Below are 57,671 nucleotides of genomic sequence, written 5' to 3'. Positions count from 1 at the left end.
AGTGATGGTTGGCAGTGGCATAAAACTCGTTTACGAGAACCAAATAGAGCCGAAAGGGTATGGTTAGCTATGGCTGTAGCTACCCTTTGGACTATAACAATTGGCACTGATATAGAGCCACATTACCTAAATAATTTATCGAAAGAACTTTCTCCAAATCATCTGGACAAAAAACAAGATATTCCCAAAAAAACTGTTTGTAAGATTTCTTGTTTTCTTCAAGGTTTAATTCATATTCTTGCTGACTTACTTAACGGCAAGGCTATTTCTTTAACTGGTTTGTTTCCACAACCCTACCACAGTACATCTGCTGCTGCTGCCAATACTTCCTAATCTCAATGAATGGTTCTGGCGTAAAAAAGCTTCCTTGTCTACTTTCCCCCCAAGTCTTCCAAGTCTTACCTCATTCTAGATCTGATTGTAAAAAACCTACACTTGTGAGAGGGGAAGCAGGGGAGGCAGGGGAGGCAAAAACTCAACGCCAGCCTCCATTTCTCCCCCTGCTCCCCCTGCTTGCCTCAACCAAGAAATTCCTTAACCGAGCAGTATTGGGCGTACACTTAGCTGTACGCCCCCACTACGTCTTCAGACTGAAAATTGTCCAGCAACTAAGTAGCACAGGGTTTTAGTGAATAAGCTGATGCACCTCTACGCTAATCTAGAGGCTATATCTCAAAAAAGGCTTATGACACCTGAAGAAATTGCGGGTACGTTAACAGAAATATTTGGCACATCGGCTGTTGGTGCGATCGCTCCTGGATCTTGGCAAGTAGACACTTCAGCTTTCCGGCTGTTGGTGCTGCTTTCTGAAGATAATACTTGGTTGCGAGTTTTACTACCTATTGTGCCTATCCAAGAAGCCCAACCATTTTTAGAACAGTTCCTAGAAGCCAACTTTGATGACACTCAAGAAGTACGTTACGCTTTGTATGAAGGGGTGATTTGGGGAGTATTTCAACATAACAGTGGCACTTTAGTAAGTACAGATTTGTCTAATGCAATTAATCGACTTGTATCTCTCCATCAAGCTAGATTAGATAATGTCTTTAATCGACTAATTGAAAGCCGTATCCGGCAAATTATTCAGGCAGCAAAACAGCAAGGACAATCTCTACAAGCTACTATGCAAAGCTTGGAACGCTTTTATGCAGAAGGATTGATGGGTGAAATCAATCAAACCTCAGAGGCGCGAGAAGAAGTTTTAGCTGCTTGGCGGCGTCAGTTAGAACGTTTATGGAATGAGAGTTGATTTCAATTTTTAATCAGGATTTATATCCGCACCACGTTTTCATATAACCAATTTACAGATATATATATTTATCATGGATATCATTGAAATCCTCAAAGAAGACTATCAAAGATTCCCAGCAAATCAAACTTACAGCATTTACGCTCCAGACGTTTATTTTCAAGATCCACTAAATAAATTTCGTGGCGTTAAACGTTACAAACAGATGATTAATTTTATCGAGACTGTGTTTTTAAATACCAAAATGGACTTACATAACATTCAACGTTTAGGAGACACAATAAAAACAGAGTGGACACTCAGTTGGAATACTCCTCTCCCCTGGAAGCCACGAATTTCTATTCCTGGTTGGAGTGAATTAAGTCTCAACTCTGATGGTTTGATTGTCTCCCATGTCGATTATTGGAATTGTTCACGCTTAGATGTAGTAAAGCAGCATTTATTTGCTGCAAAAATGTAAACAATTAAAGCTTGCTCTAATTCTCTCTTTACCTCATATAGGAATCATATTTGATTTTTGAACAAAATTAGGTATTGTAGGGTGTGTTAGAACGCAGTTCGTAACGCACCAAACCCTTGATGATGGTGCGTTACGCTGTCGCTAACACACCCTACGTATCTTTTCATAAATCAAATACTAGTCCTATATCTTGCACTGGAAATTTGAATGTCAATTCCTTAACTAAGTGCTAAGTTTCTCAGGCGTTCAATGTGTTGTAAAAGAAGTAACAGCACTAATTATGGAAATATAGCGTGGAATGCAATTTCTGCTACTTGTCCTCAATGCGGTAAATTTGTAGATGCCATCGCACAGGATAAATAAGCCCAATAGGTTAAAACATAAGAAATAAAGGACAGCAAGAAGAATCCCAACATAGCTTCAAGATTTTCTTGTTGGTAGACAGCTATGCTTTAGCGATAGTAAGCTGTAATATCGTGTCCGGCTAAAGACTTATTATTAAGACTGCAAAGGGACAGAGAGCAGGGGGAAAGAGGCTTTTCTGATTTTTGCACAAATGGGGTAATCATAAGTGATTAACCGGACTTGATATAAACTAAATTTTGGGCGTGGGCAAGAATTGAAACCATTTTTCTTGCTTTTCTATATGCGAGTCACGCCCATTTTTCTCATATTTCTGCTCATGAGTGCAAATCTAAGCACTCTGCTAAGTTGGCGATGAATATCGCAACATTCATCATCAACATCGTGATATTTATCATCAACATCACGATATTTATTATCAACATCACGATATTTATCATCAACATCACGATATTTATTATCGGGAAAGGCAGAGGGCAGGAGGCAGAAGGCAGAAGGGAATTCTGACTCGTGTCCTCTGCTCGTGACCGAAGGGAACAAGGGTTTAAGACCCCCACCAAATTTTCAATTTGGTGGCCTCAATTTAGGAGGGGTTTGAATCCCCTTCTAAATTGAACCTTCTGCCCTCTGCCCTCTGCCTTCTGCCTTCTTCAACAACATCACGATATTCATCACTAACATTAAAGCAATCTTACAAAAAACCAGGTGCAATATCGCAATTAAAAGAAATTACTTATACTTAAGTAGTATTTTTATAAAAAATAAAATTATTCACGAATTTTACTGAACCAGAAAACAGCTTTACTAAGTCAAACTAGCTCTAGAAACCTCTCTAATGAATTAGATTTATGTCCCGTCCAAAACGTACATCCCGTATTTTATAAAAAGCTAAATTGAGATTCGCTGGACTCAAAGCAATAGATTCAAACATGGATTTTGGCGCTAATTGCGATTTGCAAAATCTGACTAAATCAATTGAGCAGTTACGCACTATGCTTGATGCTTATAACATCGCTCTAGCTATAATTGACTCTTCCAAAACTAAAATTGATGAGATGAAAATGTTCAAACCGCCTAGTACCCCCAGGCGCAAGGCAGAAAACAGAGGCGAGGTAAGCTTATAGTAGGGAATATGGAGGATGAGCAAACACTAATTGTTCATTAAAAGCATTTGTTGTTAACTACTGCGCTCGTAATTTATTCTATTCGCTGATACTCTTTAATAAGTAAGGTTTGTATACAGTTAATATCATGCAATACCATGCATATTATCTTATGATTTTTGTAGTATAGCCTCAGATTTGGTAATTTTTAAAATGTTGCAATCTGCAATGTTCAATAACTTTGCTTGTCTAATTTCTAATTAGACCTTATAGTAATACGGTGTTTTTCCTTACAATTTCTCGGCAGAATTTTCCCATGATTTATTCTCAAAAATTGCAGAAGCATTTGGCAGTTTTCTCTTTATCTGTAGTATTAGTAGCTGATTTAGCAATCACACAAAAAACTCCTCCAGCTTTTGCCCAGATGGTAAATTCATCTATCGGTAATGGTGTAACATTCAGTTGCAATGATAGTGAAGCGACAATCAAAGCTAAAAATGGCCCCAGAGTAATTAAAGGAAATACGACCTTTTATATTGGTTATCAGCAGGTCTCATCTAATAACAAAAATCCTATAACTATCCGTTTTAATAGTGGTATTAAAACATGGTGTAGAACTGACTACGAAACAACGAATGACGATGGTACAGGTTATGGATTGTATTGGGATGGAGCGAATGTTTTATATGGTGTTTACTCCTCCACTGGTAGTCAGACTGGTAGTGATTTTCGCCGCTTTGCAACTGGGCGTTGGTTGTCTAGCTATGGTAGCGGAGGCGGGCCAAAAGCTGCGGTTATAGCCCGAATTAATCCAGCCAATGGTCAGGTTAACTATGCTACATTTTTATCTGCCAAAAGGGCGGATAATGGAAATACTAACTCTTTTGTTGTGCAAAATCTATCATGGAATGGCACAAATTTGACTGTGCAGGCAAAGTCATGGTGGACTCCTCGTGGCGCTAATACAAATTCCATGACTTGCACTGGTTCATCACCTTATCAATACACAGCAGTATTCACTGGCGATTTAACAAAGGTGAACTCGGCTTCAGCTCCTACGTGTAAGTAAAGGCTGCAATCATGCGTGCTGTTTGGCGCAAAGATAGTGGGTAGTTTACATCCTTTTCTCTGCGTACCTCTGCGCCCCTCTGCGTTTAAATTTCAACTCTCAATTCGCCACGATTTTAGGCAAAGCAGTGGAATTGTCGCTTAATAACGCCTAAAGTGGCTCAAACCCTTATACTGTCAACGTTTTAACCATTTCAAAATATTCGGTTTAAATGGTTGCTATGACTCAATACGGTTCGGTTAAGGCAAGAGACGCGATAAATCGCCGTCTCTACAAAGGACTGATTATTGTAAAGACGGCGATTTATCGCGTCTTTGGGATCTAGGGCGTGTCATTAAAAAACCTTATCTGAACCGTATTGTGCTATGACTGGGTTTCATGGGTTATTTAGCTTATTTCGCAACAACTCTAGTACTAAGCAAACTTTTCTTTAATGATTTGACTTTAGCGCAAACCTCTGGAAGTGACCGATCTTTGCAAATTAGCTAGAGCGCGATTGTAATCCAAAATAGCTGCGACTCGATTACCTTCTGCTCTTGTCAGGTCATTTTCAGCAGAAATCACTTCTGTTTGAGTACCTACACCAGCTTGAAACCTCAGCCTTGCTAAATTTAGAGCTTCTCTAGCTTGATTTAAAGCCACACTAGAAGTCTGCACATTATTTAAATTGGATTGCAATTGAGAATAGTACTGTTCTACATCGAAGCGAATTAGGTCGCGCTGGCTACCAAATTGAGTCTCTGCAAGAGCAATATCAGCTCTCGACTGAGCCGCCCTTGCTCTTGCAGCTCCAGCATCAAATAAAGTGAGATTTCCGTTAAGTCCCAATGAATAGCCATCACTAATGCTGACGCCATCATTAAACCGATCTGACAGGTTGTAGTTACCTACCAAACTAATTTGCGGCCCTAGCTGTGAAAGTGCCTGTCGTCGCTGTTGCTCGGAAAGATTACGTTGTGCTAATTGCTGTTGCAATTCTGGGCGATTTTGAAACGCTTGGACAATACTTTGTTCTACCGTCTGGGGCCAAAGACCGGCTATTTGTACAGGATCTGCGGCACTAATATCAGCTGACTCTGACAAACTTAACAACGTGGCAAGCCGACGACGGGCAATTTGCTGCTGCGAGATAGCATTAGTCAGTTCTTGTTGAGAGTTTGCTAAATTTACCTGAGCTTGCAACACATCAAACCGCGTACCCACTCCAGCCTGTTCTCTGGCTAGAGTATCCCGCAAACTAGCTTGGGCATTTTCCACAGCAGCTCGATTAATTCTTACTTGTTCATCTGCTTGTTGCAAATTGTAGTATTGAGTTGTGGTATTCAAACTAATTGTCAAAGACTGATTTTCGACATTCAATTGATCCGCACGTAGTTGTTCTTCGGCAGCTTGGATTGTCGCTTGTCGATTACCGGAGGTATAAACGTCATAATTCAGTTGGGCTGAACCACTAAAAGAGGTGCTGCTTTGAGATGAATTATTACTAAAACCATTACCCCTATTAGTTACACTACTGTTAATTCCCAGAGTAGGAAACAAAGCAGCTTGAGACTCGCGTAGTGCCGAGCGGCTGCGTTCTAGCTGTAATAGGGCTACCTGTAAATCTCGATTGTTGCGTCGTGCTAGTTCCAAAGCTTGTGCCAAACTGATTGGTACAATTCCCCGAATCCTTACTTCCTGCGGTTTGGTAGGAAATTGTAAAGGATTGGGACTGGGGTTGAGGTAATTAGGAACCTTTACAGGGCTTGAGGTATTCTGGGGTTTTGGGGGAGTTGCTGCACTTGCTGCATTTGGAAAAAGAATAGCTATGGCTACGGTAAGCCAGGTAAAATGCACGAAGAATAAACTGAAATTCATAAATAGATGGTAGTTATTAATTAGTTTTTGAGGATATAATCACAACTTTTCATCTTAATTGATCTACGGGAATTTTAAATTCCCCCTCAAAAAACTGATATTAATAAATTAGCCTACAATCAAGCCATCCTGAACTCGAATAATTCTTTTAGTTTGAGCAGCGATATCTGGTTCATGAGTGACAATCACAATCGTGATGCCTTGGTCATTAAGTTCAGTCAGCAAACTCATTACCTCATGAGAAGTTTCAGTATCTAAAGCTCCTGTTGGCTCATCTGCCAAAACTAATGCAGGTCGGTTGACCAAAGCACGAGCGATCGCTACTCGTTGTTGTTGTCCCCCAGATAGTTGACTTGGACGGTTAGATATGCGTCCCCCTAGTCCTACCTTTTCTAAGGCATCTAATGCCCTTTGACGGCGTTTTGGCTTAGGCAAGTTAGCGTAAACCATTGGTAACATAACATTTTCTAGCGCTGTTGCCCGCGCCAATAAATTAAATTGTTGGAAAACAAAACCAATCCTTTGGTTACGAATATAGGCTAATTCATCATCATCAAAAGTCGTCAGGTTTCTGCCTTCAAAAATATAGTCTCCAGTTGTCGGACGATCCAAACATCCCAAAATATTCATGAGTGTGGATTTCCCTGAACCTGACGCACCCATAATTGAGACGTATTCACCTTCTTCAATAGAGAGTTCAATTCCCTTAAGTATTGGAACACTAACTTCTCCCAAGTGGTAAGTTTTAGTAATAGATTCCATCCAGATCATTGTTGGCATAAGTGAGTGCTGAGTAGTGAGTGCTAAGTAGTGAGTAGTAAAAGTTTATTTAGTAGTGGAGGCTGAGTTTGTTTGATGTTTTTGTTTACTAACTGAGATGCGAAGACCACCAATAATTTTGCCTACTTATTCTGCTTGATTTAAAAGTTGGTTGAATTTGACTTTATCGAGGTAACCAACATCCAAGGCTATATAAAGTTGAGAACGCAGTTCTGCACAAGATGACTTGGCTATGGAAAGAAACTGATGAAATTCTCCTAAATAACTTCTTTCAAAACCCTCAGCAATGTTAGACATGATAGACACTGCTGCCCTTTGTATTTGTCCCGATAATCCAAAATCTCTAGCAAAGGCGCCCTGCTGAGTAACCTGATAAATATCTTTAGTTAGAATTCTTGCTTTTTGCCAAGCAATCAAATCTTCAAAACGCTCAACTTTACTCATTCTACTGACCACTCAAATTGAAAATTAACAACTAAATAACTTATAACTAGGCACTCAGCACTCAGCACTCTTAAACTTAGTCGCTTCTTAAAGCAGTAATTGGATCTAATTTAGATGCATTCCGGGCTGGAATTACGCCAGCCACTAAGCCAACGCTCAATGAGAGTCCAAAGCCAGCAATAATCGACAATAAAGAAATTACAAAGGGAAATTTAAAAGTGTTTGCAGCTATAAAGGCTAATAAAATACCAGTTACCATGCCAATACATCCACCAACAATGGAAATCACGATCGCTTCGGTTAAAAATTGATTAAGTATTGCAGAATTGGTGGCTCCTACGGCTTTGCGAATCCCGATTTCCCGCGTCCGCTCAACCACGGAAACCAGCATAATGTTGGCAATACCGATTCCACCAACCACTAACGAAATTCCAGCGATCGCTACTACCATTACTGTAAATAAACCCACAATACTAGTGAAGGTACTAACAATATCAGCTTGATTGGTCAGTCGAAAATCATCAGCTTGCGGCGGATAGATGTTGTGACGCAGCCGTAAAAGATTGGTGACTTGAAACTGAGCGGCTTCTAACTGTTCCTGATTAGCGCCTTTAACTAAAATTCCATTTACAGAAACGCCTACAAGGGCATTGTTTCCAACCAGTCTCTTCGACATAGTAGTTAGAGGAATGAAAACCTGGTCATCTCGATCCATCGGCCCCTGAGAACCTTTAGGTTCCATTACCCCAATTACTTCATAAGCCTCTCCCTGAATGCGAATTCTCTCGCCGATAGGATTTACACCCTGTGCAAACAGTGTTTTTTGAACTGTAGGGCCAAGAATAGCTACCTGTGCCGCAGTATCTAATTCTTCTTGAGTAAAATATCTTCCTTGCTGGGGGTGAGTATTTCTAATTTCTGGGTAGTTCAAATCTGTGCCATAAATGGTTGTTGAGGTGTTCTGTCCTGCATATACAACTTGAGCGCTGCGTTGGAGATAGGCAGAAACCATCTGTGCTGATGGTGCTTGTGTAGCGATCGCTTTTGCATCTTCCCAAGTCAACGTGCTGCTAGAACCTACTCCTTGTCGGACATTCCCACTTCTTGCTGCACCCGCCAAAATTTGGATGACATCTGTACCCAATGCTTGTATCTGTTGCTCAACACCCTTTTGCACTCCCTGACCGACAGAAGTAATGGCAATGACTGAAGAAATCCCAATAATTACGCCCAACATAGTTAGACCTGTGCGTAATTTGTTACTCCACAGAGTCTCTGCCGCCATTGTCAAGATTTCCAGCAACGGTACTGTGCGAGTATTCTTAGTTTTGTAAAAGCCCTTAAATATCTTAAACATAATGTTTTATTTAAAACTCAATATAATTCAGTTCAGCATTTCTTTCTTCTCTTCTTTTGCGTCCTTGGCGGTAGCCTGCGGCAAGCCGCTTCGCGTCTACGTTAAAAAAGTTGAGCCTTTTTACCTTTTTACTTGGCAGTTGAGCCTTTTTACTCGACAGTTGAACCTTTTTACTCGGCAGTTGAGCCTTTTTACTCGACAGTTGAGCCTTTTTACTCGACAGTTGAGCCTTTTTACTCGACAGTTGAGCCTTTTTGCTCGGCAGTTGAGCCTTTTTACTCGACAGTTGAGCCTTTTTACTCGACAGTTGAGCCTTTTTACTCGACAGTTGAGCCTTTTTACTCGACAGTTGAGCCTTTTTACTCGACAGTTGAGCCTTTTTACTCCCCTTTCAGTTCCATTCCCCCTGCTCCCTTGCCTCTTTTTAACTAAACCGTATTGATTTAAAACTTACTTTAAGGGGAACCACCGCCTGAACGACCTCCGCCGCCACTGGCTCCTCTTCCTCCGCCTCCACCACCACCTAGACCAGGGAAAACTCCTCCTCTTGGTGTTGATTGCGGACGCGCTCCTGGTGGGAAACTGAGCAATACCCTTTCATCTCCTGTCAATCCAGACTTAACTTCAGTAAAGTTATTCGCGCTGACACCAGTTTCAATAGGAGTAAACACAGGTCTGTTATTCTTTCCTGCCACAAACACACCTGTGGCATTTTCTTGTCGCACCACCGAGGCCGTTGGCACTACTAGAACATTTTCAACTTGACCGACTTGAAAATCTACTTCCGCATTCATCCCAGATCGCAATAGCCTTTGAGGGTCTGAAAGTGATACCCTCACTTCAAAACTGGTGACGTTTTGCTCTACTATTGCTTGGGCAGCAATTTGGCTGACTTTACCCTCAAAGGTTTTTCCTGGGTAGGCATCTGCTTTAATCGAGACTTTTTGACCAAGGCGGATTTTGGAAATATTTGTTTCCGCTAAATTTGCAACAACTTCATTTGTTGAAGCTAAAGACAAGATTGAAGAAGAAGAAGAAGAAGCGACTTCACTACTGGCAGTTGTAGGTGTCACGAAAGCGCCGGGATCAGCAAACTTCTTTGTCACCACACCATTAAAAGGTGCGCGAATAATTGTGTCATTAATTTCGGCTTGGATGTTTTGCAACGAACCGCGAGCAGATGTTACCTGGGCGCGAGCTGCGTCAATATCTTCTTGGCGGGTTCCGGCTTTTAGAAGTGCCAAAGCTTGCTGTCTTTGCTTCACCACAGCTTGGGCTTGCTCAATATCTTCTGGACGTGACCCAGCTTTTTGCAGAGCCAGTGCTTGTTGTGCTGCATTTACAGTAGCTTGGGCGCTGTCGCGATCGGCACGGCTTTGGTTGAGAGTCTGAAGGGAAATACCGCCTGCATTGTAAAGTTGTTGATTGCGGACAAGATTATCTTCTGCTTTTCTTAGAGCCGCTTGAGTGTTTTGTAACTGTGCTTGTGAAGCAGCAATATCTTGAGAGCGATTACCTGCTTGTACTTTTTGTAGATTCGCTTCGGCTTCGTCTAATGCTCCCTGTGCTTGACCAATATCTTGAGGGCGATTACCTGCGATCGCCTTTTGCAGATTCGCCTCGGCTTGGGCCAGTTGTCCTTGAGCAGAGGTGAGTTGCCCCCGCAAGTTGGAATCATCCATGTAAGCAACAATCTGTCCCTGTTTGACGATATCCCCTTCCTTCACCAGCAGGCTTTTCAGGATACCGGAATTTTTTGGGCTGAGGTTGATTGACCGCTCAGGCTTCACCGTTCCATTTGCTGAAACTGTGATTGTTAAACTCTGCCTTTCTACAGGTTTTGTCAGCACCCGACGTCTAGCTTCTTGACGGGGAGCAACCGTTACTTGGTAATAAACGGCATAACCAATTCCACCCAAAAGGCAAAGAGCAATTAGCCAAGAGAGCCAATTACGTTTCCCCTTTTTTTTCTTTACTTCTGGAATCAAAACTGGTGAATCTACGTCCTTTGGTGTATCAATTTTCATATAATTTCGTTTAAAAAGAACGGCTACCGAGCTAGTTATTCACGGCTAATATAGCCTGGTAGCCCTATACCAACAATGATTTTGAGTTTTTAGTATTTTAGTCAGAATTCAGGAGTCAGAATAGTTAAAGAATCAAAAGAGCATTTTATGAATAAATATACCAATCATTCTAGATTCTTGATAAATTCTGGCTCCTGACTCCTGGGTGCTGAATTCTTACGTGTTTTAAAGGTTTATTTGCAGTACTAATCCACTAGGAAGTCTGAAGTAATCATCATGCACTCTAACTAATCTCCCAGCAGGAACAATTTCCTGATTAGGAAGAAGAATATCCCCGTTGGGAAGTCTAAAGTAACCTTGATTACGCAGTCTGACTATGGATCTAGCAGGAATAATTTCTCCATTGGGATATCTGATGTCACCATTACCAAGTCTGACTACTCTGTTATTGAATCGGTTGTCACGGTTCCAATTATCCCGTTCTCTAGAGTTTCTAATTTTTACAGGATAGGGTCTGCCGTTGGGGTTCCAATTACTTCTGTCTCGATTTCTGTCTTCTCTATAGTTGCGTCTGCCGTCGCGATCCCAATCTTGATTGCGATCGCCAACAACATAGACTTTCGTCTGGGCACTTGCAGGCGCAGTCAAGAGAGTGGGAACAACGATTAGGGTAGCAGCAGCTAAGACTATCGAAATTCGGTTTGCTTTCAACATGGAATTGATTCCTTATTTGCTTAAAGTTATATTTTGCTGAGGTTTGAATTCAGCAATCTTTAGACAGTTGTTTCTGTTTTAGTATGAAGGTGTTTAATATTTACCTCTTCGTATAAATTCATACATATTAATTATTGCTTAAAACGCCCAAACCAATGTATGACCAAAGTCATTAGTAATTCCAAAGTGATGTATGACCAAAGTCATAAGTTTTTTTAATAGGGAGTGGGGAGTGGGGAATGGGGAATGGGGAATTGGTCTGGGCATTGGTTCTTAATTCTTCTCCCCCTGCCTCCCCTGCTCCCCCTGCTCCCCTCATCCCACTCCCCACTCCCTACTCCCCACTCCCTAATTAATCCTAATGATGCAAGATTTTGCTACCGTCAACAGCAGAGATCGTTTAAGCTAGCTGAAAGATTCTTTGATTAGTGGCTTAAAGGCGGTAATGTGCCTAAACATGTTCGTTTGATTTCTTTTCTAATGGTCTGTAGTTTATGGAGTATGCCAAAAGCCGCTAACGCGCAGGCATTAATACCCCATACATTGCAACTAGATGGGACAAAGTTAGAGAAGCAGGGGTTGACCTTGGCGCAAGAGGCGGCTCAACTGGCTCAGTTTCAACAGGTTGATTTAGCTTTGCCACGAGCGCGGCTGGCTAGTCAACTGGCTCCTAAGAATGATAAAGTGTGGCTGCTCTTAGGTGGATTGCAACTGCAAACCAAAGAGTTTGACGGGGCGATCGCTAGCCTGAAAAAAGCGCAATCTCTCAACCCGAAAAATGGTGATATTTTGTTTGCTTTGGGTTCAGCTAATTTTCAGCAGAAAAATTACCAAGCAGCTATTGTCAATTACCAAGACGGTTTGAAGTTAAAACCCAATGATCCAGAGGGTTTGTTTAATTTGGGTAATGCTTACTATCTGCTAGGTCGATTGCCAGATGCGATCGCGCAGTACGATAAAGCCGTCTCCCACGATAAAAAATTCTGGCCGGCGATCAATAATATTGGCTTAATCAACTACGAACAGGGTAATATCTCCGAAGCGATTAAGCAATGGCAATCTGCTGTAACCCTTGATAAGCAAGCCGCAGAGCCTTTATTGGCCTTAGCAGTGGCACTGTATACCAAAGGCGATCACCAGCAAGGATTAACCTTCGGGGAAGCCGCACTCCGCATCGATCAACGCTATGGTAGTTTGAATTTTCTCAAAGAAAATCTCTGGGGCGATCGCCTACTGTCTGATACGAAAAAATTCTTAGAATTACCCCGTATTCAAGCAGCACTACAGCAACGAGAAAATTCATCATCAGCCCCTGAACAACAGCCTACTCAATAGAAGTTAGGAGTTAAAAGTTAGGAGTTAGGAGTTAGGAGTTGGAAGTTAAATATTTCAACAGTTATCAGTTATCAGTTAATTTGTCCATTGGGAGTCAGAGTCCCCACAACTAGGAAGTGGTGTGTTTCAGTCGGGGTGGTCACGTAGCTCTGCCGAAGTGTCAAATCCCTGACTTAAACCGCGATCACTGTTTACTGTTCCCTGTTCACTGATTTAACTCCTCACTCATAACTCCTAACTCCTAACTCTCTTATTACCACTTGCCTAACAGTACCTTTTCGTAGTACATCTATACTAAACTGACTAAATACAGGAACTAGTCGCCCAAAAACCTTTGCGGGCGAGTATTCCTGAAATTAGTTGTCAATTCTCAGTGGTCATCTGTGGGTAGAAGTGCGATGATTTGGTCAACAAACTGTTGATGGTCAACAACTGGCTTAGAAATGTAACCATCAGCGCCGCTTTGCTTGAGAAAGTTTTCGCGATCGCCTTCCATAGCATGTGCCGTCACCAAAATAACGGGTAAGTTTGCTGTTTTGGGATCAGATTTTAACATTTGTGTAATTTTGATTCCATCAACAGATTTACCTTGATAAACGCTTCTAGACAGAGAAACATCCATCAAAATCAGGTCGGCTTCTCCTGATTGGGCAATTTTTATTACTTCTTCAACATTTTCAGTGTGTTTTACACCCAAGCCGCCACGCTTGGACAAAATTTTGGAAAAAACACGAGCATTAATTAGATCGTCTTCGACAATTAAAACAGTTTTCATGAGATTTTTAGTAATAGAGGTAGAGGTAAGGCGATTAGGCAATTCAAAATTTAAAATGAGAAAATGCAGTCATGGCAAGTATCCTGGCTATGGAGTCTATACAAATTAAGTTGCAGCAAATTATCATTCCATTAAAACAGCTACCAGCTATCTGTTTCCTTTTTAATAGTCAATGTACATAGTGTCATCAAGGATGATACTACTGCTTTTTCTTTTATGACTATCAATATTTTGTTAGGAATCCCATTTCATCCGTTATGCTGTGGTTGCTGCAATATTGAGTTCCGACGGCTTTAGTGTAGTTAAATTTCAGGGAAAAAACTCATGGCAAAACAGTTAAACCTTCTCGCAACGGGACAGGTAATTCCAACAGCCCTGCATACCGAGATGCAACGGTCTTATCTAGAATATGCCATGAGCGTGATTGTCGGGCGAGCGCTACCAGACGTGCGTGATGGCTTAAAACCAGTGCATCGCCGCATTTTATATGCCATGCACGAACTCGGTTTAGTACCAGATAGACCCTATCGAAAATGTGCCCGTGTAGTGGGTGATGTGTTGGGTAAATACCATCCTCACGGTGACCAATCAGTTTACGATGCTTTAGTCAGGCTGGTACAGGATTTTTCTAGCCGCTATCCTTTGCTGGCAGGACACGGTAACTTTGGCAGTGTCGATAATGACCCGCCAGCAGCAATGCGTTACACAGAAACGCGCCTCGCACCCATCAGCCATGAGGGAATGCTGACAGAAATTGGCGAAGAAACTGTGGAATTTGTCGGTAACTTCGATAATTCCCAGCAAGAACCAACAGTATTACCTGCTCAGTTGCCGTTTCTGTTGCTCAATGGCTGTTCTGGTATTGCTGTAGGAATGGCGACGAATGTTCCACCCCACAACTTGGGGGAAGTGGTCGATGGGTTAATTGCCTTAATCGACAACCCAGATTTGCCAGATGAAAAATTATTTGAGTTAATTCCAGGGCCAGACTTTCCCACTGGTGGAGAAATAATTGGTGAGGCTGGAATTCGAGAAGCATATACCACAGGCAAAGGTGGGATTCTGCTGCGGGGAATTGCGACTCTGGAGGAAATTCCAGCCACAAGGGGAAGCAAGCGACGGACGGCAATTATCATTACAGAGTTGCCTTATCAAGTGAATAAGGCTGCCTGGATTGAGAAGGTAGCGGACTTAGTAAATCAAGGACGTTTGCAAGGAATTTCTGATCTTCGAGATGAAAGCGATCGCGAAGGGATGCGGGTGGTAATTGAACTCAAACGCGATACCAATCCCCAAGAAGTTCTCCAGCATTTGTATCATCAAACTGCTTTGCAAATGACTTTTGGGGCAATTCTCCTAGCAATAGTGAATGGACAACCCCGCCAGTTAAGTTTGCGTCAACTGTTGCAGGAGTTTTTGAGTTTCCGAGAAGAGACGCTGAACCGTCGCTACAATTACGAGTTGGAGAAAGCCCAAAGTCGTGTGCATTTGCTGGAAGGTTTACTCAAAGCACTATCTAATTTGGATCGGGTAATTGAAATTTTGCGGCAAGCTCCCGATGGCAGTACAGCAAAAATAAACCTTTGTAGCCGACTAGATTTGAGTGAGGCACAAGGAGATGCAATTTTGGCTATGCCGTTGCGTCGCCTCACCAGTTTAGAACAGCAAAATTTGCAGCAAGAATTTGAGCAGATAAGTGAACAAATTAGATTGTTGGAGCTATTACTAAGCGATCGCCGAGAATTACTCAAGGCACTGAAAAAAGATTTGCGATCGCTCAAGCGCAAGTACAACGATCCCCGGCGGACAAAAATTGGAGAGGAGCAAAAGTCTAGGGCAGAGGAGCAGAAGAACAGAGGATCAGAAAATGATGAAGACAATCCCAAATCCACCATCCAAAATCCAAAATTAGAACAGCCAGCAGAGGAAGCGGTTTTAGAATTTACCCAACGGGGTTATGTGCGCCGTACCCAGCCATCTGGGAAAAAGTCAAAAGGTGAAAATGGTCTGCATGATAATGACTTCATTATCCAAACTGTTTTAACTGACACAGAAAAAGACTTGCTAATCCTAACTGGTGGCGGCAAAGTCTATCCTGTGAAGGTGGGAGAAATTCCCCCAACCACTGGACGTTCCCCACGAGGAAAACCTTTGATTACCATGCTCAGTAATACTGCTCAAGGTGCTCAAGAAGCTGTGGTCAGCCGCTTTTTACTGCCGGAAAATCTCGAAACTAAGCAGATGATTCTTTTAACAAAAGAGGGACGGATTAAGCGGCTGTCTCTGGGAGAATTTACTAACTTAACTCGGCGCGGAATTACAATTTTGAAGCTCAAAGACGATGATGAATTGTCATTTACCCAGTTCACCAAACCAGGCGAACATCTGATTTTAGCTAGTTCCGGTGGGCGACTGTTGCGCTTTGCAGTCAATGATGAACAATTACCGATCATGGGACGCACAGCGATGGGTTTACAAGCATTTCGGTTATTGAAAAATCAGCAGATGGTTGGCTGTGTCACTATCGGGAAAGATGACCAGCTACTCCTAGTCACTCAAGAAGGATATGCCAAGCGAATGCCTGCAAGTCAGTTAAGAGCGGCTAATCGCGGCGATTTAGGCACGCAAGCACTGAAATTTGCCAGCAAAACTGACAACTTAGCTGGTATGGTTATAGCGGCGATCGCATCTGGCGAGGTAGCTTTAGTGACGAATAAGGAGCGGGTAGTGCGGTTATCTCTAGAAACAGTGCCAATATTGGGCAAAGATGTTAAAGGTGAGAGTATCATCCAACTCAACCGCGATGAAAAAATTATCACCGTTGCCGAAGTGCGATCATAAATTAGGGTGATGTTCAACTTGCGACAAGCCAACTTGCAGGATTTAGAGGCGCTAATCGGGCTGCGTCTTGAACTCCTGCGTGAGGCTGGCGATATTAAAGGTGACTCTGACACCACAAACCTAGCAGAAGCAACTCGAAAATATCTTGGCGAAAAAATGCCGTCGGGTGAGTTTTTAGCTTGAGGGACTATCGAGAGTAAGCGCAAAGACAGATTGAGCAGCAAGCATTCTTCTTACTACTTCTGGATCAATACCCAAAATTTCTAAGCAGCTTAACTCGTCTATTACGTTCAACATACTATGTTCTGTTACACGAAAACCTTGTTCATAAACGAACTGCCGTGCTTGATCGAGTGTGCCAAAATTATTATTTACTAAAGACCTGCCTGTAAGGTTAGTACCTGTTTGTAATAGCTTTTGTAAATCTGAGTCATCTTGTTGCGATCGCACTAAGCTACCTGTATCAATGAAATCAGGAGTAATCCAAACACCACCATAAGAGTGAAGAATCTCGCGGACATTGGCACACACAAGTTGTTTTTCTAACAAAGTCAGATGTGTCAGCAATCCTTCACACAAAATCATGACTGGTTGTCCAGCTTTGAGTAGAGGAGTACTCTTCCAAAACTCACTGGGATGGTTAGTAGCATCAATTTCTAGAAAATACAGGTTAGGACGTTCTACCACTAGTTGCTGAATTAGTTGCTGTTTACAACTAATCATCTTAGGCAAATCACTTTCAATAAAGGTTATATTCGGATTGCTAGACATCAAAAGCCCACGCGGTAACAAACCAGATGCTAGTTCTAGAACTTGTGTGATTTGATATTGAGCTATGACCTGGTTGATGGCTTTATAACGAGCTTCTATACGTGCGGTAAGCAAAACACTTTTGTCTTGATTTTGTGGTTGAGATAGCTTTACCAACCCTTGCGTCTCTATTAATTGTGCCAACTCCTTTGCATAAGGAATATCTGTGAATTGTCTAGCTAGACTAACCATGAAAGCAGTAAGGATAATTTTGTCAAACTCATTAGTTTGCTGCTTGTTCATAAATTTGTTTGATCTACTATCAAACAGTTTAAATATCAATTTATCAAATGAAAATTGCCTAAACTTATAAATTAGTTTTATTTGTAATAACTCTAACTTAACTATCTGGATGACAAAGCTAAATTAATAATTTTAGTGAGTGCGTAGATATAAAGCAGTCTTAACCACTTAACTCTTCACCCACAAGACTGGTAAACAAGGTACTTTCAACTGTAAGCATTTTGTACTTTAGATTTTTAAATTAATGCTAAAAGCTACTAATTAAACCATAGTTAATACACATCTACCTGTAATTTAAATTCTTGTTATTCAACGAGTGTAGGCAGAAAAAACTACTTACATAGTAAAATAATTGAGAATTTATATTAATAAATTAAGATACTCAGCCAAAAGTCTTGAGTTAATACAAATACCTTGGTAGGGGCGCACAGCTGTGCGCTCATACGGAAAATCTATATGTATCAAGATTTTCGTGAAATGCTAGAAGTCCTATAGTTGTATCCAAAGATAGATGTTTTAGCTACTATTAATTCCTATTGTTCATGTCAAGCTATGGAAACAAAAGTATAAAACATGTTGCTTTTATTAAAATATTTGTTATATTAGTTTACATAAGGAAATAAACCTTAAAAATTAAGCTTGGAGTTTGAATCATGACAAATGCAACTACAACAAAAGTAACTACTCCTGTAATTGAAGATCGCAACGCTTGGCGTTGGGGCTTTACTCCACAAGCAGAAATTTGGAACGGTCGCTTGGCAATGATCGGCTTTTTGGCAGCCGTTTTGGTTGAGCTTTTTTCTGGTCAAGGCTTTCTACACTTTTGGGGCATCCTATAAGTTTTAATATCCAAGATGACCTATAAATAAAAAGACCTGGAGTGCTAATTCACTACCAGGTTTTTTATTTGTTTTGTTATTTGTCAGTTGTCATTTTATTCACTAATGACCAATGACTAATGACTAATGACTACCGAATATACTCTTTGAGAACACTGTTACGATTTGGGTGGCGTAACTTGCGGAGTGCTTTCGCTTCAATTTGACGAATGCGTTCGCGGGTGACGTTGAAAATCTGTCCGATTTCTTCAAGAGTCTTCATCCGACCGTCATCCAAGCCGTAACGCAGTCTGAGAACATCGCGTTCACGAGGACTTAGACTATCGAGGACTTTTTCAAGGTCTTCGCGCAGAAGATTTTTGGAAACTTGGTCTTCTGGGGTTTCACCATCGGATTCAATAAAATCGCCCAATCGAGAATCTTCTTCTTTACCAATGGGTGTTTCTAATGAAATGGGTAACTGGGCAGATTTAGCAATGAACCGCAACTTCTCAATGGTCATTTCCATGCGAGTGGCGATTTCTTCTTCAGTGGGTTTGCGACCCATTTCTTGAGACAGTAACTTGGTAGTTTTCTTAATCCGAGAGATGGTTTCGTAAAGGTGAACTGGAAGCCGAATTGTGCGGGATTGGTCTGCGATCGCGCGGGTAATTGCTTGACGAATCCACCAGGTAGCGTATGTAGAAAACTTATAACCTTTTTCGTGGTCAAACTTTTCGGCGGCACGAATCAAACCGAGACTGCCTTCCTGAATTAAGTCTTGGAACGACAAACCACGATTCATGTACTTCTTGGCAATTGAAACTACAAGACGGAGGTTAGATTGCACCATCTTGTCTTTCGCCCTACGGCCAACATGGAGCCGATAACGAAAAGCCGGCAAAGGTAGTTGTACTGCTTCTGCCCATTCACTATCTCTAGGATCGCGATCTAACTGTTCACAGAGTCTTTCCCGCACTCTCTCTAATTCCAGCAAATCAGCGATTTTCCGCGCCAATTCAATTTCTTCGTCTGCCCGCAACAGCCGAATTCTACCAATTTCTTGCAAGTAAAGCCGAATTGAATCTTCGGTATAGTGCTTCTTCTTGCTTTGTGTCCGACGACGCGATTTAGCGGCTTTTCCAGACTTTGCGTCGTCCTCATCAGACTGAGGCTCTAAAAATTCCTCGTCACCTTCATCGATGATCAGCAAGTCCTCTTCATCGTCTATTAAGAGTTCTTCTAACTCGAGCTCAGGCTGATTCATTATTTCTAGGTCAGGCTGATATATGCTTTCGAGTACGTTGTTAGCCTGGTTCATGCCGCGTTCCTCATGCTCCTTGCAGAATCAATTACTCAAGATGTGTTTACTGCTCTTTTAAACGAGCTATTCATCAACCGAAAATAAACTTTTTGGCGATTTGCCAAAGATATTTTCGGAGGTTTTTTACTTTAGTTTAAGCGATTACTAAAAGTGACTTGCTCATCTTAGTAAATGTTATGTGTGTTGCTATCACACACTGCTTTCAACTAACTGATCAAAAAAAAGACTCGCCTTTACCAAAAAATTTGCCACTCTATACTAATGAGTTCAGACTGTTGGCAGATTTTCCTAGAAAGACTCTTCCGATTGTAGCCTGTTTCACAGAAATTGCACTCTTTTTGTGTATTAATCATGAACTTCTAAAGCAATTATTAGCCACTATTACCAAAAAGACATTAAAAACGGGAGTTATACTCTTAAATTTTTCTCCACTTTTCGGAATTGCAGTGACCCTCTTATTACATTACGAAGTAAGTACGTTTGCTTTTGCTGAATTTCATGTATTTTACACAACATTCATTACTTAGGAAGAGTGAATTTTATGTTAACTCAGAGGATTGGTCTTAATCTACCCATTTTTACATTTCCTTCACAAATTACGCATTCCTTAGACTAAAGCGGTTCTTGACCTTGGGTAAATACAACAAGGGTAATGGTGTTTGCCTTAAAGCAGTTAACCTTCTGCGTACTAATTACCTTAACTTAGGAGTTGAGGCTGTGGCAGATCGACCTGATAGCAGATCAATTTAGGTTTAACTAATTTGGCCTTATTCACACGTTAGCGCACTGTGGCGATTTCAGCCCTATGAAACTTGACAAACTTTTCTTATTGTATACAAGGATATTTTAATCAATACAAAAAGAATTTGTCCTGCGAACTCGCCAATATAGTTTTATTTAAGGCAAAAGTTCATTAGATACATCCGATACAATAGCGATCCCTGCGGCAGTACATGAAGATATTAACAAGTTTACTGCCAGATGGTGTCCGCTTCCAGTAAGCATTACCTCGAATAAAGAGAACCTAGAAGATTGCCTAGATGATTTGGTTACAAACTTGATTTACGTAAGTAATCTGTAAACTTCAATACTTATGTTTAAGTAATTTTTTGTCATCTTATTATGAGAAATCCTCAAAATACTTATTAATTGCTGTTTGATAGATGAGATTCAGTTATTTTCTTAAAGCATAACAAATGTGTTTCTAACTGGTGGACAAAAGAAATCAGCCAGTCAGTGCAAAGAGTATCATCTTAACTAAACTTCCATAAAGTTGGTAGTTTAGCTAACACCAGAAGATTGAATTTTTGTAAAATATTGACAATCAGCAAATTATATGGTTGTCTGCTAACTGAAAAATTTAGAATTTTTATGGTTATGTCGCATTTACCTACCACTTGCGTGGTAAAGCAACCTAATTTTTTTAATCGATTGTTAGCGTCTAGTTTTCGCTAGAGGTAGGTTTAAAAGCCACCCCTACCGAAAACTGGAAATTGTAAGCAATGCTTGAATTACCGTGGTGTTGGGGCGGTTTTTAGATTTGGGGGAAAATTAGGTGGCAGAAGTACCTGGTCAACTATATGAACAATGCCGTTGCTAGCTGGGATGTCTGGCTGAGTCACTTTAGCGTTGTTGACTGTGATTGAATTGCTGGCACGATCAACTGTAATTTGAACAGGACTACCCTCAACTGTTTTAACTTGTCCAGATGTCAATTGCTGGGAGGTAATTCCCCCAGGTATAACGTGGTATGCCAGAAGCTTGACTAATTGTTGTTTGTTTGCTGGCTGTAAGAGTTGGTCTAAAGTAGTTTTTGGTAAAGCAGAGAAAGCAGCATCAGTAGGTGCAAATATTGTGTAAGGCCCTGGTGCAGAAAGCTGTTGAGTTAAGCCTGCGGCTTGCACTGCTCGGATGAGGGTTTGAAACTGTCCCTGGCTGGCTGCTGACTTTGCCAGTTCTGCTAAATTTTGGGTGGCAATGGTGGCAGTAGGAGTTGGCGTGACGGGAGGAACAGTTACTGTAGGACTTTCGACAGGTTGAGCGCAAGCAGATAAAGCAACCAAGCTACTTATGCCAATAATATTGAACAATATTTTTACTATGCCTTTGCTCACTTTCATAGCTTTGTCTAAAATCCATTTAAATAAGGAATTATTGACAATATCTAATGAATTTATGGATATAGTCACTTATCTAACGACATAGTTTGTAGTCTGAAAAATATTAATACAGAAGATTTACATGTTTCGTAGTTTGACATCCTCCCAAAGAGATAGTTTTTATAGCGGTTTTGGATATAAAAAAGGTAATGGGTAATACGTTTTTACCCATTACCAATGTCACAAATTATTGGAGTCGTGCTAGAGAATCGATATTAGATATCTAAATCGGTGAAGTTGAGTTTAGAACCATAGGTTTCGATGAATTCTCGTCTGGGTGCGACGCGATCGCCCATTAAAATTGTGAAGATGCGATCGGCTTCAGCAGCGTCCTCAATTTCGACTTGCTTCATTTTGCGGGTTTCTGGGTTCATTGTGGTGTCCCAGAGTTGTTGTGGCATCATTTCACCCAAACCTTTGAAGCGTTGGATGGTGTAGTTAGCGTTAGCAGGGAATTTAGCAATTGCTTGATCTTTTTCGCGATCGCTATAGCAGTACTCATGATTACGTCCCCGTTCTACTTTAAACAGTGGAGGACAAGCAATATAAATAAAGCCTTGTTCGATGAGCGCTCGCTGATATCGATAGAAGAATGTTAACAACAAAGTCCGGATGTGCGCCCCATCTACGTCAGCATCCGTCATGATGACTATCCGATGATAACGCAGTTGAGTGGAATCGAATTCATCACCTTTGACACCTAAACCGAGTGCTGTAATTAACGCTTGAACTTCGTTATTTTTATAAATTTTGGCATCGTCGGTTTTTTCAATGTTGAGAATTTTACCACGTAGAGGCAAGATAGCTTGAGTGCGGCGATCGCGTCCTTGTTTGGCACTCCCACCGGCTGAGTCCCCTTCCACGATGAATATCTCCGATTCGCTGGGATCACGAGAACTGCAATCTGCTAATTTACCAGGTAATGGCGAAGATTCCAGTACGGATTTGCGCCGAACTAATTCCCGCGCATGACGCGCTGCTTCTGCGGCTTTGAAAGCTTGGATAGCTTTATCTAAAATTGAGTCTGCGATCGCAGGATGAAATTCTAGATACTCGGTGAGGACTTCTCCTACCAAAGAATCAACAATCCCTCGAACTTCAGTGTTACCGAGTTTGGTTTTGGTTTGTCCTTCAAATTCTGGATCTGGGACTTTAACCGAAATTACCGCAGTCAAACCTTCGCGGACATGTTCACCACTGAGGTTAGGTTCATTCTCTTTAATTTTATTGCGCTTGCGGGCGATCGCATTTAATGTCCGAGTCAGAACTGCCTTCAACCCTTCTAAGTGCGTACCACCATCCACGGTACGAATATTGTTAGCAAAACCTAGCACATTATCCGTATAAGCATCAGTACACCATTGCAATGAGACTTCCACTTGTACATTATTGCGTTCCCCCTGTACATAGATAATTTCTTCATGCAGTGGCTGCTTCTCACGGTTCATGTACGCAATGTACTCTTTGATCCCACCCTTGTACTCGTAGGTTTCTACCTTGGCTGTATCGCTTTTTAGTAGTTCTAGACGGTGGTCAGTAAAGGTAATTTTTACACCTGCATTCAGATACGCCAATTCCCGTAGGCGACCTGATAAAGTGATGTAATCAAACTCAATGCTAGTTGTAAAGATTTGGGTATCTGGCTTGAAAGTGACAGAAGTTCCAGTTCTAGCTTCTTTGTAAGGCTTGACTTGCAGTTCACTAACTGGGACACCGCGTTCATAGCGTTGGAGATGAACCTTTTTATCTCGCCAAACTGTAACTTCTACAACCTCAGATAGGGCATTAACAACAGAAATACCAACCCCGTGTAATCCTCCAGAAACTTTGTACCCACCGCCGCCAAACTTACCACCAGCGTGCAGTACCGTCATCACGGTTTCCAAAGCCGATTTCCCAGTGCGCGAGTGAGTATCGACGGGAATACCGCGACCATCATCTGTTACAGTCACTGAACCATCAGCGTTAATATCCACCTCTATATGAGTGCAATGACCCGCCAAAGCCTCATCGATTGAATTGTCCACCACCTCGTAAACTAAATGGTGGAGTCCTCGCGGCCCAGTGGTACCGATGTACATTCCTGGTCTTTTGCGGACGGCTTCCAGACCTTCCAGAACTTGAATCTGATCGGCACTGTAACTGCTCGTCATGTAAACTCTCCTGATGCGTGGGGTTGAAATCGCCTAAAGGCAAATAAAAGTAAAAACACTCCAAAATTGTAACACAAAAGCCTTGCTGGCGTCTGTAGGGCATTTTCTAGAGAAGTTTATACTGGGGTTGCACTGCCGTGGAAGAGGGGCATGGGGAGCAGGGGGAGCAAGGGAGGCAGGGGGAGAAGAACTATTAATCATTGTCTAATGCCCAATGCCCAATGCCCAATGCCCCATAACAAATAACTAATGACCAATGACTAATGACTAAATTAATTGTGATTTGTGGGGCGACGGCAACGGGTAAATCTGGTTTAGCTTTGGCTTTGGCGATGCGGTTGGGTTCTGTAATTCTGAGTGCTGATTCTCGTCAAGTTTATCGTGAGTTTGATATTGGGACGGCGAAACCAACTGTGGCTGAACAAAAATTGGTGCCGCATTATTTAATAGATATCTGCGATCCAGCAGATATGATGACATTAGCAGACTATCAGCAGCAAACACAAGCCTTAATTGCTTCTGTTGGGGTTACACCACTGTTTCTAGTTGGTGGCACTGGTTTATATATACGTTCAATTGTCCAAGGGATGAAAATTCCGAGAGTTGCACCACAGATTGAATTGCGATCGCAGCTTGAATCTCTCGGTCAACCACAACTCTACGCAATGTTACAACAAGTTGACCCCGTTGCAGCACAAAAGATTCATGGCAATGATTTAGTGCGAACTTTAAGAGCCTTAGAAGTATATTATGTTACTGGATATCCGATTTCAGAACAGCAAGGGGAGAATCCCCCCAATTATCCGATTTTGCAAATTGGTTTAGATTGCGATGTTGAAAAGTTGCTTGCTCGTATTCAACAGCGTACTGAGCAAATGATAGCAAATGGTTTGGTTGCTGAGGTGGAGTATCTTAGTCAAAAATATGGCGTTGATTTGTCTTTGTTGAATACTTTGGGCTATCAAGAAATTAAGCAATATTTGGCTGGGGATATTTCCTTAGATGAAGCGAAAGAATTAACAATTTTACATACGCGACAATTTGCCAAGCGACAACGTACTTGGTTTCGAGCCTATCCACAAATTGAATGGTTTGATGCAGATGATCCTAATTTATTAGAAAAGGTTTGGCATCGGATAAATGAGTTTATAAATTGCACAATTTCCTGAGAATTATAAACTTATGCAAAGACGCAAAAAACTTTGCGCCTTTACAGTGAGTGTTCTAGAGATTGTCGGGATCTACGCCCATAGCCCGTAGTCTATCTGCTAGTAATTGGGTACGTTGTTCTGCTTGTTCGGCGCGTTCTCGTTCCTGTTCGGCACGTTGTCGTTCCTGTTCGGCACGTTCATCTCCAGTCGATTAATTTCTCGGAAACACTCAAGTTTATGCTTCTTACTGCTGAATTACTACAGCATAAGCTGCGTCGGGCTGAGAGCCTTAGCAAATTTTGTCCGAAGAGCATAAGCCAGCAATTAACAGGATGTTAAGTTTCATTACCGTTCCAGACAACCTGTCTATGAGAAGCTCGATACCAAGAAGGCGTTAAACTTCGCTCATCATATCTGCTTTATTCAAATTAGGCGATCGCCTTTCACTCCCCCTTTAGCTGCTATTCTTGCAACAATAGTAAACACAGCCATCAACAGCAGCCTGTAAAATGCCATGACAGACACCGCAGTTAGCATTTCTCCCGCCAATATCGAAACCCTTGAGCAGTTATATACCTTCCGAGAGCGCACCGAAGTTTTAGAATTTCTGGATAAACATCCGTTTCTCATTCCCGTGCTGCTAGAAGCACCTGAGAAAATTCGCCACTACTTCCCTGACTCTCAGCTATTTCTGGAAGTTGTTCCAGATCCAGAAATCATCGACTACGTGCTACTGATATTATCTATTCTGATGAAGCTTGATCCTGATGATGCGATCACAAGACAAAAACAAATGGATCTGGATTGGTGGTTAAATAATACAACACACGAGGTACGAAGTCAGTTAATTACGCTTTTAGAATATCCAGATGAATTTTGATTGGTCTGAGTATCTTAAAGTAGCTAAAGAGCTAGCAGGTGCTGCAACTACTTCTGCCAATCAAGAAGCTAAGTTTCGTGCGGCCATCAGTCGAGCGTACTATGCAGCTTTTATCGAAGCACGAAACTACCTGCGCGATCAACAAGGGCATTCAATTCCGACAACAGGTAATGCTCACAAGTATGTCAGTGACCAATTTGATATTAGTTCCGAACCACAGCGTCAATTGTTAGCAAAAGAATTAGTAAAGTTACGACTTTATCGCAATCAAGCAGATTATGTAGATAAATTTCCTGGATTGGCTGGTATTACGTTAATGGCTTTAAATTCATCTGAGGAAGTAATTGCAATTTTAACCAATCTGTAAACATCTACCTTAAACTTTAAAAAACTATGCTTACCCAAGATAAAAAACAACGCAACTGGAAACCTATTCTCAAAGCATTCGAGGCTGTCCTTGGTAAAAATGGTGTGGTGCAACGCCGCGAAGAACTCATTACCTATGAATGCGATGGTTTAACTGGCTATCGTCAACGTCCGGCTGTGGTGGTTTTACCCAGAACTACAGAACAAGTTGCCCAAATTGTGAAAATATGCAACCAGTATTCTATCCCCTTCATAGCACGCGGTTCTGGTACTGGTCTATCTGGCGGCGCTTTACCATTAGAAGACTCAGTTTTAATTGTTACCTCATTAATGCGGCAAATCCTCAGCATTGATTTAGAAAATCAACGGACAGTTGTACAACCAGGGGTGATTAATAGTTGGGTAACGCAGGCTGTTAGTGGTGCTGGTTTTTACTACGCTCCTGACCCTTCTAGCCAAATTATCTGCTCTATTGGGGGCAATATTGCCGAAAACTCTGGTGGCGTACATTGTCTCAAATACGGTGTTACTACCAACCACGTTTTAGGATTAAAAATTGTCACGCCAGAAGGGGAAATTATCGATACAGGCGGACAAATCCCAGAAATGCCTGGTTATGATTTAACAGGTGTGTTTGTTGGTTCCGAAGGTACTTTAGGAATTGCTACAGAAATTACTTTGCGAATTCTTAAAAGTGCAGAATCAATTTGTGTACTGTTGGCAGATTTTACTAGCATTGAAGCTGCGGGAGCAACTGTTTCTGACATCATCAGCGCCGGGATTATTCCTGGTGGTATGGAAATGATGGATAACTTCAGCATCAATGCTGTTGAAGACGTTGTAGCAACTAATTGTTATCCCCGCGATGCTACTGCCATTTTGCTAATAGAAATTGATGGTTTAGAAGTGGAAGTTGCAGGAAATAAGCAGCGAGTTATTGAAATTTGTAAAAAGAATGGGGCACGAAATGTCACTTCTGCTACTGACCCAGAAACCAGATTGAAATTATGGAAAGGACGCAAAGCTGCTTTTGCTGCGGCTGGGCATTTAAGCCCAGATTATTATGTACAAGATGGTGTAATTCCTCGGACTCAGTTGCCTTATGTTCTGCATGAAATTAAGACTTTAAGTGAACAATACGGTTATCGGGTTGCCAATGTATTTCATGCTGGCGATGGCAATCTTCATCCACTAATTCTTTATGATAATTCTGTGCATGGAGCATTAGAACAAGTAGAAGAAATGGGTGGAAAAATTCTTAAACTTTGTGTGCAAGTTGGTGGTAGTATTTCGGGTGAACATGGCATCGGTGCAGAGAAAAAGTGCTATATGCCACAGATGTTTAGCCAAGTTGATTTAGAAACTATGCAATGGGTACGGCAAGTTTTTAATCCTAAAGGGTTAGCAAATCCTGAGAAGATATTCCCCACACCACGAACTTGTGGTGAAGCAGCAAATGCATCGGCACTCAAGCAATTTGAAGGTGTGGAAAGATTTTAAGAAAAAAGAAGTCAGGAGACGCGATTAATCGCGTCTGTACAAAAATTAAGAGTTAGGAGTCATAATTTATCAGGTTTTGGTATCTTAAGTATATTCATAACCAAAATTGGCTCTATATTATTTCAACTATTCTGAGTTCTGAGTTCTGACTCGTGAATTCTGAATCATCATTTCTTTACATCATCCGGAGGATTACAACTTTATTTTGTAGTTATATATATTCCGATCGCACTAGGTTAAGCTTACAAATGAATCGGGTTGCTCGCCGTTGTGTTTCTTACTTACTGTGTTTGGGATTAGTAGCCACCTTAACAGTTTTTTCGCTCTCTTCAGTCTCTTCAGTGCCAGTTTATTCCCAAAATATAAGTCCATTAACTACAGAAATCCGTGGCGTTTGGCTCACTAATGTTGCGAGTGGTGTACTATTTTTTCCTTGGGGTGTTAACCGTGCTATAAACCAATTATCGACTCTCAACTTTAATACAATTTATCCTGTAGTTTGGAACCGAGGACATACTTTTTATAAGAGTGCTGTAGCTAAAATGACTACAGGTTCGGAAACTCAACCTTTGCTCAACTTCATGCACGGTGGACAGGATGTTTTAGCAAAAATAGTAACACTTGCAAAAAATAAAGATTTGAGAGTGATCCCCTGGTTTGAATACGGGTTTATGACGCCACATTATTCACAATTAGCAAAGCGTTATCCTGACTGGTTGACAATTGGGCAAGAAGGTATAAAGTCTACCCAAGATGCTCCACCAGAAGAAATCGATAATGTTTTGGTAAGTAAGGTGGCTTGGTTGAATCCCTTACATCCGCAAGTTCAAGAATTTATCCAAGGGCTAATTTTGGAAGTAGTCAAAGATTACGATGTGGATGGTATTCAGCTTGACGATCATTTTGGGATGCCGGTACAGTTTGGCTACGATCGCTTCACTATTGAACTCTACCAGCAAGAGCATCAAGGCAAAAGTCCCCCAACTGATCCTTTTAACCCAGAGTGGATGCGGTGGCGGGCAGACAAAATTACTGATTTTATGGCAGAAATCTATCAAGCTGTCAAGGCAGTAAAACCCCAAGTTAGAATATCTTTGTCTCCTAACTATCAAGCTTTTGCCTACAAATACTATTTGCAAGATTGGGAAAATTGGGTAAAAAAAGGTTTAGTTAATGAGTTAATTTTACAGGTATATCGAAATGACAAAAACTCTTTTATCGCTCAACTGGAACAATCATCGATAAAATTGGCTCAAAGTCTAATTCCTGTAGGTATTGGGATATCAACGGGAACGGTGCGTAATCCGGTGAAAATGGCACAAATTACAGAACAAGTTCAGGTGGTGCGCGATCGCAATTTTGACGGGATCTCCTTTTTTTACTGGGAGAGTCTCTGGGGTTACATTGTACCCGAATCGCCCCAACAGCGACGCAAAGCTTTTTTTGATCTGTTTAATGCTAAAACTGTCAGACTATTAAAACCAAAGAAACTTTGATGCCATTCGCGCCGGAAAATACTAGATTTAGCTTTATACTGCTCTGGACTTTCGCTACTTTTGGCGGTTTTTTATTGAGTTTACTGTTTATCGAAGTCGGCGATAAACCTGATATTGGGGTAGTAGAGGCGGCTATCGGCGGATTTGCGATCGCAATTCCTCAAGGTTGTCTTCTCAAAGAACCTATTTATTGTATCAGGTGGATTTTGTCAAGTCTTTTGGGTTGGAGTATTATCACCGCGATTAGTATTGGTGCGGTGGGTTGGATAGTACCTAGCACTCAGATTCTTCCCCTGAGAATCCTGTCTGGGGCGGTTTATGGGGCGCTTGGCGGCTTGGGCATTGGATTGGCACAATCATTGGCAATTCCCCAGCATAACGCGTGGCGATGGATATTTGTCTCTTCGGCGAGTTGGGCTGTTGCTGTCCCCGTGGGTTCTGCTGTCGGGATGATTTTACATCGTTTGATGCAGTTATTCTTAGGCGAAGTCATGGGATTAGCCATCACTTGGCTGCTGGTTGGTATCCTCACCGGAATAAATGCTCATAAGTTGCGATTGTGAGTTCTCCCACTCCCTATTCCCTATATTAAGAATTGTAAATTTAATTGATGTATACTGAAGTTTGCACTTAGATATATGCAATAATCTTTAAAAACTGTTAAAGTTTGCCCTAACCTGCAAATGTATTTTCGCCTTCAAAAAGCAGGATTTGTTAAGCTGACTTTCATTAGCTTTCCTAGATTTCTGACAAGAAGTAGAGAAAGATTCAAATTTCGATGAGCAACAGCTGACAATACTTTGCTATAGGCGCTAAAGTGCATCTACTACAAGCGTAACGACAAGAGAGCGCCTAGAAGAGTCAGTAATACCAGACAGGGACTCTCGCATGAATATAAATCCAACGGAATCAACTATGGAGTTGACAAAATTATCACCACCTCAGATTCTCTTCGGCACAGAAGTAGATGATAAAAGTAGTAGTGAGCAATTTCTACTGAGCATGTACGATTCTGTGCAAGCATCAATATTTGTAGTTGATGTTCTGGAGGACGGAGATTTTCGATATGTGGCACTTAATCCCACTCATGAGCAGTGGATAGGCATTCGCTCAGATGATCTCCGGGGTAAAAAACCAGAGGATATTCTCTCCCCCAACGATGCTGCTAAGGTGCGTCAGCATTATGCTGAATGTGTGCTATTCGGCAAAACTATTTCTTACGAACAATGTTTGCAATTCCAGGGGGTTCAGACTTGGTGGAGTACGACTCTCACGCCGTTAAGAGATGCTAACTCCAGGATTTATCGACTGATTGGTACTAGTAGAAATATTACTCCTACCAAGCAAGCAGAACAAGCAGTTGGACTCCAGGTTGAACGGGAACAACTGCTAGAAGCGATCGCTGGACGAATTCACCAATCTGTAGAATTTGAGACAATTCTGCATCAGACAACAATAGAACTGCGGCAATTTTTGAATTGCGATCGCGTCCTCATTTATCGCTTTGAGGCTGATGGCAGTGGGGTAATCATTGCCGAATCAACTGTGACTGATCCCCTGTTGGGAAAAAATATTACTGATCCCTGCTTCAGTGGCAAACATCCAGAACACTACGCGCGAGGTTGCATTCAAGTTGTCGAAGATATTTATGCAGCTGGGTTGCATCCTTGCCATATAGATTTTCTGGCATCTTTGCAGGTGAGAGCCAATCTAGCCGTGCCGATTTTCAAAGAGCAAGATATGTGGGGGCTATTGATTGCCCAGCATTGCCACCAATCGCGTCAATGGCAGCAAACAGAAACGGACTTGACTCTTCAGTTGGCAACTCAAATCGGCATTGCTGCCCAACAGGCAGAACTTCGTCAGCAAATCAAGGATCTCCAAGCAAAGTTGGAGTTGCAAAAACAGAAACAAAAAAATCAGTTGCAGCAGGTGCGAAACTTTCAAGCCTTGGTGCGACGCATGACAGAACAAATCCGCGACAGTCTGGATGAAACTCAGGTGTTGCAGACAGTAACTCAGGAATTAGCAGAGTTACTCAACCTTGACCGTTGCCAAATCGAACTTTATAGTACCTGTCAAACTCTAGTTACCATTACCTACGAGCACAGCATTAACCTCCCTCGGTGTCAAGGATTGACCAGACAGATTGCAGACCGTCTTGAAGTTTATCAGCCACTGTTGCAAAAACAACCATTGCAATTTTTGGAAATTGTCCCTGGATGGCAACCAAAGTTGTTGGTTATGTCCCAGATGGCTTGTCCAATTTTCGATACTCAAGGGATTTTGGGAAACATTTGGTTGACAAGACCGACACAAGAGGCATTTGATGAATTTGAAATCGAGTTAGTGCAGCAGGTTGCAAATGAATGTGCGATCGCTATTCGTCAAGCCCAGCTTTACAAACAAAACCAGGCACAGGTCAAAGAATTAGAAAAATGCGATCGGCTCAAAAACCAATTTCTCAGAAACCTGTCTCAAGAACTGCGGACACCAATAACTAGCATCAGCCTTGCAGTCCAAACCCTCGAAAGTGTCCTCACACCAGCAGAAATATTAGAGATAGAAATAGTTCCACAACTCTTGCAGATTCTGCATAACGAGTGTGCGCGAGAAAGCAAGTTAATTAACGACCTACTCACACTCACATATCTAGAAGCCGAACCCGATCCCCCAACTTTGATTGCCATTGACTTACAAAGCTGGCTTAACCCCATTGTCGAGTCTTTTCGAGACCTCACCACTTGCCAGCGACAGCAGTTAAACCTGAGTGTTGATCCCGCACTCCCGCTTATAGAGACAGATATCACAGATATGGAGAGGATTATCACCGAACTACTCAACCATGTCTGCAAATATACCCCAGCAGGTGAGTCTGTCACAGTCTCTGCTCACCTGACAGAGGACGCAGTAGAGCTTAATATTAGTAATTCTGGGCTAGAGCTTACCAGCAACGAGCTGTCACGGATATTTGAGCCTTTCTATCACCTTTCCAAACATGATCCTTGGAAACATAGCGGCACTGGACTGGAATTGGCATTAGTGCAGAAAATGGTCAGACATTTAGGCGGCTCAATTTATGTAGAGAGTGGAGTCGGTCAAACCACCTTCACCATCAGATTCCCGCTTTAATTAGTTTTTTGGGCGCAGCACTGGCTAAATGGTCAGAAGTCTGCTATCATTGTTATTCGTGCGGGTGACTAGCTCAACGGTAGAGCAGTAGACTCTTAATCTATTGGTTGCGGGTTCAAATCCCTCGTCACCCACTTTTGTACATTAACTAATTGATGTCACTGTTAAGATATTAGGTGTCACATCTATATACTGCTATATCTTTATAAGTATGACAGTATTATTCTTGTGGATGTAACTGATAATTGGATTAATTATTCATTAAATAGAGCCAGAGATCAGTCCTTCCAAATAAAGAATCTGTTGCTCTATCCTTTCAACCCACCTAAAAACTGTCAGCTTGGCACCGAAATTGAGAACCAGTCACAAAAAGTCGATAAAGCTTTTAAAGTAATGCTAATACCGAGAAAAAGCTAATTTACGAATAAGATGGTATATATTTTTTCAACTTTTTCAACCCGCCTCTAGCTGGGAGGGGTGTTGAAACTCTGCGCTTCAAACTCTTGATTTACCAATAGTTCTGAAGGCATTTTTTTCACGTCTCCCAAAATCGCCCGTCAGTTAACACTTAAAAAAACCTGAGTTCGGGTTAACCTGAGTTCGGGATAAGAAATCCTCAAAAGCCTTGAGTTATCGTTGTTCGGTCTAAAGCTCTGTTTTCATCTATTGTCAATAAGACATATTACTAAGATTAATTTCATTTGTGAACCTTATTGACAAAATGATTTCACTTTTATCCCTGCTTTGATCAATTCCAGTTTTATTCAATCCTGACAGAATAAGCTTTTTAGCTTCTGGCTTAACCCGAACTCAGGTTAATTAATTTCTGGAGATGTCTATTGTACAGCTTCCAGTCCCTAGTTCAATTTATCTGCAATAAATTTTCGCCACGTTGATAAATTTCCCGCGCATAATCAGTCCAAGCACCTTGTCCCCAATAACGAAAACAACTGGTTTCCAACAAAAGGTTATGTAAAAGAACGTTACGGTAATGAGATTGTCTGGTAACAGGTTCTGCTGAGTCAAATTGCTGTAATGGATCAAATTTTTGATGGAATAAACTGCTTAGTTGATACATAGGAGACAACACATTTTCATATCCTTTTACCCAACTGATATGATTTGTCCAGGAGGCTCCATCCAGATGAAAATTAGAGTTTGTTTGCTTTAATTCTTGAATGGCATTCTCTACAGCTTCAGGTTGAATATTATCTGATGAAACTCGCTCCCAAATCTGATGTTGTCCCACTGGCTGACAAGTTGGATAGTCTTCAGGTTTGCATCCAGCAGCTTCGATTAATTCTAAATATTCTGTACCACACATCCCAACTACACCTGATTTCCCGCCGCCGTTATTGACCATATCCCACCAAGCTTGTTTAAAGGCGCTAGGAAATTCATTCATCATCACGCCACCGTTTTCACCATCTCCAATTTGGCTAACTATTGGTGGTACAAAAACACTCCCAACCTGTTGTTTCGATAATGTTTTTGCTTCATAATAAGGTTGCATTTGTGCGACTAATTTAGTATCCGAACCTTGGGTTTTAATTAAGGCTGTAATGCTAATTGTTTCGCCTTGAGAATTGCGGGCAACCAAACGATGTGGTAAATGTTTGTGGGTAAGAGATTGACCGCTAATTGTTTCTACAGAATGTTCTTGAACGAGTAACCAGCGATATCCACATTCTTTCAGCGCTTTCACAAATTCAAAGAGAGCATCAGGATGATTTGGTAGATGCATTTCTGGGGGTGAAAATCCTTTAACTCGCGCTAATGCTTCCCAGCCAAAAATTGCCGCAAAGTGATGTTGCCATGCAATTATATGCAATTTAATATCTGCTATGGGTGTGGAAGGAATAACTGCATGACCCCACATTGTACCCAGCCATTCTACATAAGGTTGGTAAGTATGATTGCAAGTAATCCGTTTAAGATTATCGAGCACATCATCGCGTCCCATTTGTCGCAGTCCCCACAGAAGATTACCTGAGTAATCCAACATCACACGGGGATTGCAACCTTGACTGACAAGTTCAGGAATCAAGTCTCCCATGCGGCTGTAACAATGGGCAAAAGGATTTGCGTTGTGGTTATCCCCTTCATGAGGATGTTCAAACATATATTGCAGATTGCTGATGAGTGTACCACCATTTCCAGCAGGTATAGTTGGTTGGTGCATGTGTAAGGCGATCGCAAACACAGCATTTACATCTTCTAAGCGGATATTTGTTGTTGGTAAAAATACTGGCTGATTATGGTTAACTACAGAGAGAACCTCTGTTTCCCAACCAGATATATTCGGCAAGCCATCAATGATTTCGGGCAAAGGAGTATGAGTCATGGGGAAGGAAAGCATTTCTAGTTGCTCCGAAATAAGTTATATCTATAAAAACTTGCGAAAGTATCTAATAGTGCTTGACTCAGGATAAATATAGTAAATACCCTGAGCCATAACATTTTTAGGTCATTTTCAATAACTGCGAACTCAGGCAAGTCTAGTAATCATCAGTGCAGTCTACCCAGATATTCGCATCTTTGTGTTCTACTTTTTGATAAAGTTTGTTTACGTTCTGCGGATGCACCAAGTAAAGATAGCTAGGCTTCATTTCTGGTTAGGTAGATAGATTGCACTTATGGCACAGAATGATGGATAATTAGAAGTCCTTTCATAAAATCTTGGATATTTATTCCTTATTGAATCATTTGGGGTAGTTTCAATTAGGCGTTCTACTACAAAGCAATTATCATTTAAAGAATTAACTATTGTTTCAAAAGTATGATGATAACTTACTAATTCCATTTCATCGAACATATTCTATCTATATTCGCGATCGCGGCTGTAAATTCTGGAGGTAGAGTTGATAGCACTTTAATTAAAGCAGTTAGACCGCCTGCTGAGGCTGCGATCGCCACAATATCAAAGGCAGCATTCTTAAAGTGAGGTAGATGGTTTTTGGCATTTTCTGCCATCTGAGTTATGATTTTTTGGCTCTCACCATCAGACAAACTTTTTTAGTTACAAAAATCATTAATAAATATAAAACTTTTCGTCTTTAATCCAAATATATGTTATCCTAACCCTTTTTTTATTAAAAGAATAACTCAATCCTCCTGTTCTAAAATGCGTTTTGCCTGTAAAAGTTGCTGTTTATGTTCCTCACTAACTGTCGGGTATTGCAGATTTAGTTCTTCTAATTTTGTGCAGATGATATTGGCAACAGTCAGGCGTGTAAACCATTTGCGATCGGCAGGAATAATATACCACGGGGCCCATTCTGTACTAGTATTGTTAAAAATTTCTTCATAAGCATTCATATAATCATCCCAAAAAGCTCGTTCTCGGACATCGCTATCTGAAAACTTCCAATTTTTTTCAGGAAAATCAATCCGTTCTAAGAAGCGTTTTTTCTGCTCTGCTTTTGAGACATTCAAAAAAAACTTCAGGACAATCACACCATTATTTACCAAATATTTTTCAAAATTATTAATTTCTTCAAAACGCTGCTTCCATATCTTATTCCCTTCAGGTAAGTGGGGAAGTTGTTGCTTTTTCAGCATTTCTGGATGGACACGAACCACTAATACTTCTTCATAGTATGAACGGTTGAATATTCCAATTCGACCTCTTTCTGGTAAAGCCTTAGTTGTTCGCCACAGGTAGTCATGGTCTAATTCTTCCGCACTGGGGCCCTTAAAACTAAACACTTGAAATCCTTGCGGGTTCACACCAGAGGTCACATGTTTAATTGTGCTATCTTTACCAGCAGCATCCATTGCCTGAAAAATAATTAACAAAGAATATGTGTTTTGAGCGTAGAGAATATTTTGGTAATTTGCTAGCCTTTCAACATCTACTTGTAATTTAGTTGCAGCATCAGCTTTTTCATGAAACTCAGTCTTATAGGCTGGATCATAGTTTTTTTTCAGAGAAATCTTTGAACCTGGTGGAACAATGAAAGCATCGTGATTCATAACTTTTAACCAATTCTGGGAGTTTAAATCCCTCTTCATCATCGATAAGTTTTGTGGTTCTTTCTAAATTCCTGTTATAAAACTTAATGACGTAAGCGTACCTCTACTCTTAAGCAAAGTAAGTGCAGCATCTCGTAGACAACCCTTTCCTGCGGAACGCTACGCGAACCCGTAAGGTATTACGAATTACGTTTACTCAGCACTTGCTATTTTGATAAGAGGCAGAGGGGAATGAAGAAGCAGGGGAGCAGGGGGAAAAGAGGAAACTTTTTTCCCTGCAAAGCGCACCCTGCCCCAATTCCTCTTTTCCATCCCCCCTGCTCCCCTGCTTTTTTTACTTCCGTCGCCTTGGCATAGGACGCATCGCTTCACGGCCCAACATAAACATCCCTGCAACACCCAAACTGACAAACCAAATATATTGATACCAGTACTGCCGAATTTGCTCACCCGTACTGAGTTCAGGACGCAACGTGTTTAAGTACAGCAGCAGTACTAATATCATCAGCGCCCCAAAACCAACAAAGCTTAAGCCAACACTAATGCGTGCATGTCGCAGTTCAAAATCACTAATAGTGTCTAGGTCAATTTCTGCCAATTCCTTAAAAGAATCATCTGCCAAAGATGACGTTGCTTGGAATTTATTTCTTAGTTTTGGTGGTAAAATCGGCAACAATGTAGCTACGGTTGGGCGGCGTAGCAAAGCCTCAGTATCTCGCAGCAATTCTAATGGCTTACGGCTAATAGTTGGTTGAGCAAACTCTATGTTGTCTGTAGGAGTTGGGGCATTAGCTTTGCTTTCAAAATCCATAGTAAGCTTCAGAAGAACCAGGATATAAATAGCCTAGCGAATCAGGAGACAAATACGCCAAAATAATTATGAATTACGTTAGCATAGCGTCTCATAGAGAGGAACGAGCGTCATTACAAATTATCAATTACCCTCATCCATCTCTTTTAATGTAGCTAATGCCGACGGAGATAAGAGACTTAAATAGCGGAATATCCAGTATTTAAAGATAGTGTTTAAAATTACCGGAAATGTGGCAATAAAGAAAAATACTATGGTTTTATTGTCTGGTAGTCCTAAATGTGCTGCTAATCCTTCAAGAATAACCTCCCACCCTTCTGGTGAGTGAAATCCTACGAATAAATCTGTAGAAAGAATGATTAAAAAAGCCTTGGCACTATCGCTTAATCCATAAACAATATTATCTATAAAAGATTTCACAATTACAATTTCTTTTTTGCTTATAATGACAATTATACTAAAAGAAATTAATGATATTAAATCAGCAAATACATTACTAATAACACTATTATATTTTATGTGAAATTCCTCAGCTATCTCAATGGCTTTGTCTTTTATTTTTTCTTTTATTACTTCTGAAGAAATTTGTGGGGCTAGATTTAGGAAATATTCAAACCTCAAGCTTTGTTGATAGTTATGCAATTCATGGAGAGCTTCTTTTTCCATATCAGAATTGATAAAAATTTGGGTTATATTGTTTTCTCTGTTTCTTTCTAATATGGGATATACTAAAAAATTCTTAGATAATTGCTGGGTTAAAAAGGGTACAATAACTAACGTTAGTATAAATCTAATAGAAATTTTTGTTCTATTCTTAGAAATTCGGTAATTTCTAACGAACTCTTCTTCCGTCTGCGGTACCAAATTTGCTTTGATTCTATTAAGTCTTTGACCCCTAAACCTCGATAATAATCTAGCTTGTAGAGATGGAGGTTGAGGTTGAATATTGTTATTAATATTAAATGATGACTGTTTGTTGATTTGGTCTTGGTTAACTTGTAGTTGTTGAGAAGTTGATATTAATGCATTGTTGCTAATTAATTCATCTTTGAGAGCGTACCTCTCTACAACTTCATCAATAATTTTCAGATTTTCTAACAATACAGAATTAGAGATATTTAAAATTTTTCGACTAAGGCGAAACTCTATAAGTCTTACTTTGATAATAGTTAAATTCTTATCGAGGTATCCTTGCCAATAAGACATCACATTTTCAGTATAATTTACTGATTGTGAAGATATTTTCTTGCCGTCAAAATGTTCTATCTCAATGTTTTTAATTCTTTGAGCGGCTTGTTGAGCTTCTAAAAGTGCCCTTTCTGGTGTATCTAAAAACCAAACGTTAAGCGATCGCAAATAATCTTTGAGATTTTGGCGAAATAAATTTGCAGTTCTGGCGAAGGGGTTTTTCATTATATATGATTCTCTATATAATGCGTATAATAGTTATATAAACATTAAAAATGGGTAATATCTAGTTTAAAATAATATTTTTTATTAATCATTACACAAGATATATTAGATAAATTTATTATTTCGAGATTTCGAGTCTACACGTATTAGAGGATTAGGTACAGGGGGCAGGGGGGGCAGGGAAGAAATAACTAATGCTCAATGACTAATGACTGTCCTTTGTTAAAAACTCGCCTTATGATGGTCTGATGCTATATCGGCACAAAATAAAAGTTGGTCACTAGAAGCAAAAAATTTGAACCATAATTTATTGGCAATATGAAACTCAGTCTGTGCATGATTGTGAAAAATGAAGCAGCAACACTGCCTAAATGCCTGAGCAGTGTCCAAAAAGTGGTAGATGAAATGGTAGTCTTGGATACAGGCTCAATCGATCGCACTCCTAATATTGCCCAACAACTGGGTGCAAAAGTCTATCATTTTAAATGGTGTAATGACTTCAGTGCTGCTCGCAATGCAGCTCTAAAATATGTGACTGGAGATTGGATTCTGGTATTAGATGCTGATGAAACTCTCACACCAACAATTATACCGCAGTTGCGAGAGGCGATCGCAAGAGATGAATACCTGCTCATCAACCTCGTCCGCCACGAAATTGGTGCAGAACAATCTCCCTATTCTTTGGTTTCCCGGCTGTTCCGCAATCATCCAGATATTTGTTTTGATCGTCCTTATCATGCCTTAGTGGATGATAGCGTGTCAGGAATTATAGCCAAAGAACCTCATTGGCAAGTAGGTTATTTACCAGGAGTGGCACTTTTACACGTAGGATATCAAAAAAGTGCGATCGCTCAAAATAACAAATATGCCAAAGCAGCTACAGCAATGGAAGGATTTCTCGTTAGTCATCCTGATGACCCCTATGTTTGCAGTAAATTAGGGGCATTGTATGTGGAAACAGGGAAAATTACCAAAGGTATGGAGTTGCTTAGACGAGGAATTACTACTGCTGAAGAAAACTACGATATTTTATATGAACTCCACTATCATTTAGGCATTGCCTACAGTCGGTTGCAAAAAACCCCACAGGCTATTTCTCATTATCAAGCTGCGATCAAATTGCCAATTTACCCCATGCTCAAATTAGGAGCATACATCAACTTGGGTAACTTACTCAAAGCAGCAGGAGATTTAAACGGTGCAAAAACTGCTTACGCCACAACTTTGAAGATTGACCCTAATTTTGTTTTTGGACATTATAATTTGGCGATGATATTTAAAGCTTTGGGTTTATTTACAGATGCGATCGCATATTATCAAAATGCAATCGCGTTAAATCCCAACTATGCCGAAGCCTATCAAAATTTAGGAGTAGTGTTGCTGAAAGTTGGCAATCATCAAGATAGTTTAACAGCTTTTAGAAAAGCGATCGCCCTTCATGAAAGGTATAATCCCGAAGAGGCGAAGAGACTACGCCACGGGTTGCAAGAGATGGAGTTGATGTAGGTGTGAGATGGCATTGGACAGGATACATATTATTCCGCCTTCTCGGCAGATTATATTGGGTAAGATTGGGTAAGGCTGCACCAATTCCTGAAAAGCAAGCGTTGAGGCAAAGTGCGATCGCTCTCCACACAGCACTACACTAGAAAGTAAGATGCTCACAATAGCCTATGAACGCCACGACAACCACTTTCCCTTCTACACTCAAATTGAAAATTGACTTAACTGATGAGCAATTTTTCCAAATGTGTCAGAAAAACCGTGATTATCGATTTGAGCGCACAGCATCAGGGGAAATATTAATTATGTCACCTACAGGTAGTGATACTGGCAAACGTAATGTTAAAATTACCACTCAATTAGATATTTGGAACTCTGAGACTAATTTAGGCGAAGTTTTTGACTCTTCAACCGGTTTCACCCTACCTAATGGTGCAGAACGTTCTCCTGATGCTTCTTGGGTAAAAATTGAGCGGTGGAATGCTTTAACCCCAGAACAACAAGAAAAATTTGCCCCAATTTGTCCTGATTTTGTAGTAGAGTTGCGTTCTCGTACTGATTCTTTGAAAGAATTGCAAGAGAAAATGCAGGAGTATATCGAAAATGGCGCTCAATTAGGCTGGTTAATCGACCGAAAAAATAAGCGAGTAGAAATTTATCGTCCAGGTAAAGATGTAGAGATATTAGACAATCCTGCTAGTTTATCAGGAGAAAATGTGCTACCTGGATTTGTGTTGCATTTAGACCAGATTATGTAACTTTATCGATTAGGATATACATGGCGCATTTGAAAGCGACTTTCTTCCCAAAGTGGCAGCAAAGCCTGTTTAGCAGCATTTAATTGAGCTTGCGAAAAAGAAATTTTCCCATTTTCAATAATCCAAATAAATGCCCGAGTTATTAAATCTGCCTTTAAACTATTCTCGTATTCACAATTATTTATTCTTGCTACTTGCTTATCTAAGCAATCTATAGCATGTTTAAAAGTTAAGTTTTTCCAGTCTGTGAAATTGTTAGAAATTTCTTCTTGCCTATTCGTCCAATCAATTTTACGCAAATTTCCTATAATATAGTCTATGCCTATTATGGATGAATCAGTATTACGCACCAGATTAGTATAGGCTTGATAATATGGTTTCAAGAGCGCAGCAACAATATTTTCTATATATATATTTAGCCAAGATTGTATATCACGAAGATAAGGGACTAAATCTTTGAGATTATCAATTTCTGTAATAAGCACACGTTCACTTGTGTAAGTCGTGATTTTGGTTAGCAATTCAGCTTCCGATAGTTGAGACTTTACTGAGTAATAATTAATAACTTTTGGTATATATTTCTCTAATAACCACTGTTTGGTATATCTAGCTGTCCAGGTTCCTTGTATTCCAATATTTTGCTGCCATAAGGCTAATTTACCTGTCTCAATAGATTTTAGATTAACATCACTTAGCTCATAGATGATATTAATTTGATTATTAGGCAATATATCTAATCTTCTATCAAGTTTAGGTAATATAAATGTATGATCGCGAATTCCCAGGCTTACTCGAATTGATATATCTTTTCTATGGAAGAGATGCCATTCTGACTTGCCTTTAGTATAATCAAATTCATTAACAAACTGCTGCATTAACTCCCATAAGTCTTGTCTTACAGAAAAAAGGATAAAGCCTTGACTCTCTGTAAATTTTACAAATTCATAATTCCATGTTTCTAAAGCATTTTCAAATTCAATTATTAAATTTTTATATTCTTGGCAAACTCCATCAATACAAAAACACAAATCTGCTACTTCTAAGTCTGATAAAATTAAAGTTGTTTTACCTAAATATACCTCAAAAGTATTTTTATTTAACTGTTTAAAAAACCGACGACATCCCCAATCTGGCTGAGTGTGCAATCCAGTCATTAATTGACCTAAAATATCTTGATGATTTAAGTGGATTTTTAGACCTCTTAAAATGAGACTGCTGAACTCTATTTCACAATTACCCTCTCCAAAAGCTTTAGGTAAATTACATGCGATCGCTACTTTTTTTCTTACAATAACCAAGCGGTAGCCTTCTCTATTAGCGCAAGGCTCAAAATCATATTTTTCTAAAACATCCTGTAAATCTGGATGGTGTCTAATTAATTTTTCTATTAATTTATATTTAGTGTTTTTTAAAATGTTGGCTGTATTATCGATGTTTTTCACACAATCAAAGTTTAGTTGATTATAAAATTTTGAAGCGATATCATTACTTTTAAGTTTATCTATATTTATATCAAAAATCAATTCATTTTTATAGCAATGTATACATTTAAATACCTTAATATCATATCCGTTAGTGATAATAAAAAACAGCGTATTAAATTGATTAATGTAAAAATTATCTTTCTCAAGAGCATCATTTAATTTAACTGTTTGAGGTTCTATTACTTTAATAAAAACAAGTGAGCTACCAGTATTTTGTTCCTGAATATCATTTTGAATATAATAAATATAGCTATTTTCTGATTTAAATGTTTTTAAAGGGTATTCATGATGACATTTTTCTGGATAACAGAGATAGTGAAACATTGGGAAAATAAACTTTTCTTTTACATCATCTTCATTTCGTAAAATCCGATGGTCAAAACCTTGTATCCATGTAATAAATTTTTTAATCGGTTCTGGAATAGTCATCAGAAAATTTACCCGCTAGTATAAATTTGCTATGCCTTATTTTGTTTGTGTAATTAGCAATTTATCAAGTCAGGTTGAATAGTATAGTTATTTTGAATACTATAATGAAGCCAATGTCTTGAATTTAATATCAAAGCATCTAAATTTTGTAAAAATATGTCCAGTCCTGGCGAATAAAATTGGGACTCCATTACCTGCAATGTGAAACCTGTCTTCTCTTGAGGGAGACGCTAGGCGAACAATGCAATGGCTTGGCTCTATAGCAGTTTCCGCATAGATAAGGTACAGAAATAAATAATTAAACAGATACTTGTAGGGGCACACAGCTGGCTGTGCGCCCCTACCGATGTAATATTGAACAAAGCACTAATTAAGCAAAGGCAAAAATTGGCGAATTAACCCAATTGTTACTGCTGGTAACTCCAACTGCGGCGTTAACCCCACATCTTCCAACTGTTGAAAAAATCGGATTGCTTGGGGATTAATTTCGGCAAGGCGGCGACCAATTGAGGGGCCTGTAAATTCTGACCTTTGTCCCCAAATAATGGCGGTGGGAGTGGTCAGTTGTTGAATGTAAAGGGATAAATCAAAGCATAAATCGCCACGGACAAAGGAGAGTGCTGCATACTCAGCATTAGGCTGTTGGGCAGATTGTAAATAAGCATCTACAATTTCTTGGTACACTCGATTAGACTGAGCAAATTGCCGTTGCTCTAAGAAACTGCGAATACCCCCACTGGTGGCTACTCCAGTGCTGTAAAGTAAACGGTCAACAACGGGAACGCTGATTAACTGGGCAAAAAAACTACGAGAGTAGTCTTCGCCAAAGTCGGAAAGTCCGGCTGGGGTAGTGAGAATTAAAGACTTGAATAAATCAGGATGATCTGATGCTACTCGAATTGTAAAGGCTGCGGTCAAAGAAGAAGCGATCGCTGTTACTGGCCCGGTACAAGTCTGCTCGATAAATTCCCGAATCGTGGTTAAATAATCTTCAATCTTATAACTTCGTGCCGGATGCTCAGACCTACCCCAACCGATTAAATCTGGCGCAATGACCCGATATTCGGCGGCAAAAGCCGGATATACTTTCGACCACTCATAAGCAGAAGATCCACCACCAAAGCCGTGCAGAAACACTAAAGTTTCCCGATCATCTTTTCCTGTAAAATTGTCCTGCCAAGGTGACTTAGCGGCTGTATAATATACCATCCTACCTAGTGAGGTATTTATAGAGCGTTGTTCAAATCCTTGTGGTTGAAACATAAGTACTTTTTGTTGACTGTAGTAATTAAGTATTGTGAGTAATAAAACAGATATGTAAGTGCGTGTACCCGGAGAAAGCGTTTGATAATTTATCCGCGTCACAAAAGTAGGCGAGTAAGCTTATTCCTTCAATGTATGGGATGAATCGCTACTCGCTATCTTGGTCATTAGTCAGTAATCATTAGTGCTGAGTCTACGAAAATCGTGAAAAACGTACTAATGACTTCTTGACTAGATTTACCCACAGCTTGAAGCTGTAGGATGAGTAAACGCATCTCCTTTGTCCACCTCAAAATACTTACCTATTTAGTTCAAAATCCTCACTCATTGTTATTATCGGCGAACCAATCACTTTAAGACTTCTTCCTACCATTAGATTAAGTAGATATAAAATTACTAGATTACTTATAAAGATTTGGTGATTTTTTTTCATAATAAAAAGTGACTCAGCGTTGTAATTACTGTCTTACAAGGCTTTATTGTGGTAGCGAAGATCACTAAAACGTGAATGAAACATAAGTTTTTATGCTAGTATTTCAAGAAAGTCATAAATAATTTTGAGCGTCAAGAAGATTCAAAATGCTGATTTTAACAAGCTATTAATTCTAGTTCGACATGTAGAAATATAGCTTTTGATGTATTACTAAATCTATTTATTATCTAGGTAATGGTAAGGCGGGATGTCATGGTACAGGCTACTCTTCAATTAAATAAACTACCAACGATTGAAGACGCTAAATTTGCGCTTGACTTTAATATACAAAATGAGATTAAAGTTTCAGCTTGGGGGGAGCAGGTTGAGTCAGCTATTGACGCTGGCAAAGTAACTGTACCTACTTGTATTTGTTTAGACTTAGAAGACTTAAAGTGTTTTGAACCAGTAGAGCGCCAGTATGAACGCTGGGGAGTAATTTTTCACAATTCTATAGCAATACAGCCATCAAATCCAGCATTTCCAGCCTATTCAGGGCTAACAGTTTTAATGGGAGCGCCCAAAAGCGGATTCTTAGAGGCTACTTTCTTGCAGCCGGTTAATTCAGTTAGCGCCTTTGTCACTAGTTCGCAACGGCTAGTGCTTTCCGCTTATGATCGCGATCGCCAACTCATCGCTCAAACTGTACTACCAAGCGCCAATCTTGCCAATTCAGACTCAGCAATTTCCCCCAATACCTTATTATCTATAACTGGGAATAACATCTACAGCGTTACCTTCTGTGCTTTTGATGGGCAATTCACCCTTGATAACTTTCGTTTTTGTCTTTAAAAACCCTTTATGCCCTTGCTCTGAGCCATTTAAAATGGTATCTTGATTTCCGCCGTGCTGTACTAGTCTACTATGCTGCCCTTAAAAACCGGGCATCTTGTGGTTTGGGTCTTCACCCTTTCTTCAACCGTAGTAAAACTTATACAATAGTTAATTTCATAATCAAGTAGGTAAACACTGTGGCACAGGCTTCGTCTTCTTGGCAGCAATTGATCAACCAGCTTCCCAACTGGAACTGGTCGCATCCATTGTTCAAGACAAAGGGAGCAACAAAGCAGCAAAAATTTAAGCGCTTCTCTGGGCCTGGAGGCTTTCTTGGGTTCTTGACAATCGTCGTCGCCATGTTGTTGTGGAACTGGATGCTGCTATTGGCTCTCTCAATCGGCGTTGGGATAATGGTATTGGTTTACTCAATGCAGGAGTGGGACTGGCAATTACACTGGTCTAAAATACGTAAGTTCTTAAACAGTTCAAATCGTCGGTTAGCCTTAGCAGTCATAAGTGGTGGTCTTGCTACTGTCACTACTTACATGGCCGCGGCAATTTGGGTTGACTCTCACAGTTCTTGGATTGCTGCTGGTGCTATTGTGCAAGGCATGGGAACACTGTTGACTTTAGTTTTATTGGTCTGGCAAATTGTCAACTTCTATGAAAATCGAGAAGAAGACCACCTAGATCAATTGTTGGTAAATTTAACAGAAAAAGATCCATTAAAGCGAATGATTGCCCTACGTCAACTAACTAAAGTCATCAGCCGTAAGCGAGTTGATTCTTCAGTCCAGCAAGATGTTGTGGAATGCTTGCAACTCCTACTCAGTCGAGAGGAAGAAGTTGCGATCAGAGAGGCAGCTTTTAAGAGTTTACAAGCCTGCGATGACCTCCGGTCGGTCAAAGACCATAGCTTACAAGTTCTACCCCCCAAAACAGCAACAACTTTCACACCCGTATCAGCAAAAGTCAAGCACCACGTTTTTTAGTCATTAGTCATTTGTCCTTTGTTCTTTGCAAATGACCAATGACTAATGACTAATGACTAATAACTATTTTCGAGACAACTGTCCATTGCGAACTTGCATTACCGGATGATTGCATCGCCGTACCAATTGTTCATCGTGGGTAGTAACAATTACTGTAGCCCCAAAGGAATTTAACTTCTGGAGAATCTGAATCACTTGCCAGGAATTATCTGGATCGAGATTTCCAGTCGGCTCATCCGCCAGTAACAGGGGTGGTGTACCAACGATCGCACGAGCAATACTCACCCGTTGTTGCTCTCCCCCAGATAATTGATCTGGAAAGCAGTCAGCTTTACTCAGCAAACCTACCAGCTTTAAGGTTGGTTCTAAGCGTCGTTGAATTTCTTTACGGGTATACCCTTGAGCTTGCAGGACAAAAGTCACATTTTCTGCTACTGTTCGCTGGGTAATCAGTTTGTAGTCTTGAAACACGATGCCAATTCGTCGCCGCAATAATGACAAGCGATCGCCCCGTAAACCCGCTACATTACACCCATCAACAATTACTTCTCCTTGCGTCGCTAACTCCTGGCCATACAGCAGTTTCAAAAGCGTTGATTTACCAGAACCACTTGGGCCTGTGATAAACAGAAATTCTCCCTTTTTTACCTCAAGGTTCGCATTTAACAAGGCGTGAGAGCCATTAGTATAGGTCTTGGTTACAGATTGCAATTGCACCTTGACAGTAGTATTGCTAACCTGCTGTTGAGTTTTATTATCCTCTCTATGAACTGATTTGTTTGTTTGAACTTGAGTTGTTAATACTGGCATTGTTAAATTTTCCTTATCCCCACAACCAAATAGCTTACGGGCTTAGATTAGCTTATTCCTCTCAAAAATAAGGATTCCCAGGTTTTGCCTGGGAATTAAAAATTTAACAAAGAAAATTTAAATTTTTTGAAGACTTTAATACGAACTAAGTAATAGCACTCAGAATTGGGCATTGGGCATTGGGCATTGGGCATTGGGCATTGGGCATTGGGCATTGGGCATTGGGCATTGGGCATTGGGCATTGGGCATTGGGCATTGGACACGGGGACACTCTTACACAGAGATAGTATTTGATCTTTTTCTGCGCCACGTCTCCTCATCCCCATGCCCTATGCCCTATGCCCCATGCCCCACTCTCAACTAATTGCACCCCTTGCTGTCAAACGATAAACAAAAGCTTTCACAGCAAACGCTGGCAAAGCCAACATCCGCCGCCAACGCCAAGGTTCTTGATAAAGCCGATACAACCATTCCAAATTATTATTACCTAACCAGGCGGGAGCGCGAGTTTTAGCTCCCGACCAAATATCAAAACTACCACCAACACCAATCCAAATTGCTTGAGGACACAAATAGCGGTTTTCGGCAATCCATAACTCTTGACGTGGTACTCCCAAACCGACAAAAATCACTTGTGGCTGCAATTGAACCAGAGTTTCTCGCAATTGTACTTCTTCTTCTGGGGAATGGTAGCCTGAGTGAGTGCCTACTATACTTAAATCTGGAATTTGCTGCTGCCAAAAATCTGCCGCAGTTGAGGCCACTCCAGGCGCTCCTCCATAGAAAAAAACCTTTGCCCCTGTCTTCTGTTGCCCGATTTCTTGCAAAAGCTTTTCTGCTAATTCAATTCCCGGAAAACGCTGCACTTTTTGCCATAACAGCCATCGTAAATACAGAACAACCCCGGCTCCATCTGGAATCACTAGTTCAGCTTTTTTAATGACCTGAGCTAGGATTTTATTCTGCTCTGCCTGCATAGTCATTTCTGCATTAAGCGTTACTACATGAATTCCTTTGCCTGCACGCAGGCATTCTAACAACCAGCCTGGATAGTTGGCCATCACATGAACCGGTATTCCTAACACTGAAAATGCTTCATTGCCTTTATACATAGCCTATTCTGGATTAACCTCACACCAGATTTACTTGAATGTTAAGTTTATCAAATTTTTTATATTAGAAGTTAAGCACGAGAGATTCCCATTGCCCTGCAACAATAGAAAGCATAACTAATTAGTCTTGGGCGCTTGTAATTGGGCTGAACCAGTCCAAATTTTATTGTTGAAGTGTAATATTCTACTAAGTATAAAACGCTCAACTTGTAACTCTGGTTCCGGGAACAGAAACCTCCACTATACTACTTGTGGTTAGTGTGGGAGTATATCACAAAACTCGACTTTCTGGTTAAGGTAGTGTAACGGTCTGAAGTTGGCTATGAGTAAAATTCGTATCGCTCTGATTGAAGATCATGATCTAACTCGTGTAGGTATTCGGACAGCACTACTGCAAAAAGCTGACATTGAAGTTGTAGGTGAAGCTGCCAATGCTGCTGAGGGGCTAAAGATGTTAAAAATGGTACAACCAGATATTGCCATTGTCGATATTGGTTTACCAGATAAGGATGGCATTGAACTGACACGGGAGGTAAAATCTACTGCTAATGGGCAGCAGCTATTAACAAAGGTGTTAATTTTGACGCTGCGGGATAACAAAGAAGCTGTATTGGCAGCTTTTGCGGCTGGTGCAGACTCTTACTGTATGAAAGATATTAAATTCGATAATTTGCTGGAAGCAATAAGAGTAACTTACAATGGCAACGCTTGGATCGATCCCGCGATCGCTCGAATTGTATTACAACAAGCGCAACAAAATCCGCAAAAGTTGGAATCAGCTTTTGTAGATACTAAGACCATTGCCTCTAACCCTGATTATGTCGATAATCTGGAAGGAATTCAACCTTACACCCTGACAGAAAGGGAATTGGAAGTGCTACAGTTGATTGTCGAAGGTTGTAGTAATGCAGTAATTGCTGAAAGGCTTTATATCACTGTTGGGACTGTTAAAACTCACGTTCGCAATATTTTGAATAAGCTATGTGCCGATGACCGTACCCAAGCAGCAGTCCGCGCCTTGCGTTCTGGGTTAGTAGGATAAGGTTAAATTGAGTGAACAGTTATCAAGTTTTAAAACACTGATAACTGATAGCTTTTGAAAATGATTAGTTATTAATTTTTTGTTGATTCTCAGGTGGGATAAAAATTATATTATCTCGCCATTCAAATATGTGAAAAATAAAGTCAAATATGGCTGATATTGGGGTGGAAAAACTTAAGCTCATGGTGGTAGATGATGAGCCAGATAACTTAGATTTACTCTACCGCACTTTTAGGCGAGATTTTCAAGTATATAAAGCCAATCATGCCTTCGGCGCACTGGAAATCTTGGATCAGTTTGGTGAAATGGCGGTGATTATTTCTGACCAAAGAATGCCAGAAATGAATGGCACCGAATTTTTTAGTCACACCGTAGAGCGCTTTCCAGACACGATTCGGATTTTGTTAACTGGTTTTACTGATGTTGAAGATTTGGTAGATGCGATTAACTCTGGTCAGGTATTCAAGTACATTACCAAACCCTGGAATCCTGAACGGCTAAGAGCCTTAGTTGAGCAAGCCACTGATACATATCGTCTAGTTAAGAAGCGCACCCAAGAGTTGGGTCGGGCCTTGCAGCGAGAATCTTTGTTTAATGCTGTAACAACGGCAATTCGAGAGTCTCTAGACTACGACAGTATGCTGCAAAAAATTGTCGCAACTATTGGACAAACATTTGAAGCAAGCAATTGCTTGCTCAGACCAGTAGAGGGCGATCGCCTCACACGAGACGAGTTCTCATACCGCGATCCGAAATCCGATGTATCAGATTGCTTCTTTGACCCCAGTGTTTTAATTGAAAAAGTGCTGGAAACCCGTCATTATCAATTTGCTCAAGATGTCTATGAGGGTAATCCTTCTCACCATCTGGTAGTGCCACTTAGCTATCAGCAGCATTTATTGGCTGTGTTGGTTCTCCACCAATGGGGACGCGATCGCCCCTGGCAAGACGAAGACATCCAACTGATTGCAGGCGTTGCCGAACAAGCAGCCTTAGCCCTATCTCAAGCAAAACTCTACCAGCGCCTCCAAGAAAAACAACAGCAAATTCACAATGAGTTGGAGGTAGCCCGCCAAATTCAATACAACTTGCTACGCCAAACTTTACCTGACATTAAAGGTGTGAAGGTGCAAGCCTGCTGTTACCCAGCGCGGGAAGTAGGAGGCGATTTTTTTGAAGTTTTTGTCCATCCCAAAGGCGATTTGTGGTTGGCAGTGGGTGATGTCTCTGGCAAGGGTGTCCCAGCTGCTTTATTTATGGCTAGTGTTATTTCAGTATTGCGCCGAGAATTATCTCAAGAAGCACCAGCCGAGCCAAATGTGGTCATGCAGAACCTCAACCATGCTCTCAGTGAAGATTTAATTAGCAACAATTATTTCATCACTCTTGTGTTAGCTTGTTATACCCCTAGCACTAAGGAACTCGTCTACACTAATGCCGGTCATATTTATCCACTGTTATGGTCACGTCAAGGTGCTTTAAATGACAATCCCAATTACCTAAAAGTTCGCAGCGTTCCTTTGGGGATCTTGCCTAAGTGGCAGGCACAGTCTGGTCATTTGGTTCTCGCTGCTGGAGATACATTGTTACTTGCCAGCGATGGAATTACAGAAGCTACAGTATCAAATAATTTTGCTTTTTCAGGAAAAACAGAGTCTGGCGTTGACGCAGTTAACCGTTCTATGCTGAATCAAGATGGTCTTTGGCAGCTCTTGCAACAAGAGGAACAACCGCTTTCTCTTAACCATTTACTAGCTCGCATCCAGGCAGACAACAACGTTCAAGAAGATGATCAAACTATACTTTCACTGGAGATTTTATAAGTAATGAAAAGTGAGCTTCATGTACCAAGTGACTTGAGTTTTCTTAATATTGTCGAAACCTGGCTGCTGGGATGTTTGAAAATCCAGCTAGGAGAATCTGTAGACTGGTCACGGCAATCAAGCCGTTTGAGGCTGGCTTTAGTAGAAGCCTACTCAAATGCAGTCCGTCATGCCCATAAGGACAAACCAAATTTACCAATTTTACTGCGTTTGGAAGTTAAAAATCGAGACCTTGCCCTCGAAGTTTGGGACTACGGCGAAGGCTTTGATATGTCTAACTACTATGCTCCAAACCCGATGGAAAAACAAGAGGGTGGTTATGGTTGGCTAATTATGAATCGTCTAATGGATAAAGTAGATTATCAGTTGCAGATTGATGGTGCCAACTGTCTAAAGTTAGAAGCTACTTTACCCGAATTAGTAAAATAGACAAAATCTCCACTTTTCAAGTAATGTGTTATGTAAATTTGCTGTATTGGATTTTTGGGGTACGAGCAAACATTGCCTAAGCTATTATGCTTATTTACTAGTTTTCACGGCGTAGAGAAAGTAACTCTTGGGGAGAAGCTAAAAGTTTGATTTTAGTATATGAAATTTGCCGTTGTTGGTTGAGGATAAATAACCACAAGACATTCACAGTACACCACGAAGTTTGTGCTTTGCCTGATACTTGGACTTGAATCGTAGCATTTTCTAAAGCCTCAGCTATTCCCGTGCTGGGATAAGCTTTAATGTTTTGTCCTTCTTGTTTTAAGTAGGCTGCGATCGCATCTGTCCCCACAATATCAGATTCAAATGGTGGACGCATCACACCATCTTGGGCAAATAAGGCAGCAGTTGCCTCAAATTCTCCTGCATTTAAGGTTTCAAAATAACGCAGTACACTTGTTTCTGTAATTCCCTCAATTTGGAATTCTTCTTTCAACTGTTCAGCAGAGGTCACGTCGCTTCGCTCCGAATTCAAAATTTAAAATTAACAATCGCCATAAATAAATTTATGGACTTGTATCCTTTTTTACTTTGGTTATGGAATTATTTGTATTATCCTACCTAAGTATTAATTTCAATACAAAAATAGCTAAAAAGAAACTTGCTGTTGAGATAGATTGCCATATTTGTAGAAATCTTCCTGACGATGGTAGAGATATTGCAATATAGCGGTTTTCAATTGTATGGATATAGACCACTCGTAGGGGCACAGCATTACTTATTGGTGTCAACTTAAGCTAGAAATAGCTTATCTGTTGGCTTCCACGCCCGCCCAGAAATGAATTTCAGGGCTAATAGCTAAAGTCTACTCAAGTAGACTAAAGATTTTTCGGATTATTTAGTTATCAAAAAAAGACTTGAGCTAAAAGCCAAGGAACTGAAGTTCCTTGTGGAACATGGTTTTTACGTTAAGTTGACACCTATGAGTATTACTGTGCCCCTACCATGTTTTGAATGCAAACGAAAAATGATATAAGTAAAAATTATAATTAAGTCAGCACAATAAAAGCAACCTATGTTAAGAAAAGTAAATAAGGCTCAAATCCTTTTTCTCAGACCAAGAACTGCCCCCTACCCCCTGTTTTATCCCAACGATAATTATTTATGCCGATCTACTTAGAGTAAGCAACAAATCTTAATCAAAGGTGTTGACTACGTAATGTATAATTAAATCGCCTTTTTTGAGGCAAAATACAGATAAAAAAATGAATCAGTATTCCGTAACAAGCAGCAATGTAGTAAAAGAAAAAGCCAGCGAGTTGGGCTTTCACAAGGTTGGGATTGCTGCTGTAGATAGGGTAGATACTACAGAAGCGCAGAGGTTACAAGCATGGATTGAACTGGGTTATCACGCTGATATGGAATGGATGGCTAACCCAAAACGCCAGGATATTCGCTTAGTTATGCCAGAGGCGCGATCGCTAGTGTGTGTGGCGCTAAATTACTATACGCCACATCAACGTCCAGAAGGCGAGGAATACGCCAAAATTTCTCGTTATGGCTGGGGAAGGGATTATCACAAGGTGATGCATAAAAAACTTAAGCAGCTAGCCGTTTGGCTAGAATCACTTGGTGAAGGTGTATTAGCTCGTTATTATGCAGACACTGGCCCTGTGCAAGATAAAGTGTTGGCACAACTTGCCGGAATTGGTTGGATTGCCAAAAATGGTAATGTGATTACACGGGAATATGGCTCTTGGGTATTTTTGGGAGAAGTGTTGACTAATTTGGAATTAGAGAGCGATCGCCCCCATACAGAACACTGCGGTAGCTGTACTCGTTGTCTTCAGGCTTGTCCTACGGGTGCAATTACTCAGCCTTTTGTCGTCGATGCCAATCGTTGTATTGCTTATCATACGATTGAAAATCGGGCAAAGGAATTGCCAGAGACAGTAATACCCAATTTGCAAGGCTGGGTTGCTGGTTGTGATATTTGCCAAGATGTTTGTCCTTGGAATCAACGTTTTGCTAACACAACTGATATTGAAGAGTTTCAGCCAAATCCTGGGAATATTGCTCCCAAACTGCTAGAATTAGCCCAAATCTCAGATCAGGAGTGGGATAAACGATTTCCAGCATCTGCCTTGCGGCGGATTAAGCCAGAAATGTTACGACGCAACGCCCTAGCTAATCTTGACGCATCCAGGCGAAATAATGACCCCGAAAGTAATTATTTTTGATTTTGATGGCACTATTGCTGATACAGTAGATGCCCTTGTAAGTATTGCCAATCGTCTAGCTGTAGACTTTGGTTATAGACACATAAGCCCAGAGCAATTATCCTTCCTGAAAAACTTAACATCTAGGGAAATTATTAAATACTCAGGAGTTTCTCTATTTAAGATACCTTTTTTAGTTAAAAAAGTTAAAGGAGAATTAAAAAACAAAATCCCAGAATTAAAGCCAATTCCGGGAATTAAAGAAGCATTAATAGAACTGCAAAATGAAGGATATAAATTGGGGATTATCACTTCTAATTCTAAAGAAAATGTTACGCAATTCCTAAGAATTAATGACTTAAATCACTTATTTGATTTTATCTACTCAGGAATTACAATTTTTGGTAAAACAACCATAATCAATAATGTATTAAGGCAAAATCAACTCCAACCTCAAGAAGTGATTTATGTTGGAGATGAAACCAGAGATATCGAAGCATCAAAGAAAGCAAATATCAAAGTAATTGCAGTAACTTGGGGCTTTAATTCACCGGAAGTACTAGCCAAGCAAAATCCAGATTATTTAATTCAACGGCCTAGCGAACTACTAAAAGTAATGAATAGTGGTCATTAGTCATTGGTCATCTCAACTATTGGCGACTCACCAAAACAGTAGGGTGGCCATGTATATCAATGTCCACCCTACAAAATAGTAAAATATTAGAAAAACTTAATTTTTCCGTTCACCCTTTTCTAAAGCTTCTTTTACTAGATCATCACTGACATTAGTTACACCCTCAGTCTTAGAATTTCCAACTTCCTTTGCTAACTCTGCATAATCGTCAGGATTACCAGTTGACTGCGCTTGAGTTGTTGTCTCTACTGGTTTAGAGGTTTGATATTTAGGTGCAGTGGCTGCTTCGGCTGCTGCTGCGCCTTTACCTGTGCGATCAACTTCACTAACGCTGAATTCTTGTGCAGTTGCATAATCAGCATCAAAATCGACGTTTGGCGCTTTCTCTTCACCACTAGCTATGCTTTCGGCAGCTAATTGAGCATCATGGGTGGGAGCTTCATTAACATTGGGCTTTACTTCATCAGGCATAATTAAAATCCTTAAGTTAAATTTTTTATTGCTTACTTGAAAGAGCATAACAAAGTAATTAATTCTTTACTTGCTCCCTTGGGAGAGGCTTTACCTCTATTAAAAGATAGATTCAAGCTGCAATTTGCAATTAATATAACTCTTTCTCTTGATAGTAGAATCTGATGCTCAAACTTTGGTAAGCCTTAGTTTAGCGTGTAAAATTTCTTTGGAAATAAAATTATGACTGCAAGTTACGATAAAACTATTTCTCAAGCCCAGAGCAATGAATCTCAAAATTTGGTAGATGCGTTTAACAATTTAGATACCGATGCAAAATTAGCCTGGTTCTATTTAGTTTATAAAAAAATGGGTGATTCTATCACACCAGCTGCTCCTGCTGCGGCCGAACCTGAGTTAGCACCACTTCTGCTAAGAGATTATTTTGAGTTATCAGATGAACAACAATTAGATATTATGCGGGATATAGTTAACCGCAAAGATACAGAATATTCTCGCGCTTATGGGGCGATAAAAGAAAACAATCAGCTGTTAGTTTGGTATGCTTGGGCAGCAGCTATGGGAGATAAGGTGGTTGACTTACCAGCTAGCTATGAACCAACTAAGGCAATTACTGATCTGGTTTCTCAAATTGAAGGATTAGATTTTGACGAGCAAATTTCGGTGTTTCGGACAATAGCTGGTGAAGTGGGTTACACCGATGTTAAGCCAATTGAGACGCAAGCTGATACTGGAAAAACATCAAGTTTGTAATCGTAACTGGCGAGTACCGCAAGGGGGAAGTCAAAAGTCACGTATGCTTTAATTATGGGCTTTTTGGCTGTGAAGTCGCTATTGTATAAACAAAGTCTGCCTACCCTATGAGAAAGCCGAGGGTAGGCGGACTTTAATAAATTATGACATAGCAACGCTACTCAAGTCAGATGGTGTGAGATTAGAGTGTACTACTTGACCATCACGGAACCAAACGATGCGCTGGGTTTGACGAGCAACTTCTGGTTCATGAGTTACCATGACAACAGTAATTCCACTAGCATTGAGTTCGCTAAAAATATCTAAGACTTCTTGGGTTGTGCGCGAATCAAGTGCGCCTGTGGGTTCATCGGCTAAGAGTACCACGGGATGATTAACGATCGCCCGCGCGATCGCTACTCGTTGTTGTTGTCCACCAGATAGTTGAGTTGGTTTGTTATTGAGGCGATTTGCTAAACCTACTCGCGTCAAAGCTTCGATGGCGCGATCGCTTCTTTCTTTTGGGTTCACACTAGCATACACCATTGGCAACATCACGTTTTCTAGGGCTGTTAGTTGGGGCAATAGATGGAATTGTTGAAACACAAACCCCAGCTTTTTATTACGGATGTGTGCTAATGAGCGATCGTCCATTTGAGCTACATCGAGGTTATCTAAATAATAATGTCCGTCTGTGGGACGGTCGAGACAACCGATAATATTCATGGCTGTGGATTTACCAGAACCAGAAGGCCCCATGATTGCACAATATTCGCCCTGTTCCACGATTAGGTTGACATCATTGAGCGCTCGTACTTCTGTTTCACCACTACCATAAATTTTAAAAATGTTTTCTAGTCGAATGATTGCCGATTTCGGTACAGCATTAGGAACCAGAGAATCGTTAATTGTAATAGTGTTTGCCATAAAAAGATAGTTCAGGAGTGCTGAGTGCTGAGTGCTGAGTAACCCCATAGATAAATCTAGGGGATTGAAGTAAGGACGCATTATTTCTCGTGCTACGCATCTCGAAATAAATCTTTTTTTGTTTTTCCATACCGCATGCTGGGGCTTCAAACCTTTTGTGCTGAGTGCGCTTATTACTTTTTTTACTCAGCACTCGTTACTCAGCACTCAGCACTGTTTCGGTAATCTGGGACTGGGAAGAGAGTAGCTTACCAGTTGTAACTATAGTAACTACCGTTGCTCTGAATATATGCTTTTCAAAATCTAGAATCCAACAGGTAGAGATAGGCTAGATAAATAACAGACACCTCTTAACGTAGAATGCGAGGAAGCTACCTGACAACGTTTGGATGTTACTTTAGAAATAACAGAAGACAAATATTTTAGCCTTCTGTAACATTTGGGTTCTAGTTTAAAGACGGAACAATGACACAAGCCAACTTATCTCAAACTCTAGCCGTCAATATTCCACCCACACTCACACTCACAGTTACCCATGAGCAGTTTATTCAGTTAGCACTGGCTAACCGAGATTTACAATTAGAACGAACTGCTACGGGAGAGTTGATTGTTATCCCACCAACCGGTAGTGATACAGGGAAGCGAAACTTTGACATTGCTGGACAACTCTGGTTATGGAACCGTCAAACGAAATTAGGTGTCGCTTTTGACTCATCTACTGGGTTTTATCTACCTAATGGAAGCGATCGCTCTCCTGATGCTGCTTGGATACGTCAAGAAAGATGGGATGCTCTGGCTTTAGAGCAACAAGAAAGTTTTGCTCCAATTTGCCCTGATTTCGTACTAGAACTACGTTCTAAAAATGACTCCATAGAAAAGTTACGCGCCAAAATGAGAGAATATATAGAAAATGGCGCTTGCTTAGGTTGGTTAATTGACCGGAAAAATCAAAAGGTGGAAATTTATCGCCCAAGTCGGGATGTAGAAGTTTTGAATAAACCAGCAAATCTGTCAGGGGAAGATATTTTACCTGGGTTTGTGTTGGATTTAACCGAAGTATGGAGTTGACCGAAGAGGCAGGAGCAGGGGAGGCAGGGGGAGCAGGGGAGGCAGGGGAGGCAGGGGGAGAGAAAAAAGCTTAACTGAACTGTATTGGGTTTTACCCTACCCTAACTACTACCCGAATTC

51 protein-coding genes and 1 tRNA gene (1 of these 52 cut by a window edge) are annotated in these 57,671 nt (G+C 40.6%); 28 read left to right on the top strand and 24 right to left on the bottom strand.

Annotated elements, in window-relative coordinates:
• The 4 genes from CDC33_RS16710 to CDC33_RS16685 all read left to right on the top strand — a co-directional run.
• Nucleotides 1-333: the final stretch of a transposase gene (locus CDC33_RS16710; protein ID WP_109006963.1), read on the top strand. Its footprint begins 855 nt before the window's first position; the window shows 333 of its 1,188 coding nt (coding positions 856-1,188); its start codon lies off the left edge, out of view; it ends in the stop codon at nt 331-333.
• Between the two features lie 352 nt (nt 334-685).
• Nucleotides 686-1,249, top strand: coding sequence for a leucine zipper domain-containing protein (locus tag CDC33_RS16700; protein WP_109009415.1), 564 nt, complete (start codon nt 686-688; stop codon nt 1,247-1,249).
• A gap of 73 nt (nt 1,250-1,322) precedes the next feature.
• Complete coding sequence (locus CDC33_RS16695; RefSeq protein WP_109009414.1) at nt 1,323-1,709, top strand: C6orf136 family protein; 387 nt, start codon at nt 1,323-1,325, stop codon at nt 1,707-1,709.
• A 1,782-nt stretch (nt 1,710-3,491) separates the two neighbouring features.
• Nucleotides 3,492-4,244: a hypothetical protein gene (locus tag CDC33_RS16685; protein WP_109009412.1), complete on the top strand. Its 753-nt coding sequence runs from the start codon at nt 3,492-3,494 to the stop codon at nt 4,242-4,244.
• A 444-nt stretch (nt 4,245-4,688) separates the two neighbouring features.
• Here the strand turns inward: CDC33_RS16685 and CDC33_RS16680 are convergent, their stop codons facing one another.
• The 6 genes from CDC33_RS16680 to CDC33_RS16650 all read right to left on the bottom strand — a co-directional run bounded on the left by CDC33_RS16680 (nt 4,689) and on the right by CDC33_RS16650 (nt 11,423).
• Nucleotides 4,689-6,101 carry a TolC family protein gene (locus tag CDC33_RS16680; RefSeq protein WP_109009411.1) on the bottom strand — a complete coding sequence of 471 codons (1,413 nt, stop codon included), beginning with the start codon at nt 6,099-6,101 and terminating at the stop codon, nt 4,689-4,691.
• A gap of 108 nt (nt 6,102-6,209) precedes the next feature.
• The gene (locus tag CDC33_RS16675; RefSeq protein ID WP_109009410.1) at nt 6,210-6,881 is read right to left on the bottom strand and encodes an ABC transporter ATP-binding protein; all 672 of its coding nucleotides are present in this window, start codon (nt 6,879-6,881) and stop codon (nt 6,210-6,212) included.
• Nucleotides 6,882-7,007: 126 nt separating this feature from the next.
• A complete protein-coding gene (locus CDC33_RS16670; protein WP_109009409.1) occupies nt 7,008-7,325 on the bottom strand; it encodes a four helix bundle protein in 318 nt (105 codons plus the stop codon).
• A gap of 76 nt (nt 7,326-7,401) precedes the next feature.
• The gene (locus tag CDC33_RS16665) at nt 7,402-8,682 is read right to left on the bottom strand and encodes an ABC transporter permease (protein WP_439956615.1); all 1,281 of its coding nucleotides are present in this window, start codon (nt 8,680-8,682) and stop codon (nt 7,402-7,404) included.
• 455 nt (nt 8,683-9,137) lie between these two features.
• On the bottom strand, nt 9,138-10,709 hold the full coding sequence (locus CDC33_RS16655) for an efflux RND transporter periplasmic adaptor subunit (RefSeq protein WP_109009407.1): 1,572 nt from the start codon (nt 10,707-10,709) through the stop codon (nt 9,138-9,140).
• 225 nt (nt 10,710-10,934) lie between these two features.
• On the bottom strand, nt 10,935-11,423 hold the full coding sequence (locus CDC33_RS16650; protein ID WP_109009406.1) for a hypothetical protein: 489 nt from the start codon (nt 11,421-11,423) through the stop codon (nt 10,935-10,937).
• A 447-nt stretch (nt 11,424-11,870) separates the two neighbouring features.
• On the opposite strand from CDC33_RS16650, the gene CDC33_RS16645 reads away from it, so the two are divergent.
• On the top strand, nt 11,871-12,758 hold the full coding sequence (locus tag CDC33_RS16645; protein ID WP_109009405.1) for a tetratricopeptide repeat protein: 888 nt from the start codon (nt 11,871-11,873) through the stop codon (nt 12,756-12,758).
• 370 nt (nt 12,759-13,128) lie between these two features.
• On the opposite strand, the gene CDC33_RS16640 is transcribed toward CDC33_RS16645, so the two are convergent.
• A complete protein-coding gene (locus CDC33_RS16640; RefSeq protein WP_109009404.1) occupies nt 13,129-13,533 on the bottom strand; it encodes a response regulator in 405 nt (134 codons plus the stop codon).
• Between the two features lie 324 nt (nt 13,534-13,857).
• Between CDC33_RS16640 and gyrA the strand changes: the two genes are divergently transcribed.
• Nucleotides 13,858-16,374 carry a DNA gyrase subunit A gene (gene gyrA / locus CDC33_RS16635; protein WP_109009403.1) on the top strand — a complete coding sequence of 839 codons (2,517 nt, stop codon included), beginning with the start codon at nt 13,858-13,860 and terminating at the stop codon, nt 16,372-16,374.
• A 9-nt stretch (nt 16,375-16,383) separates the two neighbouring features.
• A complete protein-coding gene (locus CDC33_RS38830) occupies nt 16,384-16,557 on the top strand; it encodes a hypothetical protein (RefSeq protein ID WP_181374037.1) in 174 nt (57 codons plus the stop codon).
• On the opposite strand, the gene CDC33_RS16630 is transcribed toward CDC33_RS38830, so the two are convergent.
• A complete protein-coding gene (locus tag CDC33_RS16630; protein WP_109009402.1) occupies nt 16,549-17,427 on the bottom strand; it encodes a class I SAM-dependent methyltransferase in 879 nt (292 codons plus the stop codon). The two genes, CDC33_RS38830 and CDC33_RS16630, sit on opposite strands and share 9 nt — an antisense overlap.
• A gap of 653 nt (nt 17,428-18,080) precedes the next feature.
• Here CDC33_RS16630 and CDC33_RS16625 point away from each other — a divergent pair.
• Entirely contained in the window at nt 18,081-18,266 is a 186-nt protein-coding gene (locus tag CDC33_RS16625; RefSeq protein ID WP_109009401.1) for a CAB/ELIP/HLIP family chlorophyll-binding protein, read from the top strand.
• 130 nt (nt 18,267-18,396) lie between these two features.
• Here CDC33_RS16625 and rpoD read toward each other — a convergent pair whose 3' ends face one another.
• From rpoD to gyrB, 3 genes are all read right to left on the bottom strand, one after another.
• On the bottom strand, nt 18,397-19,566 hold the full coding sequence (gene rpoD, locus CDC33_RS16620) for an RNA polymerase sigma factor RpoD (protein ID WP_094353188.1): 1,170 nt from the start codon (nt 19,564-19,566) through the stop codon (nt 18,397-18,399).
• A 1,514-nt stretch (nt 19,567-21,080) separates the two neighbouring features.
• The gene (locus tag CDC33_RS16610) at nt 21,081-21,689 is read right to left on the bottom strand and encodes a fasciclin domain-containing protein (RefSeq protein WP_109009400.1); all 609 of its coding nucleotides are present in this window, start codon (nt 21,687-21,689) and stop codon (nt 21,081-21,083) included.
• Between the two features lie 254 nt (nt 21,690-21,943).
• Nucleotides 21,944-23,881, bottom strand: a complete 1,938-nt coding sequence (gyrB, locus tag CDC33_RS16605; RefSeq protein WP_109009399.1) for a DNA topoisomerase (ATP-hydrolyzing) subunit B — start codon at nt 23,879-23,881, stop codon at nt 21,944-21,946.
• Between the two features lie 263 nt (nt 23,882-24,144).
• Between gyrB and miaA the strand changes: the two genes are divergently transcribed.
• From miaA to CDC33_RS16565, 8 genes are all read left to right on the top strand, one after another.
• Nucleotides 24,145-25,050 carry a tRNA (adenosine(37)-N6)-dimethylallyltransferase MiaA gene (gene miaA, locus CDC33_RS16600; protein WP_109009398.1) on the top strand — a complete coding sequence of 302 codons (906 nt, stop codon included), beginning with the start codon at nt 24,145-24,147 and terminating at the stop codon, nt 25,048-25,050.
• Nucleotides 25,051-25,546: 496 nt separating this feature from the next.
• Nucleotides 25,547-25,912 (top strand): magnesium transporter, encoded by a 366-nt coding sequence (locus CDC33_RS16595; RefSeq protein WP_109009397.1) that lies wholly within the window; start codon nt 25,547-25,549, stop codon nt 25,910-25,912.
• Complete coding sequence (locus tag CDC33_RS16590) at nt 25,902-26,279, top strand: HEPN domain-containing protein (protein ID WP_109009396.1); 378 nt, start codon at nt 25,902-25,904, stop codon at nt 26,277-26,279. The genes CDC33_RS16595 and CDC33_RS16590 overlap by 11 nt, the downstream gene beginning before the upstream one ends.
• 26 nt (nt 26,280-26,305) lie before the next feature.
• Nucleotides 26,306-27,778: a glycolate oxidase subunit GlcD gene (gene glcD / locus CDC33_RS16585; RefSeq protein ID WP_109009395.1), complete on the top strand. Its 1,473-nt coding sequence runs from the start codon at nt 26,306-26,308 to the stop codon at nt 27,776-27,778.
• A gap of 248 nt (nt 27,779-28,026) precedes the next feature.
• Nucleotides 28,027-29,274 (top strand): glycoside hydrolase family 10-like protein, encoded by a 1,248-nt coding sequence (locus CDC33_RS16580; RefSeq protein ID WP_109009394.1) that lies wholly within the window; start codon nt 28,027-28,029, stop codon nt 29,272-29,274.
• Entirely contained in the window at nt 29,274-29,837 is a 564-nt protein-coding gene (locus tag CDC33_RS16575) for a hypothetical protein (RefSeq protein ID WP_109009393.1), read from the top strand. Before CDC33_RS16580 ends, CDC33_RS16575 begins: the two co-directional genes overlap by 1 nt.
• Before the next feature lie 325 nt (nt 29,838-30,162).
• The gene (locus CDC33_RS16570; protein ID WP_109009392.1) at nt 30,163-32,406 is read left to right on the top strand and encodes a PAS domain-containing sensor histidine kinase; all 2,244 of its coding nucleotides are present in this window, start codon (nt 30,163-30,165) and stop codon (nt 32,404-32,406) included.
• 62 nt (nt 32,407-32,468) lie between these two features.
• Nucleotides 32,469-32,540 (top strand) — tRNA-Lys (locus CDC33_RS16565).
• A gap of 728 nt (nt 32,541-33,268) precedes the next feature.
• On the opposite strand, the gene CDC33_RS16560 is transcribed toward CDC33_RS16565, so the two are convergent.
• The 5 genes from CDC33_RS16560 to CDC33_RS16540 form a co-directional block, all read right to left on the bottom strand.
• Nucleotides 33,269-34,765: a polysaccharide deacetylase family protein gene (locus CDC33_RS16560; protein WP_109009391.1), complete on the bottom strand. Its 1,497-nt coding sequence runs from the start codon at nt 34,763-34,765 to the stop codon at nt 33,269-33,271.
• 434 nt (nt 34,766-35,199) lie between these two features.
• Nucleotides 35,200-35,415 carry a hypothetical protein gene (locus CDC33_RS16555; RefSeq protein ID WP_244919249.1) on the bottom strand — a complete coding sequence of 72 codons (216 nt, stop codon included), beginning with the start codon at nt 35,413-35,415 and terminating at the stop codon, nt 35,200-35,202.
• A 96-nt stretch (nt 35,416-35,511) separates the two neighbouring features.
• Nucleotides 35,512-36,381: a polyphosphate kinase 2 family protein gene (locus tag CDC33_RS16550; RefSeq protein WP_109009390.1), complete on the bottom strand. Its 870-nt coding sequence runs from the start codon at nt 36,379-36,381 to the stop codon at nt 35,512-35,514.
• Between the two features lie 334 nt (nt 36,382-36,715).
• Complete coding sequence (locus CDC33_RS16545; RefSeq protein WP_109009389.1) at nt 36,716-37,192, bottom strand: hypothetical protein; 477 nt, start codon at nt 37,190-37,192, stop codon at nt 36,716-36,718.
• 123 nt (nt 37,193-37,315) lie between these two features.
• A complete protein-coding gene (locus CDC33_RS16540) occupies nt 37,316-38,605 on the bottom strand; it encodes a proton extrusion protein PcxA (RefSeq protein ID WP_109009388.1) in 1,290 nt (429 codons plus the stop codon).
• 318 nt (nt 38,606-38,923) lie between these two features.
• On the opposite strand from CDC33_RS16540, the gene CDC33_RS16535 reads away from it, so the two are divergent.
• From CDC33_RS16535 to CDC33_RS16530, 3 genes are read left to right on the top strand one after another with little or no spacing between them, the layout of a single operon-like run.
• Nucleotides 38,924-40,111 (top strand): tetratricopeptide repeat protein, encoded by a 1,188-nt coding sequence (locus CDC33_RS16535; RefSeq protein WP_181374036.1) that lies wholly within the window; start codon nt 38,924-38,926, stop codon nt 40,109-40,111.
• A gap of 2 nt (nt 40,112-40,113) precedes the next feature.
• Nucleotides 40,114-40,254, top strand: coding sequence for a hypothetical protein (locus CDC33_RS38825; RefSeq protein WP_181374035.1), 141 nt, complete (start codon nt 40,114-40,116; stop codon nt 40,252-40,254).
• A 24-nt stretch (nt 40,255-40,278) separates the two neighbouring features.
• Nucleotides 40,279-40,866 carry a Uma2 family endonuclease gene (locus tag CDC33_RS16530; RefSeq protein ID WP_109009387.1) on the top strand — a complete coding sequence of 196 codons (588 nt, stop codon included), beginning with the start codon at nt 40,279-40,281 and terminating at the stop codon, nt 40,864-40,866.
• Between the two features lie 2 nt (nt 40,867-40,868).
• On the opposite strand, the gene CDC33_RS16525 is transcribed toward CDC33_RS16530, so the two are convergent.
• Nucleotides 40,869-42,779: a hypothetical protein gene (locus tag CDC33_RS16525; RefSeq protein ID WP_109009386.1), complete on the bottom strand. Its 1,911-nt coding sequence runs from the start codon at nt 42,777-42,779 to the stop codon at nt 40,869-40,871.
• A 366-nt stretch (nt 42,780-43,145) separates the two neighbouring features.
• Nucleotides 43,146-44,042: an alpha/beta fold hydrolase gene (locus CDC33_RS16520; protein ID WP_109009385.1), complete on the bottom strand. Its 897-nt coding sequence runs from the start codon at nt 44,040-44,042 to the stop codon at nt 43,146-43,148.
• A 685-nt stretch (nt 44,043-44,727) separates the two neighbouring features.
• Here CDC33_RS16520 and CDC33_RS16515 point away from each other — a divergent pair.
• Both CDC33_RS16515 and CDC33_RS16510 read left to right on the top strand, forming a co-directional pair.
• Nucleotides 44,728-45,306 (top strand): hypothetical protein, encoded by a 579-nt coding sequence (locus tag CDC33_RS16515; protein WP_439956614.1) that lies wholly within the window; start codon nt 44,728-44,730, stop codon nt 45,304-45,306.
• A 179-nt stretch (nt 45,307-45,485) separates the two neighbouring features.
• On the top strand, nt 45,486-46,283 hold the full coding sequence (locus tag CDC33_RS16510) for an armadillo-type fold-containing protein (protein ID WP_109009383.1): 798 nt from the start codon (nt 45,486-45,488) through the stop codon (nt 46,281-46,283).
• A 63-nt stretch (nt 46,284-46,346) separates the two neighbouring features.
• Here CDC33_RS16510 and ftsE read toward each other — a convergent pair whose 3' ends face one another.
• The 3 genes from ftsE to CDC33_RS16495 all read right to left on the bottom strand — a co-directional run bounded on the left by ftsE (nt 46,347) and on the right by CDC33_RS16495 (nt 48,206).
• Nucleotides 46,347-47,093 (bottom strand): cell division ATP-binding protein FtsE, encoded by a 747-nt coding sequence (gene ftsE, locus CDC33_RS16505; RefSeq protein WP_109009382.1) that lies wholly within the window; start codon nt 47,091-47,093, stop codon nt 46,347-46,349.
• A gap of 159 nt (nt 47,094-47,252) precedes the next feature.
• The gene (locus CDC33_RS38820; RefSeq protein ID WP_219930039.1) at nt 47,253-47,414 is read right to left on the bottom strand and encodes a hypothetical protein; all 162 of its coding nucleotides are present in this window, start codon (nt 47,412-47,414) and stop codon (nt 47,253-47,255) included.
• A 36-nt stretch (nt 47,415-47,450) separates the two neighbouring features.
• Nucleotides 47,451-48,206: a WecB/TagA/CpsF family glycosyltransferase gene (locus tag CDC33_RS16495; RefSeq protein WP_109009380.1), complete on the bottom strand. Its 756-nt coding sequence runs from the start codon at nt 48,204-48,206 to the stop codon at nt 47,451-47,453.
• A 322-nt stretch (nt 48,207-48,528) separates the two neighbouring features.
• On the opposite strand from CDC33_RS16495, the gene CDC33_RS16490 reads away from it, so the two are divergent.
• From CDC33_RS16490 to CDC33_RS16480, 3 genes are all read left to right on the top strand, one after another.
• Nucleotides 48,529-49,248 (top strand): response regulator transcription factor, encoded by a 720-nt coding sequence (locus CDC33_RS16490; protein ID WP_109009379.1) that lies wholly within the window; start codon nt 48,529-48,531, stop codon nt 49,246-49,248.
• A gap of 149 nt (nt 49,249-49,397) precedes the next feature.
• Nucleotides 49,398-51,071: a SpoIIE family protein phosphatase gene (locus CDC33_RS16485; protein ID WP_109009378.1), complete on the top strand. Its 1,674-nt coding sequence runs from the start codon at nt 49,398-49,400 to the stop codon at nt 51,069-51,071.
• A gap of 3 nt (nt 51,072-51,074) precedes the next feature.
• Nucleotides 51,075-51,500: an ATP-binding protein gene (locus tag CDC33_RS16480; RefSeq protein WP_109009377.1), complete on the top strand. Its 426-nt coding sequence runs from the start codon at nt 51,075-51,077 to the stop codon at nt 51,498-51,500.
• A gap of 97 nt (nt 51,501-51,597) precedes the next feature.
• On the opposite strand, the gene CDC33_RS16475 is transcribed toward CDC33_RS16480, so the two are convergent.
• Nucleotides 51,598-52,014: a ketosteroid isomerase family protein gene (locus CDC33_RS16475; protein WP_181374033.1), complete on the bottom strand. Its 417-nt coding sequence runs from the start codon at nt 52,012-52,014 to the stop codon at nt 51,598-51,600.
• A gap of 751 nt (nt 52,015-52,765) precedes the next feature.
• Between CDC33_RS16475 and queG the strand changes: the two genes are divergently transcribed.
• Nucleotides 52,766-53,740: a tRNA epoxyqueuosine(34) reductase QueG gene (gene queG, locus CDC33_RS16470; RefSeq protein ID WP_109009375.1), complete on the top strand. Its 975-nt coding sequence runs from the start codon at nt 52,766-52,768 to the stop codon at nt 53,738-53,740.
• Entirely contained in the window at nt 53,715-54,353 is a 639-nt protein-coding gene (locus CDC33_RS16465; RefSeq protein ID WP_109009374.1) for an HAD-IA family hydrolase, read from the top strand. The genes queG and CDC33_RS16465 overlap by 26 nt, the downstream gene beginning before the upstream one ends.
• A 96-nt stretch (nt 54,354-54,449) precedes the next feature.
• On the opposite strand, the gene CDC33_RS16460 is transcribed toward CDC33_RS16465, so the two are convergent.
• Nucleotides 54,450-54,824 (bottom strand): hypothetical protein, encoded by a 375-nt coding sequence (locus tag CDC33_RS16460; RefSeq protein WP_109012598.1) that lies wholly within the window; start codon nt 54,822-54,824, stop codon nt 54,450-54,452.
• Between the two features lie 222 nt (nt 54,825-55,046).
• Here CDC33_RS16460 and CDC33_RS16455 point away from each other — a divergent pair, with 222 nt between their 5' ends.
• On the top strand, nt 55,047-55,577 hold the full coding sequence (locus CDC33_RS16455) for an orange carotenoid protein N-terminal domain-containing protein (RefSeq protein WP_109009373.1): 531 nt from the start codon (nt 55,047-55,049) through the stop codon (nt 55,575-55,577).
• 141 nt (nt 55,578-55,718) lie between these two features.
• Here the strand turns inward: CDC33_RS16455 and CDC33_RS16450 are convergent, their stop codons facing one another.
• On the bottom strand, nt 55,719-56,483 hold the full coding sequence (locus CDC33_RS16450) for an ABC transporter ATP-binding protein (RefSeq protein WP_109012597.1): 765 nt from the start codon (nt 56,481-56,483) through the stop codon (nt 55,719-55,721).
• A 465-nt stretch (nt 56,484-56,948) separates the two neighbouring features.
• Between CDC33_RS16450 and CDC33_RS16445 the strand changes: the two genes are divergently transcribed.
• Nucleotides 56,949-57,551: a Uma2 family endonuclease gene (locus CDC33_RS16445; protein WP_109009372.1), complete on the top strand. Its 603-nt coding sequence runs from the start codon at nt 56,949-56,951 to the stop codon at nt 57,549-57,551.
• Nucleotides 57,552-57,671: the final 120 nt, after the last annotated feature.

Origin of the sequence: Nostoc commune NIES-4072 (assembly GCF_003113895.1) — a bacterium.
In the GTDB taxonomy this organism is placed as follows: domain Bacteria; phylum Cyanobacteriota; class Cyanobacteriia; order Cyanobacteriales; family Nostocaceae; genus Nostoc; species Nostoc commune.
The sequence above is the reverse complement of the archived record's forward strand: the minus strand, read 5'-3'. Positions and strand labels throughout refer to the sequence as shown.

Coding starts and splice junctions, on each gene's coding strand:
- CDC33_RS16700 (WP_109009415.1), top strand. CDS start 686: ATGACACCTGAAGAAATTGCGGGTACGTTAACAGAAATATTTGGCACA.
- CDC33_RS16695 (WP_109009414.1), top strand. CDS start 1,323: ATGGATATCATTGAAATCCTCAAAGAAGACTATCAAAGATTCCCAGCA.
- CDC33_RS16685 (WP_109009412.1), top strand. CDS start 3,492: ATGATTTATTCTCAAAAATTGCAGAAGCATTTGGCAGTTTTCTCTTTA.
- CDC33_RS16680 (WP_109009411.1), bottom strand. CDS start 6,101: ATGAATTTCAGTTTATTCTTCGTGCATTTTACCTGGCTTACCGTAGCC.
- CDC33_RS16675 (WP_109009410.1), bottom strand. CDS start 6,881: ATGCCAACAATGATCTGGATGGAATCTATTACTAAAACTTACCACTTG.
- CDC33_RS16670 (WP_109009409.1), bottom strand. CDS start 7,325: ATGAGTAAAGTTGAGCGTTTTGAAGATTTGATTGCTTGGCAAAAAGCA.
- CDC33_RS16665 (WP_439956615.1), bottom strand. CDS start 8,682: ATGTTTAAGATATTTAAGGGCTTTTACAAAACTAAGAATACTCGCACA.
- CDC33_RS16655 (WP_109009407.1), bottom strand. CDS start 10,709: ATGAAAATTGATACACCAAAGGACGTAGATTCACCAGTTTTGATTCCA.
- CDC33_RS16650 (WP_109009406.1), bottom strand. CDS start 11,423: ATGTTGAAAGCAAACCGAATTTCGATAGTCTTAGCTGCTGCTACCCTA.
- CDC33_RS16640 (WP_109009404.1), bottom strand. CDS start 13,533: ATGAAAACTGTTTTAATTGTCGAAGACGATCTAATTAATGCTCGTGTT.
- gyrA (WP_109009403.1), top strand. CDS start 13,858: ATGGCAAAACAGTTAAACCTTCTCGCAACGGGACAGGTAATTCCAACA.
- CDC33_RS38830 (WP_181374037.1), top strand. CDS start 16,384: ATGTTCAACTTGCGACAAGCCAACTTGCAGGATTTAGAGGCGCTAATC.
- CDC33_RS16630 (WP_109009402.1), bottom strand. CDS start 17,427: ATGAACAAGCAGCAAACTAATGAGTTTGACAAAATTATCCTTACTGCT.
- CDC33_RS16625 (WP_109009401.1), top strand. CDS start 18,081: ATGACAAATGCAACTACAACAAAAGTAACTACTCCTGTAATTGAAGAT.
- rpoD (WP_094353188.1), bottom strand. CDS start 19,566: ATGAACCAGGCTAACAACGTACTCGAAAGCATATATCAGCCTGACCTA.
- CDC33_RS16610 (WP_109009400.1), bottom strand. CDS start 21,689: ATGAAAGTGAGCAAAGGCATAGTAAAAATATTGTTCAATATTATTGGC.
- gyrB (WP_109009399.1), bottom strand. CDS start 23,881: ATGACGAGCAGTTACAGTGCCGATCAGATTCAAGTTCTGGAAGGTCTG.
- miaA (WP_109009398.1), top strand. CDS start 24,145: ATGACTAAATTAATTGTGATTTGTGGGGCGACGGCAACGGGTAAATCT.
- CDC33_RS16595 (WP_109009397.1), top strand. CDS start 25,547: ATGACAGACACCGCAGTTAGCATTTCTCCCGCCAATATCGAAACCCTT.
- CDC33_RS16590 (WP_109009396.1), top strand. CDS start 25,902: ATGAATTTTGATTGGTCTGAGTATCTTAAAGTAGCTAAAGAGCTAGCA.
- glcD (WP_109009395.1), top strand. CDS start 26,306: ATGCTTACCCAAGATAAAAAACAACGCAACTGGAAACCTATTCTCAAA.
- CDC33_RS16580 (WP_109009394.1), top strand. CDS start 28,027: ATGAATCGGGTTGCTCGCCGTTGTGTTTCTTACTTACTGTGTTTGGGA.
- CDC33_RS16575 (WP_109009393.1), top strand. CDS start 29,274: ATGCCATTCGCGCCGGAAAATACTAGATTTAGCTTTATACTGCTCTGG.
- CDC33_RS16570 (WP_109009392.1), top strand. CDS start 30,163: ATGAATATAAATCCAACGGAATCAACTATGGAGTTGACAAAATTATCA.
- CDC33_RS16560 (WP_109009391.1), bottom strand. CDS start 34,765: ATGCTTTCCTTCCCCATGACTCATACTCCTTTGCCCGAAATCATTGAT.
- CDC33_RS16550 (WP_109009390.1), bottom strand. CDS start 36,381: ATGAATCACGATGCTTTCATTGTTCCACCAGGTTCAAAGATTTCTCTG.
- CDC33_RS16545 (WP_109009389.1), bottom strand. CDS start 37,192: ATGGATTTTGAAAGCAAAGCTAATGCCCCAACTCCTACAGACAACATA.
- CDC33_RS16540 (WP_109009388.1), bottom strand. CDS start 38,605: ATGAAAAACCCCTTCGCCAGAACTGCAAATTTATTTCGCCAAAATCTC.
- CDC33_RS16535 (WP_181374036.1), top strand. CDS start 38,924: ATGAAACTCAGTCTGTGCATGATTGTGAAAAATGAAGCAGCAACACTG.
- CDC33_RS16530 (WP_109009387.1), top strand. CDS start 40,279: ATGAACGCCACGACAACCACTTTCCCTTCTACACTCAAATTGAAAATT.
- CDC33_RS16525 (WP_109009386.1), bottom strand. CDS start 42,779: ATGACTATTCCAGAACCGATTAAAAAATTTATTACATGGATACAAGGT.
- CDC33_RS16520 (WP_109009385.1), bottom strand. CDS start 44,042: ATGTTTCAACCACAAGGATTTGAACAACGCTCTATAAATACCTCACTA.
- CDC33_RS16515 (WP_439956614.1), top strand. CDS start 44,728: ATGGTACAGGCTACTCTTCAATTAAATAAACTACCAACGATTGAAGAC.
- ftsE (WP_109009382.1), bottom strand. CDS start 47,093: ATGCCAGTATTAACAACTCAAGTTCAAACAAACAAATCAGTTCATAGA.
- CDC33_RS38820 (WP_219930039.1), bottom strand. CDS start 47,414: ATGAGGAGACGTGGCGCAGAAAAAGATCAAATACTATCTCTGTGTAAG.
- CDC33_RS16495 (WP_109009380.1), bottom strand. CDS start 48,206: ATGTATAAAGGCAATGAAGCATTTTCAGTGTTAGGAATACCGGTTCAT.
- CDC33_RS16490 (WP_109009379.1), top strand. CDS start 48,529: ATGAGTAAAATTCGTATCGCTCTGATTGAAGATCATGATCTAACTCGT.
- CDC33_RS16485 (WP_109009378.1), top strand. CDS start 49,398: ATGGCTGATATTGGGGTGGAAAAACTTAAGCTCATGGTGGTAGATGAT.
- CDC33_RS16480 (WP_109009377.1), top strand. CDS start 51,075: ATGAAAAGTGAGCTTCATGTACCAAGTGACTTGAGTTTTCTTAATATT.
- queG (WP_109009375.1), top strand. CDS start 52,766: ATGAATCAGTATTCCGTAACAAGCAGCAATGTAGTAAAAGAAAAAGCC.
- CDC33_RS16465 (WP_109009374.1), top strand. CDS start 53,715: ATGACCCCGAAAGTAATTATTTTTGATTTTGATGGCACTATTGCTGAT.
- CDC33_RS16460 (WP_109012598.1), bottom strand. CDS start 54,824: ATGCCTGATGAAGTAAAGCCCAATGTTAATGAAGCTCCCACCCATGAT.
- CDC33_RS16455 (WP_109009373.1), top strand. CDS start 55,047: ATGACTGCAAGTTACGATAAAACTATTTCTCAAGCCCAGAGCAATGAA.
- CDC33_RS16450 (WP_109012597.1), bottom strand. CDS start 56,483: ATGGCAAACACTATTACAATTAACGATTCTCTGGTTCCTAATGCTGTA.
- CDC33_RS16445 (WP_109009372.1), top strand. CDS start 56,949: ATGACACAAGCCAACTTATCTCAAACTCTAGCCGTCAATATTCCACCC.